Annotated in this window: 53 protein-coding genes, 2 tRNA genes and 3 rRNA genes (2 of these 58 only partly in view); 43 read left to right on the top strand and 15 right to left on the bottom strand. The window is 67.6% G+C overall.

The annotated features are described in order from the left end of the window. The 11 genes from AC3AP7_RS22025 to AC3AP7_RS21975 all read left to right on the top strand — a co-directional run. A protein-coding gene (locus tag AC3AP7_RS22025) for a DMT family transporter (RefSeq protein ID WP_487364663.1) crosses the window boundary here: on the top strand, window positions 1–735 show its 3' portion. The gene continues 246 nt to the left of window position 1, outside the view; only the last 735 of its 981 coding nucleotides appear in the window; its start codon lies off the left edge, out of view; its stop codon occupies window positions 733–735. A 358-nt stretch (window positions 736–1,093) separates the two neighbouring features. Further along, a complete protein-coding gene (locus AC3AP7_RS22020) occupies window positions 1,094–1,648 on the top strand; it encodes an N-acetyltransferase family protein (RefSeq protein WP_487364662.1) in 555 nt (184 codons plus the stop codon). Between the two features lie 223 nt (window positions 1,649–1,871). After that, window positions 1,872–2,801 (top strand): MerR family transcriptional regulator, encoded by a 930-nt coding sequence (locus AC3AP7_RS22015; RefSeq protein ID WP_487364661.1) that lies wholly within the window; start codon window positions 1,872–1,874, stop codon window positions 2,799–2,801. A 387-nt stretch (window positions 2,802–3,188) separates the two neighbouring features. Next, window positions 3,189–4,121 (top strand): mechanosensitive ion channel family protein, encoded by a 933-nt coding sequence (locus tag AC3AP7_RS22010; RefSeq protein ID WP_487364660.1) that lies wholly within the window; start codon window positions 3,189–3,191, stop codon window positions 4,119–4,121. Between the two features lie 323 nt (window positions 4,122–4,444). Beyond that, complete coding sequence (locus tag AC3AP7_RS22005; protein ID WP_487364659.1) at window positions 4,445–6,013, top strand: flavin-containing monooxygenase; 1,569 nt, start codon at window positions 4,445–4,447, stop codon at window positions 6,011–6,013. 84 nt (window positions 6,014–6,097) lie between these two features. Continuing rightward, window positions 6,098–7,003, top strand: a complete 906-nt coding sequence (locus tag AC3AP7_RS22000) for an SDR family NAD(P)-dependent oxidoreductase (RefSeq protein ID WP_487364658.1) — start codon at window positions 6,098–6,100, stop codon at window positions 7,001–7,003. Window positions 7,004–7,091: 88 nt separating this feature from the next. Continuing rightward, window positions 7,092–7,970 carry a metal-dependent hydrolase gene (locus AC3AP7_RS21995; RefSeq protein ID WP_487364657.1) on the top strand — a complete coding sequence of 293 codons (879 nt, stop codon included), beginning with the start codon at window positions 7,092–7,094 and terminating at the stop codon, window positions 7,968–7,970. Continuing rightward, a complete protein-coding gene (locus AC3AP7_RS21990) occupies window positions 7,967–9,028 on the top strand; it encodes an alpha/beta fold hydrolase (RefSeq protein WP_487364656.1) in 1,062 nt (353 codons plus the stop codon). Before AC3AP7_RS21995 ends, AC3AP7_RS21990 begins: the two co-directional genes overlap by 4 nt. Window positions 9,029–9,292: 264 nt before the next feature. Next, on the top strand, window positions 9,293–10,348 hold the full coding sequence (locus AC3AP7_RS21985) for an urea transporter (RefSeq protein WP_487364972.1): 1,056 nt from the start codon (window positions 9,293–9,295) through the stop codon (window positions 10,346–10,348). Window positions 10,349–10,357: 9 nt separating this feature from the next. Then, on the top strand, window positions 10,358–11,134 hold the full coding sequence (locus AC3AP7_RS21980) for a class II aldolase/adducin family protein (protein ID WP_487364655.1): 777 nt from the start codon (window positions 10,358–10,360) through the stop codon (window positions 11,132–11,134). 56 nt (window positions 11,135–11,190) lie between these two features. Further along, window positions 11,191–11,379, top strand: coding sequence for a 4-oxalocrotonate tautomerase (locus AC3AP7_RS21975; protein ID WP_488324866.1), 189 nt, complete (start codon window positions 11,191–11,193; stop codon window positions 11,377–11,379). A 508-nt stretch (window positions 11,380–11,887) separates the two neighbouring features. Here AC3AP7_RS21975 and AC3AP7_RS21970 read toward each other — a convergent pair. After that, the gene (locus AC3AP7_RS21970) at window positions 11,888–12,310 is read right to left on the bottom strand and encodes a hypothetical protein (RefSeq protein ID WP_487364654.1); all 423 of its coding nucleotides are present in this window, start codon (window positions 12,308–12,310) and stop codon (window positions 11,888–11,890) included. Next, entirely contained in the window at window positions 12,307–12,546 is a 240-nt protein-coding gene (locus AC3AP7_RS21965; protein ID WP_487364653.1) for a hypothetical protein, read from the bottom strand. The genes AC3AP7_RS21970 and AC3AP7_RS21965 overlap by 4 nt, the downstream gene beginning before the upstream one ends. Before the next feature lie 193 nt (window positions 12,547–12,739). On the opposite strand from AC3AP7_RS21965, the gene AC3AP7_RS21960 reads away from it, so the two are divergent. Beyond that, a complete protein-coding gene (locus AC3AP7_RS21960; protein ID WP_487364652.1) occupies window positions 12,740–13,036 on the top strand; it encodes a type II toxin-antitoxin system RelE/ParE family toxin in 297 nt (98 codons plus the stop codon). A gap of 38 nt (window positions 13,037–13,074) precedes the next feature. Continuing rightward, a complete protein-coding gene (locus tag AC3AP7_RS21955; RefSeq protein ID WP_487364651.1) occupies window positions 13,075–13,374 on the top strand; it encodes an addiction module antidote protein in 300 nt (99 codons plus the stop codon). 7 nt (window positions 13,375–13,381) lie between these two features. Here the strand turns inward: AC3AP7_RS21955 and AC3AP7_RS21950 are convergent, their stop codons facing one another. Next, the gene (locus AC3AP7_RS21950) at window positions 13,382–13,531 is read right to left on the bottom strand and encodes a hypothetical protein (RefSeq protein WP_487364650.1); all 150 of its coding nucleotides are present in this window, start codon (window positions 13,529–13,531) and stop codon (window positions 13,382–13,384) included. Window positions 13,532–13,632: 101 nt separating this feature from the next. Here AC3AP7_RS21950 and AC3AP7_RS21945 point away from each other — a divergent pair, with 101 nt between their 5' ends. The 10 genes from AC3AP7_RS21945 to AC3AP7_RS21900 all read left to right on the top strand — a co-directional run bounded on the left by AC3AP7_RS21945 (window position 13,633) and on the right by AC3AP7_RS21900 (window position 22,547). Further along, window positions 13,633–14,883, top strand: a complete 1,251-nt coding sequence (locus AC3AP7_RS21945; RefSeq protein ID WP_475763347.1) for an IS256 family transposase — start codon at window positions 13,633–13,635, stop codon at window positions 14,881–14,883. A 319-nt stretch (window positions 14,884–15,202) separates the two neighbouring features. Continuing rightward, window positions 15,203–15,412 carry an XRE family transcriptional regulator gene (locus AC3AP7_RS21940; protein ID WP_487365064.1) on the top strand — a complete coding sequence of 70 codons (210 nt, stop codon included), beginning with the start codon at window positions 15,203–15,205 and terminating at the stop codon, window positions 15,410–15,412. After that, window positions 15,393–16,157 carry an SGNH/GDSL hydrolase family protein gene (locus AC3AP7_RS21935; RefSeq protein ID WP_487364971.1) on the top strand — a complete coding sequence of 255 codons (765 nt, stop codon included), beginning with the start codon at window positions 15,393–15,395 and terminating at the stop codon, window positions 16,155–16,157. Before AC3AP7_RS21940 ends, AC3AP7_RS21935 begins: the two co-directional genes overlap by 20 nt. A gap of 118 nt (window positions 16,158–16,275) precedes the next feature. Further along, a complete protein-coding gene (locus AC3AP7_RS21930) occupies window positions 16,276–16,482 on the top strand; it encodes a hypothetical protein (RefSeq protein WP_488324865.1) in 207 nt (68 codons plus the stop codon). Window positions 16,483–16,526: 44 nt separating this feature from the next. Further along, a complete protein-coding gene (locus AC3AP7_RS21925; protein ID WP_487364649.1) occupies window positions 16,527–17,534 on the top strand; it encodes an acyltransferase family protein in 1,008 nt (335 codons plus the stop codon). Between the two features lie 11 nt (window positions 17,535–17,545). Next, on the top strand, window positions 17,546–18,556 hold the full coding sequence (locus tag AC3AP7_RS21920) for an acyltransferase family protein (protein WP_487364648.1): 1,011 nt from the start codon (window positions 17,546–17,548) through the stop codon (window positions 18,554–18,556). Between the two features lie 411 nt (window positions 18,557–18,967). Further along, on the top strand, window positions 18,968–20,341 hold the full coding sequence (locus tag AC3AP7_RS21915) for a cytochrome ubiquinol oxidase subunit I (protein ID WP_487364970.1): 1,374 nt from the start codon (window positions 18,968–18,970) through the stop codon (window positions 20,339–20,341). Window positions 20,342–20,372: 31 nt separating this feature from the next. Then, entirely contained in the window at window positions 20,373–21,380 is a 1,008-nt protein-coding gene (gene cydB, locus AC3AP7_RS21910) for a cytochrome d ubiquinol oxidase subunit II (protein ID WP_487364647.1), read from the top strand. Beyond that, on the top strand, window positions 21,352–21,522 hold the full coding sequence (locus AC3AP7_RS21905; protein WP_487364646.1) for a hypothetical protein: 171 nt from the start codon (window positions 21,352–21,354) through the stop codon (window positions 21,520–21,522). Before cydB ends, AC3AP7_RS21905 begins: the two co-directional genes overlap by 29 nt. Before the next feature lie 200 nt (window positions 21,523–21,722). Next, window positions 21,723–22,547 (top strand): hypothetical protein, encoded by an 825-nt coding sequence (locus tag AC3AP7_RS21900; protein WP_487364645.1) that lies wholly within the window; start codon window positions 21,723–21,725, stop codon window positions 22,545–22,547. 55 nt (window positions 22,548–22,602) lie between these two features. Here the strand turns inward: AC3AP7_RS21900 and hutC are convergent, their stop codons facing one another. From hutC to AC3AP7_RS21885, 3 genes are all read right to left on the bottom strand, one after another. Beyond that, a complete protein-coding gene (gene hutC / locus AC3AP7_RS21895) occupies window positions 22,603–23,349 on the bottom strand; it encodes a histidine utilization transcriptional repressor HutC (RefSeq protein WP_487364644.1) in 747 nt (248 codons plus the stop codon). Between the two features lie 64 nt (window positions 23,350–23,413). Then, on the bottom strand, window positions 23,414–24,091 hold the full coding sequence (locus tag AC3AP7_RS21890; protein WP_487364643.1) for a methyltransferase family protein: 678 nt from the start codon (window positions 24,089–24,091) through the stop codon (window positions 23,414–23,416). 4 nt (window positions 24,092–24,095) lie between these two features. Next, complete coding sequence (locus tag AC3AP7_RS21885) at window positions 24,096–24,950, bottom strand: arylamine N-acetyltransferase family protein (RefSeq protein WP_487364642.1); 855 nt, start codon at window positions 24,948–24,950, stop codon at window positions 24,096–24,098. Window positions 24,951–25,477: 527 nt separating this feature from the next. Between AC3AP7_RS21885 and AC3AP7_RS21880 the strand changes: the two genes are divergently transcribed. From AC3AP7_RS21880 to AC3AP7_RS21855, 6 genes are all read left to right on the top strand, one after another. After that, the gene (locus AC3AP7_RS21880; protein WP_487364641.1) at window positions 25,478–27,001 is read left to right on the top strand and encodes a carbohydrate porin; all 1,524 of its coding nucleotides are present in this window, start codon (window positions 25,478–25,480) and stop codon (window positions 26,999–27,001) included. Window positions 27,002–27,075: 74 nt separating this feature from the next. Beyond that, the gene (locus tag AC3AP7_RS21875; RefSeq protein ID WP_487364640.1) at window positions 27,076–28,218 is read left to right on the top strand and encodes an NHL repeat-containing protein; all 1,143 of its coding nucleotides are present in this window, start codon (window positions 27,076–27,078) and stop codon (window positions 28,216–28,218) included. Window positions 28,219–28,246: 28 nt separating this feature from the next. After that, on the top strand, window positions 28,247–29,539 hold the full coding sequence (gene efeB / locus AC3AP7_RS21870; RefSeq protein ID WP_487364639.1) for an iron uptake transporter deferrochelatase/peroxidase subunit: 1,293 nt from the start codon (window positions 28,247–28,249) through the stop codon (window positions 29,537–29,539). A 64-nt stretch (window positions 29,540–29,603) separates the two neighbouring features. After that, window positions 29,604–30,635, top strand: a complete 1,032-nt coding sequence (locus AC3AP7_RS21865) for an iron ABC transporter substrate-binding protein (RefSeq protein WP_487364638.1) — start codon at window positions 29,604–29,606, stop codon at window positions 30,633–30,635. 2 nt (window positions 30,636–30,637) lie between these two features. Further along, the gene (locus AC3AP7_RS21860; RefSeq protein ID WP_487364637.1) at window positions 30,638–32,248 is read left to right on the top strand and encodes an ABC transporter permease; all 1,611 of its coding nucleotides are present in this window, start codon (window positions 30,638–30,640) and stop codon (window positions 32,246–32,248) included. A gap of 24 nt (window positions 32,249–32,272) precedes the next feature. Then, a complete protein-coding gene (locus AC3AP7_RS21855; RefSeq protein WP_487364636.1) occupies window positions 32,273–33,424 on the top strand; it encodes an ABC transporter ATP-binding protein in 1,152 nt (383 codons plus the stop codon). 33 nt (window positions 33,425–33,457) lie between these two features. Here AC3AP7_RS21855 and AC3AP7_RS21850 read toward each other — a convergent pair whose 3' ends face one another. Beyond that, window positions 33,458–34,342, bottom strand: coding sequence for a LysR substrate-binding domain-containing protein (locus tag AC3AP7_RS21850; RefSeq protein ID WP_487364635.1), 885 nt, complete (start codon window positions 34,340–34,342; stop codon window positions 33,458–33,460). A gap of 112 nt (window positions 34,343–34,454) precedes the next feature. On the opposite strand from AC3AP7_RS21850, the gene AC3AP7_RS21845 reads away from it, so the two are divergent. Beyond that, window positions 34,455–35,375 carry a DMT family transporter gene (locus tag AC3AP7_RS21845; protein WP_487364634.1) on the top strand — a complete coding sequence of 307 codons (921 nt, stop codon included), beginning with the start codon at window positions 34,455–34,457 and terminating at the stop codon, window positions 35,373–35,375. 97 nt (window positions 35,376–35,472) lie between these two features. Here AC3AP7_RS21845 and AC3AP7_RS21840 read toward each other — a convergent pair whose 3' ends face one another. Beyond that, window positions 35,473–36,783, bottom strand: a complete 1,311-nt coding sequence (locus AC3AP7_RS21840; protein ID WP_487364633.1) for an MFS transporter — start codon at window positions 36,781–36,783, stop codon at window positions 35,473–35,475. A 326-nt stretch (window positions 36,784–37,109) separates the two neighbouring features. Between AC3AP7_RS21840 and AC3AP7_RS21835 the strand changes: the two genes are divergently transcribed. The 9 genes from AC3AP7_RS21835 to AC3AP7_RS21795 all read left to right on the top strand — a co-directional run bounded on the left by AC3AP7_RS21835 (window position 37,110) and on the right by AC3AP7_RS21795 (window position 44,927). Beyond that, window positions 37,110–37,895: a GntR family transcriptional regulator gene (locus AC3AP7_RS21835; protein WP_487364632.1), complete on the top strand. Its 786-nt coding sequence runs from the start codon at window positions 37,110–37,112 to the stop codon at window positions 37,893–37,895. An 8-nt stretch (window positions 37,896–37,903) separates the two neighbouring features. Then, complete coding sequence (gene mdcA / locus AC3AP7_RS21830; protein WP_487364631.1) at window positions 37,904–39,562, top strand: malonate decarboxylase subunit alpha; 1,659 nt, start codon at window positions 37,904–37,906, stop codon at window positions 39,560–39,562. Then, window positions 39,562–40,554 carry a triphosphoribosyl-dephospho-CoA synthase gene (locus tag AC3AP7_RS21825; protein WP_487364630.1) on the top strand — a complete coding sequence of 331 codons (993 nt, stop codon included), beginning with the start codon at window positions 39,562–39,564 and terminating at the stop codon, window positions 40,552–40,554. Before mdcA ends, AC3AP7_RS21825 begins: the two co-directional genes overlap by 1 nt. Beyond that, on the top strand, window positions 40,542–40,847 hold the full coding sequence (locus AC3AP7_RS21820; RefSeq protein WP_487364629.1) for a malonate decarboxylase subunit delta: 306 nt from the start codon (window positions 40,542–40,544) through the stop codon (window positions 40,845–40,847). Before AC3AP7_RS21825 ends, AC3AP7_RS21820 begins: the two co-directional genes overlap by 13 nt. Continuing rightward, window positions 40,844–41,728, top strand: coding sequence for a biotin-independent malonate decarboxylase subunit beta (locus AC3AP7_RS21815; protein ID WP_487364628.1), 885 nt, complete (start codon window positions 40,844–40,846; stop codon window positions 41,726–41,728). The genes AC3AP7_RS21820 and AC3AP7_RS21815 overlap by 4 nt, the downstream gene beginning before the upstream one ends. Beyond that, complete coding sequence (mdcE, locus tag AC3AP7_RS21810) at window positions 41,725–42,540, top strand: biotin-independent malonate decarboxylase subunit gamma (protein WP_487364627.1); 816 nt, start codon at window positions 41,725–41,727, stop codon at window positions 42,538–42,540. The genes AC3AP7_RS21815 and mdcE overlap by 4 nt, the downstream gene beginning before the upstream one ends. Then, complete coding sequence (locus AC3AP7_RS21805) at window positions 42,540–43,247, top strand: malonate decarboxylase holo-ACP synthase (RefSeq protein ID WP_487364969.1); 708 nt, start codon at window positions 42,540–42,542, stop codon at window positions 43,245–43,247. The genes mdcE and AC3AP7_RS21805 overlap by 1 nt, the downstream gene beginning before the upstream one ends. Continuing rightward, the gene (gene mdcH / locus AC3AP7_RS21800; protein WP_487364968.1) at window positions 43,247–44,185 is read left to right on the top strand and encodes a malonate decarboxylase subunit epsilon; all 939 of its coding nucleotides are present in this window, start codon (window positions 43,247–43,249) and stop codon (window positions 44,183–44,185) included. The genes AC3AP7_RS21805 and mdcH overlap by 1 nt, the downstream gene beginning before the upstream one ends. 307 nt (window positions 44,186–44,492) lie before the next feature. After that, the gene (locus AC3AP7_RS21795; protein WP_487364626.1) at window positions 44,493–44,927 is read left to right on the top strand and encodes a universal stress protein; all 435 of its coding nucleotides are present in this window, start codon (window positions 44,493–44,495) and stop codon (window positions 44,925–44,927) included. A 69-nt stretch (window positions 44,928–44,996) separates the two neighbouring features. On the opposite strand, the gene AC3AP7_RS21790 is transcribed toward AC3AP7_RS21795, so the two are convergent. Then, a complete protein-coding gene (locus tag AC3AP7_RS21790; RefSeq protein WP_487364625.1) occupies window positions 44,997–45,611 on the bottom strand; it encodes an alpha-ketoglutarate-dependent dioxygenase AlkB family protein in 615 nt (204 codons plus the stop codon). A gap of 195 nt (window positions 45,612–45,806) precedes the next feature. On the opposite strand from AC3AP7_RS21790, the gene AC3AP7_RS21785 reads away from it, so the two are divergent. From AC3AP7_RS21785 to AC3AP7_RS21775, 3 genes are all read left to right on the top strand, one after another. Then, window positions 45,807–46,970 (top strand): metallophosphoesterase, encoded by a 1,164-nt coding sequence (locus tag AC3AP7_RS21785; RefSeq protein ID WP_487364624.1) that lies wholly within the window; start codon window positions 45,807–45,809, stop codon window positions 46,968–46,970. Window positions 46,971–47,369: 399 nt separating this feature from the next. Next, a complete protein-coding gene (locus tag AC3AP7_RS21780; RefSeq protein ID WP_487364623.1) occupies window positions 47,370–48,077 on the top strand; it encodes an MgtC/SapB family protein in 708 nt (235 codons plus the stop codon). Between the two features lie 384 nt (window positions 48,078–48,461). Beyond that, complete coding sequence (locus AC3AP7_RS21775; protein WP_487364622.1) at window positions 48,462–48,713, top strand: GlsB/YeaQ/YmgE family stress response membrane protein; 252 nt, start codon at window positions 48,462–48,464, stop codon at window positions 48,711–48,713. Window positions 48,714–48,910: 197 nt separating this feature from the next. Here AC3AP7_RS21775 and AC3AP7_RS21770 read toward each other — a convergent pair whose 3' ends face one another. Continuing rightward, window positions 48,911–49,834, bottom strand: coding sequence for a LysR family transcriptional regulator (locus tag AC3AP7_RS21770; RefSeq protein ID WP_487364621.1), 924 nt, complete (start codon window positions 49,832–49,834; stop codon window positions 48,911–48,913). Between the two features lie 140 nt (window positions 49,835–49,974). On the opposite strand from AC3AP7_RS21770, the gene AC3AP7_RS21765 reads away from it, so the two are divergent. After that, the gene (locus tag AC3AP7_RS21765; protein WP_487364620.1) at window positions 49,975–50,685 is read left to right on the top strand and encodes an SDR family NAD(P)-dependent oxidoreductase; all 711 of its coding nucleotides are present in this window, start codon (window positions 49,975–49,977) and stop codon (window positions 50,683–50,685) included. Between the two features lie 111 nt (window positions 50,686–50,796). Here the strand turns inward: AC3AP7_RS21765 and rrf are convergent. From rrf to AC3AP7_RS21740, 5 genes are all read right to left on the bottom strand, one after another. Beyond that, window positions 50,797–50,909, bottom strand: a 5S ribosomal RNA gene (gene rrf, locus AC3AP7_RS21760). 164 nt (window positions 50,910–51,073) lie between these two features. Further along, window positions 51,074–53,954: ribosomal RNA gene (locus tag AC3AP7_RS21755) — 23S ribosomal RNA — on the bottom strand. Between the two features lie 287 nt (window positions 53,955–54,241). Next, window positions 54,242–54,317 (bottom strand) — tRNA-Ala (locus AC3AP7_RS21750). Window positions 54,318–54,351: 34 nt separating this feature from the next. Further along, window positions 54,352–54,428 (bottom strand) — tRNA-Ile (locus tag AC3AP7_RS21745). A 61-nt stretch (window positions 54,429–54,489) separates the two neighbouring features. Then, window positions 54,490–55,206, bottom strand: a 16S ribosomal RNA gene (locus AC3AP7_RS21740); it runs 814 nt beyond the window's last position. The 16S, 23S and 5S rRNA genes sit together here with 2 tRNA genes alongside, the layout of an rRNA operon.

The raw sequence follows: 55,206 nt of genomic DNA, 5'->3' as shown, positions 1-55,206 counted from the left end.
CCGCTCGCCGCGGTCGCGGGCGGCGTCGTGGTGGGCTTCCCGCTGCTGACCGCGCTCGCGCTGCAGCACGTGACGTCCGCGCACGCCATCGTGTTCATCGGGCTGCTGCCGCTCAGCACCGCGATCTTCGGCGTGCTGCGCGGCGGCGAACGGCCGCGCCCCGCATTCTGGCTGTGCTCCGCGCTCGGCAGCATGGCGGTCGCCGCGTTCGCGCTGCGTCACGGCATCCGCACCGCGCCGCTCGGCGACTCGCTGATGCTCGCGGCGATCGTCGTCTGCGGATTCGGCTATGCGGAGGGCGCGCGGCTCGCGCGCCACCTCGGCGGCTGGCAGGTGATCTCGTGGGCGCTGGTGCTCTCGCTGCCGGTGATGCTGCCGCTCGCGGTGGCGTCGCGCCCCGCCTCGTTCGGCGCGGTCCATGCGGCCTCGCTGTGGGCGCTCGCGTACGTGTCGCTGTTCAGCATGCTGATCGGCTTCGTGTTCTGGTATCGCGGCCTCGCGCTAGGCGGCATTGCCGGCGTCGCGCAACTGCAGTTGCTGCAGCCGTTCTTCGGCTTCATGCTTGCCGCATTGCTGCTGCATGAGCAGGTGCCGCCGGCGATGCTCGTGGTGACCGTCGTCGTCGTCGCCTGCGTCGCGAGCGCGCGACGGTTCGCGCTCGCCGATACTCGCGCCCCGTCCGCGCCGGGTTCGGCGCGCGGCGGTACGCAAAACCCCGCGTCAAACCGCATGTGAAAGCCGCGCGCGACTTTCCGCAAAATGTTGCGCAAGCGGCTGCGCCGCTGCGCGCATCGGCCGCGCGGCCTCCGCGTGATGCGTGATGCGTGATGCGTGATGCGTGATGCGTGATGCTCGATGCTCGATGCCCGATGCCCGATGCCCGACGTTCGACGCGGTCCGCCCAGGCGCGAACGCGTGCACTCGTGGCGCTCCACGCGTATCCGCGACATCTTGCGTCTCGGCCCATCCGGCCGGCGGCGGCACGGGCCCGCCGGCCACGCTTTTTGAGCCCTTCCACCGACGCGTGCTGTCCGGGCATAGTGTTGTCTTTGCCGTGATGTTTCATCACGAGATCCATCCACCGGAAACCCGCATGAGTCTGCTCCAGTCCGACGCCGCCCATCTGCGCGATGCCACCGAAGACGATCTGCCGGCCATCCAGGCGATCTACGCGCACCATGTGCTCCATGGCGTCGCGTCGTTCGAGGAGACGCCGCCTTCGGTCGACGATTTGCGCGGCCGCCTCGCCGCCGTGCACGCGCACGGGCTGCCGTATCTCGTCGCGCAGATCGGCGGGACGCTGGCCGGCTACTGCTACGCGACACCGTACCGGCCGCGCGCGGCCTATCGCCATACGCTCGAAGACTCGATCTACATCGACGACGCCTGGCGGGGCCGCGGACTCGGCCGTCTGCTGTTGCAGGCGCTGATCGAGCGGTGCGAAGCCGGTCCGTGGCGCCAGATGGTGGCGGTGATCGCGGATCATGGCAGCGGCGGTTCGCTGTCGCTGCACCGCAGCCTCGGCTTCGAGCTGGTCGGCACGCTGAAGGCCGTCGGCTTCAAGCACGGCCGCTGGCTCGATACGACGCTGATGCAACGCGCGCTCGGCGCGGGCGCAAACGCGCTGCCCAAACCGCAGCGTGTCTGAGCGTTATGTCTGAGCAGTGTGCCTGAGCGCTGTGCCCGAGCGCTGTGCCCGAGCGCTGTGCCCGAGCGCTGTGTCCGAGCGCTGTGTCCGAGCGCTGTGTCCGAGCGCTGCGCCCGAGCGGTCCCGCAGAAAGATCGCCACGCCCGCCGGCAGCGGCCGGATCCGGCGGTCCGCCCGGTTCCCGGTCACGCCGGCGTCGCTAACGCCGCGTTAGAATCCCCCCATGCCGAACACGCCCTCCCCCCCGGCGCCCGCGACGCCACGCCACGAATACACGGTCGACGAACTCGCCCGCGTAACCGACACGACCGTGCGCAACGTGCGCGCGTATCAGGACCGCGGGCTGCTCGCGCCGCCGGAAAAGCGCGGCCGGGTGGGCATTTACGACGAAACGCATGTCTCGCGCCTGAAGCTGATCCACCACCTGCTCGCGCGCGGCTACACGCTCGCGAACATCCAGGACCTGATCAAGGCCGTCGACGAAGGCCACGACCTGCGTGCGATTCTCGGGCTCGAGACGGCCATCGGCAGCCGCTGGTCGCACGAACGTCCGCGCAAGTACTCGCTGCTCGAACTAAAGCAGATGTTCGGCAAACAGGCATCGCCGGGCGTGCTCGGCAAAGCGGTCGAACTCGGGCTGCTGGAGCGCGACGGCCTGTCGTTCGTCGCGCGCAGCCCGGCCGCGCTGTCGGCCGGCGCGACGATGGCGCAGCAGGGTATCGACCTCGCCGGCCTGCTCGACGCGGTACGGATCTCGCGGCCGCATTTCCAGGCGGTCGCGAAGGCGATGGTCGACCTGGTCGTGCGCCAGCTCGACCGCTACGCATCCGACGCACTGCCGCCGCCGGCCGACGTGCCGGCGCTCGTCGAGACGATCTGGCGCGTCCGGCCGCTCGCGATGGTGCTGGTCGAAACCGAGACGAACCGCGCGCTCGAAGAGGCGTCCGGCGACTATCTCGGCGACCGCGTCGCCGCCATCCTCGCGCGGCTGGGCAGCGCGGCGTCGCCCGAGACGATGCGCGAGGGCGCATCCCCGACGGGCGGCGGCGCCGCACGCCCCGCTGCGGCCACCGCGGCCGCTACCCCGTCCGCGGCAGGCGCGCCAGCGCGTGGCACGACACGTACCGCGCCGGCCGGCAAACGCGGAAGATAAGCCGCGCTGTCGGCGCGCGCGCCGCGCAGGGCGCGGCTATGTCCCGCGCGTCGACAAAACGATAAAGAAGTTTAAAGAAGCGCACGGCGCTGCCTGACAGGCATTATCATGCGCGTCGCGCCGTTGCGGCGTTGCGGCAGCGTTGCGCTGCATGGTGCGCTGCATGGCGCCTGCGCCATTACGCCATCACTCGACAGGGCGGCACGCCTTTGCGCGCCGCGCGCCGCCCATATGGCCCGGGACAGCCCGGGACCGTCCCGGATGGTTCCGGGTGGCCCCGGACGATTCCAAACGGCACCAGACGGCACCCGGCGCCCGCGCGCCCAAAGCATCGCCCTCTCCCGCACGCCCGCCACGCGTCGCGGCGGCTTCACGACAAGGATTCCCATGGCCCTGCAAGACCTTCTTACCCATCTCCATCCGGACCGCTGGACGTTCCTCTGGAACGGCCTGACGACGTTCTCGATGCACCTGAGCGCCGCCGTGCTGATGCTTGTCGTCGGCTGGTGGATCGCGCGCCGCGTCGCGCGCTCGCTGAACCGGCTGCTCACGCGCCAGTCGCGCCTCGACGCGACGCTGCGGCCGATCCTCTGCGATAGCAGCCTGTGGGGTATCCGCGTCATTGCGATCGTCGGCGCGCTGTCGCAGCTCGGCATCGAGACGGCCAGCATCGTCGCGGTGCTCGGCGCGGCCGGCCTCGCGATCGGTCTCGCGCTGCAGGGGACGATGCAGAACATCGCGGCGGGCATCATGCTGTTGCTGCTGCGGCCGTTTCGCGTCGGCGACTCGATCGAATCGGGCAGCGGCAGCGTGGCCGGCACCGTCGAGGAGATCAGCCTGTTCACGACGCGGCTCACGAAAGCGGACGGGATCTGCGAGTACGTGCCGAACAGCGCGCTGTGGAGCAACGCAATCCGCAACTACACGCGCAATCCGACCCGCCGGCTCGATCTCGAAGTGGAAGTGTCGGTGCGCGACGATGTCGAGCGCGCAATCGAGGCGCTGCGCGCCCTGACGCTTGCGGATCCGCGCGCGCTGCCCGAGCCGGCGCCGCAGGTGATGGTGAGCCGCTTCGACGACAGCACCGCCGTGCTGAACATCCGCGTTTGGGCGACGATCGACACGTTCTGGGATCTGCGCTGGGCGCTGTCGCGCCAGGTGCGGCGCACGCTGACCGATGCGGAGTGCCGGCTGCCACTGCGCACCCGCGAGTTGCAAATCGTCGGCGCGACCGGGTTGCCGCGCGCCGCGTCCGGCAACGTCCCTGCCGGCGCCCCTGCCAGCGACGCGCCGGCCCAGGCGCAGCACGCCGCCCAGTAGCACGGCTTTGCACGCGCGGGCCGGGTCACGCAGCGAACCCGGCCCGCGCGGCGCCCCTGCGCGTGACGACCCGCGCGCGCCCAACGCATACACGCCCCCTCGGCGCGCCCGCCCTCCGCAGCACCCGACGGGCTTCCCCGCTTCCCTACCCGCAACACCCCTTCCCGCCGCATCCCTTCCCGCCGGCAAAAAACAGCGCCCTCCGGCCGTTTCCGCCCCGATAGAGTCTCCCGTCTAGCCGCCGCCCTTGCGCAATCCGCCGCGCGCCCCTATCGTTACATCAATCAATGTAACAGTTAATAGTGAAAAAGGAGACGGACCGGATGAACGCTCGCTCGATGCCCCCGGACGCGCTCGCGCCGCTCGAAACCGATATCGCGATCATCGGCTCCGGCTTTGCCGGCCTCGGCATGGCGATCCGGCTGCGCGAGGCCGGCATGACCGATTTCCTCGTCGCCGAGAAGGCCGCCTCCGTCGGCGGCACCTGGCGCGACAATCATTACCCCGGCTGCGCGTGCGACGTGCAATCGCATGTGTACTCGTTCTCGTTCGCGCCCAATCCGCGCTGGAGCCGCATGTTCGCGCGTCAGCCGGAAATCCGCGCGTACCTGGAGGACTGTGCGCGGCGCTTCGGCGTCGAGCCGCACCTGCGCTTCGGCCACGCGCTCGTCAGCGCCGTCTACGACGACGTGCGGCACCGCTGGCATCTGCGCTTCGCGAACGGCCGGCAATGGTCCGCGCGCGTGCTGGTGTCCGGGATGGGCGGGCTTTCGCGCGCGGCGCTGCCCGAGATCGCCGGCCTCGACACGTTTCGCGGCAAGACCTTTCACTCGCAGCAGTGGGACCACGGCTACGCGCTCGAAGGCAAGCGCGTCGCGGTGATCGGCACCGGCGCGAGCGCGATCCAGTTCGTGCCGCAGATCGCGCCGCGCGTCGCGCAGCTGCACCTGTTCCAGCGCACGCCGCCGTGGATCATGCCGAAAGCGGACCGCGCGGTGAAGCCGTTCGAGCAATGGCTGTTCCGTCACTTGCCGTTCACGCAGAAACTGGTGCGCGCGGGCCTCTTCTCGATGCTCGAATCGCGCGCGTTCGGCTTCGCCGTCCATCCGTCGCTGATGAAAAGCGCGCAGAAGATCGCGCTGCGCCATCTGCGCCGGCAGGTCCCCGACGCCCGCCTGCGCGCCGCGCTCACACCCGGCTACACGATGGGCTGCAAGCGCATCCTGATCTCGAACGACTACTATCCGGCGCTCGCCCGCGAAAACGTCTCGGTGGTGACGGACGGCATCGCCCGCATCGAGGCCGACGCCGTCGTCACCGCCGACGGCACGCGTCATCCGGTCGACTGCCTGATCTTCGGCACCGGCTTCCAGGTGGCGGACCCGTTCCCGCGCGGCGTCGTGATCGGCCGCGACGGCGCCGACATCGTCGATACGTGGCGCAACGGCGCGCACGCGTATCTGGGTACGACACTGCCTGGTTATCCTAACTTCTTCATGATCGTCGGCCCGAACACCGGGCTGGGCCACAACTCGATGGTCTACATGATCGAGTCTCAGGTCGAGTACGTGCTGCGCGCGCTCGACGCCATGCGCATCGGGCGCGCCGGCGCGATCGAAGTGCGCCCGCAGGTCGAGCGTGCGTACAACGCACACCTCCAGCACAAGCTGTCGCGCGCGATCTGGTCGATCGGCGGCTGCAAAAGCTGGTATCTCGATCCGCGTTCGGGACGCAATACGACGCTGTGGCCGGGGTTTGCGTTCCGCTTCCGCCAGGCGACGCGCCGCTTCACGATGGACGACTATTTCGCGTACCCGCCGCGCACCGGGCCCATCGCGCCGGTCGAGGCCGCGCATCCCGCCGGCGCGGGCGCCTCTGCCGGTGCGACCTGATACGGCCCCCCCGATCCGCAACACGACTGCCGCCGCGCATGCCCCCGCGCGCCCGGCGCACGCAGACAGCACAGGAGAACGCAGATGAAGCACTTCACCGATCGCGTCGCCGCGATCACCGGCGCAGGGTCCGGCATGGGCCGCGCACTGGCGCTGCACCTGGCCCGCGAGGGCTGCCATCTGTCGCTCGCGGACCGGCATGCCGCGAACCTCGAAGAGACGGCGCGGCTCGCCGCCGCGGCCGCGCCGGCGCGCGCCGGCGCACCGCTGCGCGTCACGACGCACGTGCTCGACGTCGCCGATCGCGCTGCGGTGTTCGACTGGGCCAGCGAGACCGTCGCGCGGCATGGACGCGTGAACCTCGTCTTCAACAATGCGGGCGTCGCGCTGTCGAGCACGATCGACGGGATGGATTATCAGGACCTCGAATGGATCGTCGGCGTCAACTTCTGGGGCGTCGTTCATGGGACGAAGGCGTTCCTGCCGCATCTGAAAGCCGCCGGCGAAGGGCATATCGTCAACACGTCGAGCGTGTTCGGGCTGTTCGCGCAGCCGGGCATGAGCGGCTATAACGCGACCAAGTTCGCGGTGCGCGGCTTCACCGAAGCGCTGCGCCAGGAACTCGACCTGATGCGCTGCGGCGTATCCGCGACCTGCGTGCATCCGGGCGGCATCCGCACGAACATCGCGCAGGCGAGCCGGATCGCGCCGAACATGGTCGGCTTCATGCTCGAAAGCGAGCAGCAGGGCAAGGACGATTTCGAAAAATTTTTCATCACGAGCGCCGATACGGCCGCGCGCGTGATCCTCGACGGCGTGCGCAAGAACCGGCGCCGCGTGCTGATCGGCCGCGACGCGCGTGCCGCCGACTGGCTCGCGCGCACGCTGCCCGCGGCGTATCAGGCGCTCGTCGTGCTGCAGACGCGCCGGCTCAAACGCCAGGCGGCCCGGCGTGCGCGTGCCGCGCAACCGGCGGGCCGGCGCGCATGACGCGCGGACCCGCCCTTTCACGTTCAACCGCGCCCGCGCGGCGATGCGCCGCGCAGGATGGCCACCCGCCCAGACAAGGAGTCCCCTCATGATGCCGATCCGCCGCGACCTTCGTTTCGCCCTGCCGCCCGAGCGCGCCTGCGACTGGCATGCGCAAGGTTCGCACGTGACGCATTTCTTCAACGCGTTGTCGCTGCTGTTTCCGGCCGGCGAGCGCTTTTTCATGGACAGCGTGCGCAACTACCGCGAGCGCATCGACGATCCGGTGCTGAAAAAGCAGGTGCTCGGCTTCATCGGCCAGGAAGCGATGCACACCCGCGAGCACGTCGAATACAACGATCTGCTGCAGGCGGCGGGCCTGCCCGCGCACAAGCTCGACCGGCGCCTGACGCTGTTCCTGAACCTGAACCGCAAGCTGCCGAAGGCATTCCAGCTCGCGATGACGGTTGCGCTCGAACATTACACCGCGATGCTCGCGGGCCTGCTGCTGTCGGACGACACGCGCATTGCGGGCGCCGTCGAAGGCTACCGGCAGATGTGGACCTGGCATGCGCTGGAGGAAACCGAGCACAAGGCGGTGTCGTTCGACGTGTGGAACGCGGTGCTGAAGCCGGGCGTCGGGCGCTATCTGCTGCGCACCGGCACGATGCTCGCGGTTACGCTGTTCTTCTGGCTGATCGTGTTCGATTACCACCTGCGCCTGATGATCGCCGACCGCCGGCGCGGCGGACATCTGCGCGGACTCGCGCGCGTCGTGACGTTTCTGTACGGGCCGCGGCACGGCGTGTTTCCGCGCATCGCGCGCGAGTGGCTCGATTTCTTCAGACCTGGCTTTCATCCGTGGGACCACGACAACCGCGCGCAGCTCGCGCGCATCGACGGGCTGGTCGCAGCCGTCGATGCCGCGAACGCCGCCCAGCCCGGCGCGCTGAAGACGAGCCGGCGCGGCGTGCGGGCGGCCGCGTGATCCTCGACGCACTCGCCGTCCAAAGCGGCGACGTGCGCCTCGCCGTCTACGTGAGCGGCCCGCGCGACGCGCCGCCGCTGATTCTCGTGCACGGCTATCCGGATTCGGCGGCCGTCTGGGAGCCGGTGCGCGCCGCGCTCGACGGGCGCTACCGCGTGATCAGCTACGACGTGCGCGGCGCGGGGGCATCCGGCGCGCCGCGCACGCGCGCCGGCTATCGGCTCGCCGAACTCGCCGCCGATCTCGCCGCAGTCGCCGACGCGACCTGCGGCGCGCGCCCGTTTCACCTCGCCGCGCACGACTGGGGCTCGATCCAGAGCTGGGAGGCGGTCACCGATCCGGCGTTTGCGGGCCGCATTGCATCGTTCACGTCGATCTCGGGACCCTGTCTCGATCATGCGGCCGCCGGTCTGCGCGGCGCCCGGGGGCAAAATGCGGCTCGAAGCGCGGATCGAAGCATGGATCAAAGCACCGCGCCACGCAGTGCGCGCAGCGTCCGCGACGGGATGCGGCAGGTCCTGAAATCGTGGTACATCGTGTTCTTCCATCTGCCGCTCGTGCCGGAACTGGTCTGGCGCCTCGGCGGCGCGCGCGCGTGGCCGCTCTGGCTGCGCATCACCGAACGGGTGCAGCCCGCCCGCGACCCGGCGCAGTTGCGCAACGCGCTGAACGGACTGAATCTGTACCGCGCGAACTTCGTCGCCCGGCTCAGGCAGCCGCGCGCGCGCCGCGCACACGCACCGGTGCAGTTCATCGTGCCGCTGCGCGACCGTTATGTCGGCGCGCCGCTGTCGCTCGGGCTCGAACGCTGGCTCGGCACATACACGCGCGAGACGGTCGACGCGGGACACTGGGTCGTGCTGCGCGATCCGGCCGGCATCGCCGCGCGAATCGATGCGTTCGCGCGCGCCCAGTCCGCGCGCGATGCGGGGACGAAGGCGGGTTCGTGGGCAGGTATGGAGGCCGGGACCGGGGCGGATACGAGGGCGGATACGAGGGCGGATACGAGCGCCGGTACGAGGGCCAATACGGGGGCCAATACGGGGGCGAACGGCTAGCGCGCCTGCCGCCGGGCTTGTCCTGACGCGCGTCGCGACACGGGCGACGATGCCGGCGGTACATCGGCCGCCGCCTCTCTGGCGCCGCGGCAAACGCACGCGCAAACGCGCACACGCACACGCACGGTCGCCCGGATGACGCGCGCGCCTCACGTCAAATAGCCACTATCAACGCGCATGGATGCCTGTCGGCCGGCGGCTGCCCTATGCTCGCGGCTGACTTTCACACCGTGGCGGCGCATGCGCGCCGCCCGCCTGCCGCCGATGTCCACCGACACCCCAAACGCCGACTCCGCCGCGCTGCGCACGTTGCTGCGCAGCGTCGGCCAGATCGTGCTGCAAGAGAACGCATTCACCGGCGCCTGCCTGCTCGCGGCGTGGCTCGTCTGCGCGCCGCGGCTCGCGTGCGCGGCGCTGATCGGCGCGGTCGCCGCCAATATCGGCGCGATGCTGGCCGGCTGCGACGACGCCGATACGCGCGCCGGCCTGCACGGCTTCAATGGCGCGCTCGCGGGGCTCGCGGCGTTCGTCTTCATCGGTGACGGGCGCACCGCGGCGGCTGTCGCGATTCTCGCCGGCAGCGCGAGCGCGTGGCTGATCGCGCCGCTGTCGCGCAGGCTGCGCCCGTGGGGCGCGGGGTTCTATTCGAGCCCGTGCCTGCTCGTCACGTGGCTCTGGCTGCCGTTTGCCCGGCATGCGGCCGGATCCGCTACCGCCGCGCCTGCGCAGTCGTTCTGGCGGCTTTTTCCGGCCGGGCTGCCGCCCGGCGCTCGTGGGCTGCTCGCGACGTTCTCGCCGCATGTCGCATTCGCGTCGCCGGGCGGGCTGCCGCTCGCCGCGCGCGCCGCGCAGGGGATCCTCGCCGGACTCGCGCAGACGGGCTTCGCATCCGGTCCGTGGGCAGGCCTGCTGGTGCTCGGCGGCATCGCCGCCGCGTCGCGCCGGCATGCGCTGCTGGCGCTGGCCGGCGCGGGACTCGGCAGCGCCGTGCAGGTGTGGCTGGGCGCAAGCCCTGACGCATTCGACGCCGGCCTGCTCGGCCTGAATGGCGCGCTGACCGCCCTCGCGCTGGCCGGACGCGGGCGTGCCGCGGCGACTGGCGGTATCCTGTGGTCCGCAGCGTTGCAGCAGATCGCGATGCGCGCCGGCCTGCCGGCGCTGACCGCGCCGTTTGTCCTCGCCACGTGGAGCGTGGTGTGGCTCACGCGACGCCGCGACCCCGAACAGAACCCCGGACCTCGCGTCGCCGCGCCGCCGGGCGCGGCGGCCGAGCGCCGCGTCCGCGCAACGGCCAGCCGCGACGCGCCGTCCGCGCCATAAGGAGACTGCATGTCCTTTGTCCATCAACCGCAAGGCCGGATTGCCGGTCGGCAGACCGCGTCCGCGGCGGAACGGCAAACCCGCACCGACCTCGCCGCCGCCTACCGCCTCGCCGCACTCAACGGCTGGGACGACCTGATCTACACGCACATCTCGGCGAGCGTACCCGACGAGCCGGGCCATTTCCTGATCAATCCGTTCGGCCTCGCGTTCGACGAGGTCTGCGCGTCGAACCTCGTGAAGATCGACCTCGCGGGCAATATCGTCGGCGCGAGCGAGCATCCGGTCAACGCGACCGGCTTTGCGCTGCACGCGGCCGTGCATGCGGCGCGCGCCGACGCCGTCTGCGTGATGCATCTGCATAACACCGCGGGCATCGCGGTATCGTTGCAGCCGGCGGGCTTGCTGCCGGCCTCGCAGCATGCGCTGCGCTTTCACGGACAGCTTGCGTATCACGATTACGAGGGGCTCGCGTTCACGCCGGCAGAGGGCGCACGGCTCGTCGCGCAACTGGGCGCGCAGCGCGCGATGCTGCTGCGCAATCACGGGACGCTGACGGCCGGGCGCACCATTGCCGAAGCGTACGTGCTGATGGCGACGCTGGTGAAGGCGTGCGAGATCCAGCTGCAGGCGCAGGCGGGCGGCGCCGCGCTGGTGCTGCCCGCGCCCGCTGTCGCCGCGCGCACCGCGGAACAGCTCGACGACGGCGGCGCGATCGAAGGCACGCTCGAATGGCCCGCGCTGCTGCGCAAGCTCGACCGGCTCGATGCGTCGTACCGCGACTGAGCAGCCGCCCTTTTCCGATTCCACTCATTTAACCCACCGATCCACGGAGTAACCGCATGCCCACGTTTCATATCGAACTGTTCGAAGGACGCACCGTCGAGCAAAAACGCGCGTTTGTCGAAGCCATTACGAAGGCGACCTGCGAGTCGCTCGGCGTCGAGCCGGGCTCGGTCGACATCATCCTGACGGATGTCAAACGGGAGAACTGGGCGACGGGAGGGAAGCTCTGGAGCGAGGCGGGATAAGGGTTTGAGGCCGATTGGATGGTTGCCGGGATACTTACAATCCAATAACCATCCAAAATTCGTTCAAAATCACGGCGGTACCTGGCCAGATGATGAGGGAAGGCCCATCTTTAGCGGGATGCCCCGCAAGTCAGCGGGAGACGATAGACGCGCCACTTGCCGTGGGCCGGAAAGGGGTGCAGCGGCATCCGTAGACGCTGCTGGAGTCAGGCTGCCGGCGCGACGCTGAACGCGGGCCTGCACCGCAGACATGTCGTGGTCGTGGGGATTGCCACCCTCGGGCCATTGCGCACTCGGGATCATCTGGAACGCGCCGGCGTCGCTTTGCAGCCAGACGTGATCCACAAGCGGCCGGCTTTGCCAGCGCGGCCCCCAGAGGCCCGACCTTCCACGGCCACGATGCCCACAGGTCCGCGCCATTCAGCACGCAGACCATGCCCGCGAGCGCCTCCGCGCGCGAGACGTAGAAGTCGGCCACCACGAACTTCGGCGCCTCGAAGCTGTGCAGTTAACCGATCCGCGCCGGCGGCAGATAGAGAGGCGTCAGATGGGTGCGTGACGCGCCGAGCGAGTGCCCGGCGACATGCACGACGTTCCCGGCCGGGACCGCCGCCAGCGCCCAGTCCCAGAGCTGCTGCATCCCCTCGCAGACGCCCGCCGTGACCGTGCCGCCGTCGACCTTTTGCGGATCCAGCGATACGTCGGCTACGACATCCATGACCCGCCACGCGCTCGCGCGCGTGCCGCTGATGCTCAGATGCGTCTCGCCCCGCGCGTCCGCCGACAGGACCGCCTGGTGGCTGTCGTTCGCGTACTGGCCGATCCACGTATCGCCGAGCGCGGCGAACGCCGCTTGAGAGGCGGCCGGGTCGATCGCATAGGCGACGTTCGCGCGGGCGGCCGCCCGCGCGCATGCTGGCCAGTCGATCATTGCAGCGGCGCGCCGGTGAGCGGCGTGGACGCTGTCACCGGCGCCGAAGCAGCCGCTGGCGCGGAGGCGGCCGGCGCTGCGGCCGTGATGACCTGATCGATCATCTGCTGCACGATCGGGCCGAACGTGTTCAGCACGAGGAGAATCGCGGTCTGGTCCGGGATCAGCGGATTTCCGTTCACGATTGCAACCGCCGCCGGCAGCAGACTGTCGTGGAACGCCTTCAGATCGGTCACGTTGAGCTGGCCGCCGGCGGCGCAAATCGCCTTGTTCGCGGTCGCCGCCTTGGCGAGCGCGGTCTGATCGGCCGAGGCGATCAGCGGCGACGTCGAGAGTTCAGGCTTAACTGAACGGCATTACGCCTCGATGGGCGGCTTTGGTGTTTACCTACACTTGCAACCATGTATCCTATTGGATACAGTGCTTCACATGAACACGATCTACAGCACTGACGAATTCGACGCCTGGGTGGATGGCCTCAAGGACCTGAAGGCCCGGGCCGCGATCTATCTGCGCATCCGTCGCGCCGAAGGTGGCAACGTTGGCGAATACAGGGTGCTGGATGATGGTGTTTCGGAGATGAAGATCGACATCGGCCAAGGCTATCGTGTTTATTTCGCGCGCGAAGGGCGCATCACATACCTGCTGCTTTGCGGTGGCGACAAGTCCACGCAGAACGCCGATATCAGGCGCGCCATCAAGATGTGGAAGCAAATCCGGAAGTAGAACTGCATACGCAGTGACACAAACGCAATGGAGTGCGAATGGACAAGATTAAGGTTGCACGTTTCGACGTGTCGGAACATCTCGACAGCGAAGAGGTGATCGCTGCCTATCTGAGTGCCGCTCTTGAAGAGGGTGACCCGGATCTACTCATGGCCGCGATTGCCGATGTAGCCAAAGCGCGCGGCATCGCCAAGGTGGCGGCAGATGCCGGCTTGGGGCGTGAGAGTCTGTACAAGACGCTTACGCCGGGTTCCAAGCCTAAACTCGATACTGTGTTCAAGCTGATGCATGCGCTCGGCATAAAACTGGTCGCTACACCGGAAACAACGCATGCCTAAACGCCCGTCACCACCAGCGTATGACGTACACCAGCGGAGCTAGAGCCAGCAGGACGATCGCCGTGCCGATGCAGAACCGCAACCAGGGAGAGAGAAACTCCTCAAGCTGAACGCCGGATTTGTCCATCTTGAATTTTCCTTTGGTATACTTTTCCAAGCTTCTTCCTCTTGGTCGCGCAAGGGGTGGAAACGAGAAGCCCTAGACGGGCCTGTCGGGAATTTCGTGTTTAAGGCATAACATGCTCCCAAGGAGAGTTTATGCCTCGCAAACCTAAAGCCCAGCCGGCGGATCTGCCGGCGATTCCCGCCGAGTTGCTTGAGCAGTTCGGCAACGGCCCGATGACAGCCGAAACCATTAGCGCTGCGACGATGGCCTTCAAGAAGGCCCTGATCGAGCGTGCGCTGAACGGAGAGATGAACCATCATCTCGGTTATCCCACTGGCGCGGCCAGGCCGGCCGACGTTACCAACCAGCGTAACGGCCGGGGTGGCAAGACGGTTCTGACCGAGCATGGTCCTGTCCGTATCGAGGTACCGCGCGATCGTGACGGTAGCTTCCAGCCGATCCTGATACCCAAACACGAGCGACGCTTCACCGGCTTCGACGACAAGATCGTCGCCATGTACGCCCGCGGCATGACGGTCCGGGAAATCCAGGGCTTCCTGCTTGAGCAATACGGCACCGAAGTCTCGCCCGACTTCATCAGCTCCGTCACCGACGAAGTCATGGCCGAAGTCACCGCCTGGCAAAGCCGACCGCTTGAGCCGATGTATCCGGTCGTGTTCTTCGACGCCTTGCGCGTCAAGATCCGCGAAGACGCCGTGGTCCGCAACAAGGCTGTCTATCTGGCCTTGGGCGTGCTGCCCGATGGTTCGCGTGACATTCTCGGTTTGTGGATCGAGAACACCGAAGGCGCCAAATTCTGGATGAAGGTATTCAATGATTTGAAGACGCGCGGCATTGGCGACATTCTGATTGCCGTGACCGACGGCCTCAAAGGCATGCCCGAGGCGCTGGCAGCTGTGTTTCCTGCAACGACGCTGCAAACCTGTATTGTCCATCTGATTCGCAATAGCCTGGCCTACGCGAGCTGGAAGGACCGCAAGGCGCTGGCGGCCGCGATCCGGCCGATCTACACTGCGCCGAGCGCCGAAGCCGCGCAGGCCGAACTCGATGCCTTTGCCGAAAGCCCGTGGGGTCAGAAATTCCCGACAGTCAGTGTTGCCTGGCGCAGCGCCTGGGACCGCGTGATTCCGTTCTTCGCGTTCCCCCCGGACATTCGCAAGGTTATATACACTACGAACGCCATCGAGAATGTCAACTCGCAACTACGCAAGATCATCAAGACGCGCGGCCATTTCCCAAGCGACGATGCCGCGACCAAGCTCATCTGGCTGGCATTGCGGAATATCACCGCCGACTGGGGACGCGCAGCAAAAGACTGGAAAGCGGCCATGAACCAATTCGCTATCCTCTACGCGGATCGATTTGTTCGGCCATCCGTGTGATTCTCAACCCCGCCTTGAACACGGAATTCCTGACACCCCCCCCTAGACCGCTCGCTCGCAACGGCTGGGGCTTTCGCCTTTGTGGGGACATAAAAACGCCCGAAGGTGGTTGATTGCTCTTGGCACATGTCCCCAAAGGGCCTATTTTTCGCGACATGGGCAGCGCGTACCGCGCGGCCCGACTCTCCGAAAGGAACGCTCATCAAAACGCCGTTTCGCGCCACCGCGCGCCCTTGGGATATCCCGACATGCAATTCACGCCCCCATTCCGGACGATCTGGAGCGGCTGAAACAGGCGCTTGGCTACAGCAGCACGCAGATGGCGGATCTGTTCGGCATTGCGAGCGGCCGCCAGTGGCGCAAGTACACGTCGAGCAGCGACCGGCGCGACATGGGGGCGCACATGCTGTTCTTCGCCATGGCGCGCCTCGAGCTGGACAAGGCGACCATCGCTCGCGTGCTCTACCGGATGCGGCAGGCGGGCGCGCAGGTGGACCTCTCGGCGCCCGCTGGAGAGCCGCAGCCGTAGCAATGACACTCGGCTGCACAGCCGCCGCGCTGACGGCTGCGGCGGCGGTGGTGGCGGCGGCTCCGCGCCGGCCAGCACGACCGCTGCGGCTACGCCGGCCGTCCCCACGAAGCCCTTCGTAATCGCGCTCTTCGGCGATTCGATCGACCGCGGCCGTTCAGATCCAGCGACCCTCACGTGCAGCGCGACGTGGGCCTACGTTCCCGCGCTCCTGATTCAGGCAGATTTCGACCGACATCCCGAAGTCGGGCCGGTGGTCGTGCTCGATCTGGCGGTGCCGGGCAGCACCTTCGACGATCAGGTGAACGGCACGGCGCCGGCAACGCAGACCCTCGCGTCGATCCTCGCGACCGTGAAACCGGACATGGCCGTCTCGAATAGCGGCGTGAACGACCAGTACGTCGAGGGTGAGCAGCCGCCTCAGGACGCGGCCTCCGAACTCGGTTTCGTCAGCGTCGTGCGCGCGGCCGGCTCGCTGCCCGTGGTCATCGAGCCCACACCGATCTGTCGCAGCGACGCGAACAACGCGCTGTGGACGCAGTTCGTGCAGACCGAGGACGCGACAGCGGCCGCGAACGGCTACTCCGTCATCAAGCTCGCCGCCGTGTGGGCCGCAGATCCGAACTGGTGCAGCGACTACATCGGGGCTGATTTCGTGCATCCGACGGCCGCTGGCTACCAGTTCCGGGAAGCGATGATCTTTCCGCAGCTGCTCGCGCTGGTGAAGCAGCGGCGGGGACTGTGATCAGGAACTCTTCATCGCACTGGCGGGATTGCAGCCCAATCCTTACAGAATCTTCATTTCGTAACACGTTATACTCTCGCCCACAATGAACTGAAGAATAAGTATCGGGGCACCCGCGATGAGAGAGCACTTTGCAAGGCTTGCCGGAATTTTGCGCGGCAAGTCTTTTGCTACATCTGGTGAGGATTCGTATGCCTTCAAAGCTGGCTGGAAGGCTGCGGAACGATCAGACGAATTTAATCCCTACCAGGAAGGCACGGAATCGCATGTGCTCTGGCAGCACGGATACGTAGCACAGGAACGTCACGCGATGACCATCTGGTAACCGCGTCCGTCGCGAAACTTTTCTGGAAAGAACCTTCAATCGAGATGCCACAATCACAGAGTTCCACGTCCGCCGGACACTGGGCGATTCTCGCCGCCCTACGCTTTTTCCTCGCATCGGTCGTCGTTGCGGGCCACTTCGTGCTCATGGTCCGACCAGATAATCACCACATCTTCGGTGATGGCTACCTGAATCCGCTGAGTGCGGTCTATGGTTTCTTTATCCTTTCCGGTTATAGCATCGCCGCAAGCTTGGATCGCGAGAACTCTGGCTTCTATCGTCGCCGATTCATTCGCATTTGGCCGCTCTATCTCGCAGTTATTGTTTTTGGGCTCGCGGCCTATCGACTTTCGCCTACTGGTTTTACGTGGCCCGTCGCGAATCAACATGTGCCCGCGCCCACCGGCTTGCAGATCGTCGCGTCACTACTGATGCTGCAGACAATCATCAGTTCGCCCGTAGCGACGATTGGCCCTACTTGGTCGCTGGCAGGCGAATGGTGGCATTACATGATCGCCCCCGTTCTGAAGCGGCTCCCCAACGCGGTACTTCTGGTTTGGATGGCGCTCTCCTTCGCCTTCTTCATCTCGCTTCACGACGCTGGCCCCGGTGTCGCATGCATGGATCAATTTACGGTCGGCAAAGCGGTCCTTGGACTCTCTTGGGTTTGGGTCACAGGGTTCGTCTATTACCGCATGCGCGGAACGCCTGCGGGCTTCGCAGTCTTAGTCGCACCGAGTCTGTTCGCACTCACAATCGGGCATTCCCCGGGTGTGCCGATGTTCATCACCTCGTTCGTCCTGATTCTTTGTGAAGGCCATAAGCTTACCGACCGCACAATCGCTTCGTTGAATTTCCTTGGCGACTGGTCGTACCCGCTCTATCTGTTCCACATTCCTGCGTTTCTTATTGCGCTAACGCTCGGATCCGATCGGTCGATCATCACGTTGGGGGCGGCATTCGCAACATCGCTCATCGCGCTGTATGTCGTTGACTACCCTAGCAGGAAACTATTCAAGCGCCGACGCTCCGGCACGGCCGTGACCGCGTGATAGGTATCAGCATGAGAGCAGCCATGCAGGCATCGGCGCCCACGCAAAGTCAGTGGGCCATCTTGGCCGGATTGCGATTTTTCCTTTCGGCGTCCGTGGTATTCGGTCACTTTTCCCTATACGTCCGGACCGACCACACGAGAATATTCGGTGACGGCTACCTCAACCCCGGCAGTGCGGTTTTCGGATTTTTCATCCTTTCAGGCTTTAGCATCGCAGCAAGTGTTGCGCGAGAAACAAATGGCTTCTACACACGTCGCGTTGTCCGGATCTGGCCTCTGTATCTCGCCGCAATCGTCTTCGGGCTCGCGGTGTCCGCATTCCTGGCGCCGCATGGAGCTGTTTTGCCCCTCGGCCTTTCATTGCCGCGGGAAGGGATTTTACAGACAGTCGCGTCTTTACTGATGCTTCAGACAATTATCACGTACGCGATTCCGACGGTAGCGCCGATCTGGTCGCTGAGTGCAGAGTGGTGGCATTACATGATTTCGCCGATGCTCAAGCGCTTGTCGAACGTATGGCTCGCGGTATGGGTGGGCGCGTCCTTTATCGCATATCTCACCGTCGAGCCGCCCCCCGGTCACGGGATCGACGCCCTTCCGCATGGGCTCGCGATCCTAGTGTCATCTTGGATGTGGGTGACGGGCTTTCTCTACTATCGCCTTCGCGCTACTCCGCTTGGGTTCGTCGTCCTCGCTCTGCCATCTACTTTCGCCCTCACCATCGGGCATTTTACGGGCGCGCCGCTGTTCATCTCGATTTTTGTGCTCGTGGCAAGTTCGGAGATCCGATTGCCGGGTCGCCTCATCAATAAGTTCAACTTTCTCGGCGACTATTCATATCCGCTATATCTGTTTCACTGGCCGGCGTTTATTGCCGCATTAGCCCTCGGATCGGATAGGTCAGTCATTACTCTCGGCGCAGCCTTTTCTGTTTCGCTTGCTGCCCTCTATCTGATTGACTACCCGTGTCGAAATCTCTTCAGACGCCGGAAGCCATCGGCGTCCGTTGCGGCATCGTGACCATATAGCTCACCCACTATCGCCCAACCCCCGACCGAGGAATCCTGCCAACGCCGGCCGTGCGCACCCGTCCATCGCGACAGCGTCCCCTGCGCCCCACCGTCGCACCCGCCCTGCTGCGGCGCGGTCGATTGACGCACGCTGGCCCGCCGCGGCGCGTCCGCCGCGCAACCGGAAAACGCATAAAACGTGATGTAGATCAGCTATTTAAATAAAAACCCGGCCCTCCCCCTTGCGCCGTTCGCGGCTTTTCGACGCACCTCGCAGCGCAGCACGGCACGCGGCATTGGCCTAACCTTCGGACATCTGCACAACGCAGTGCGCACCGACAGCAGTCGAGGCGCGGTGTCAGCCCGAGGCGTATCAGCAATGAGTCCCGCATTGTCATTTTCGGCTTTCGATCTCGCGCGAATGCAGTTCGCGTTCACGGTTTCGTTTCACATCATCTTTCCGGCACTGAGCATCGGCCTCGCCAGCTTCATTGCCGTGCTCGAATGGCGCTGGCTCAAGACCGGCAAGGTCTACTACAAGGACCTGTGCCTGTTCTGGTCGAAAATCTTCGCCATCGCATTCGGCATGGGCGTCGTCTCCGGCGTCGTGATGAGCTACGAGTTCGGTACCAACTGGGCCGGCTTTTCCCGCTTCGCCGGTCCGATCACCGGCCCGCTGCTGATGTACGAAGTGATGACCGCGTTCTTCCTCGAAGCCGGCTTTCTCGGCATCATGCTGTTCGGCTGGCAGCGCGTCGGCCCGCGCGCGCACTTCGGCGCCACGCTGATGGTCGCGCTCGGCACGCTGATCTCGACGTTCTGGATCCTCGCATCGAACAGCTGGATGCAAACGCCGCAGGGCTTCGACATCGTCGACGGACACGTCGTGCCGGTAAGCTGGTTCAAGATCATCTTCAATCCGTCGTTCCCGTACCGTTTCGCGCACATGGCGATCGCCGCGTTCATCGTCGCCGCGCTGGTGGTCGCCGCGACCGGCGCATGGCATCTGCTGAAGGGCCGGCGCGACCCCGCGGTGAAGAAGATGTTCTCGATGGCGCTGTGGCTGCTGCTCGTGCTCACGCCGCTGCAAGCCGTGGTCGGCGACCAGCACGGGCTGAACACGCTGCGCTATCAGCCGGCGAAGATCGCCGCGATCGAAGGCCTGTGGAACACCGAGCACGGCGGCACCGCACTGAACCTGTTCGGCATTCCCGACATGAAGGCGGAAACGACGCACGACGCGATCTCGGTGCCGCACCTCGGCAGCCTGATCCTCACGCACAGCTGGAACGGCGAGATTCGCGGGCTGAAGTCGTTCCCGCCGCAGGACCGCCCCGATTCGACCGTCGTATTCTGGACCTTCCGCGTGATGGCCGGCCTCGGCATGCTGATGATCGCGGTATCGGCCACCGCCTGGGTGCTGCGCTGGCGCAACCGTCTCTACGACGCCCGCTGGTTCCACCGTCTCGCGGTCGCCATGGGACCGAGCGGCTTCATCTCGCTGCTCGCCGGCTGGATCACCACCGAAGCAGGCCGCCAGCCGTGGGTCGTGTACGGCGTGATGCGCACGTCGCAGGCGGTGTCGCCGCTGACCGCGCAACAGGTCGGCATCTCGCTGATGGCGTTCGTGATCGTCTACTTCCTCGTGTTCGGCACCGGCGTCTACTACATCCTGAAGCTGATCCGCACGGGCCCGTCGCTGCCGGGCACCACGCCGGACGACGTGCCGGCGCAGCCGGGCCGGCCATCGCGCCGCCCCGGCGCGATGGCCGGCCACCTGATCGACGCCGCGTGAGCGCGCGTCCCCTTTTGCTGGAGACCTGAACATGGATGTCACTGTCGTCTGGGCCGCGATCATCGCCCTCGGCCTGTTCCTGTATGTCGTGCTCGACGGCTTCGACCTGGGCATCGGCATCGTCTTTCCGTTCTTCCCCGACGAGCGCGAGCGCGACCTGATGATGAACACCGTCGCGCCGGTCTGGGACGGCAACGAAACGTGGCTCGTGCTAGGCGGCGCGGGCCTGTTCGCGGTGTTCCCGGCCGTCTACGCGACGGTGCTGTCGGCGCTCTACCTGCCGCTCGTGTTCATGCTCGCGTGCCTGATCTTTCGCGGCGTGTCGTTCGAGTTGCGGGTGAAGGCGAACCGCACGAAGCATCTGTGGGATCTCGCGTTCATCGGCGGCTCGGCCGGCGCGACGTTCTTTCAGGGCATCGCGCTCGGCGCGTTCCTGCAGGGCATTCCGGTCGTCGACGGCCACTACGCGGGCGACGCATTCGGCTGGCTCACGCCGTTCACGCTGCTCACCGGGCTCGGCCTCGTCGCCACCTATGCGCTGCTCGGCTGCGCCTGGCTCGTCGCGAAGACCGACGGCGACCTGCAGCGGCGCCTGCACCGCGTGCTGTGGCCGCTCACGCTGGTGCTGCTCGCGTTCATCGCGCTCGTGAGCATCTGGACGCCGCTGCAGGAGCCCGACATCGCGCAGCGCTGGTTCGGCTCGGGCCTGTTCTACCGGCTGCTGCCGGTGCCGTTCCTCGTTGTGCTGTGTGCGGTGCTGATGCGCCGCGCGGTGCGCGCCCGCCATCACAGGACGCCGTTCCTGCTCGCGCTCGCGCTCGTCGCGACCGGTTACGCGGGTCTGCTCACGAGCCTGTGGCCGTATGCGATCCCGTCGAGCATGACGCTGTGGGAAGCCGCCGCGCCACGCGCGAGCCAGATGTTCACGCTCGTGGGCGCCGCAGTGATCATTCCGGTCATCCTCGCGTACACGGCGATGGGTTACTGGGTATTTCGCGGAAAGGTGAGTCATGAAGACCAGCACTACTACCATCACTGAAGCCGGCGCAATCGCCGCGCGGCGGCCGCTGCCCGGCTGGGTGTGGTTCATCGCGCTGTGGTGCGCGGGCGTGGGCGGCGCGGTGTCGCTCGGGTTCGCGTTCCGGATCCTGATGGACCTGACGCTGTTCGCGGTGAAGTAAGCCGCGCCATCCAGCGCAATCAGGTCACGCAAGGCGCACGGCGAGCGGCGGCGTCACCCGCGACACGCATGCGGCCCGCGCGCGCCGGCGACTACCGGAGCCGCGCGAGCCATCGTAGAATCGTGACCGGCGCGGGTCCCGGCCCGCGCCGCGTGCATCGTTCGCGCGCCATGCGCCCTCCTCCTTCCGTGATCCTGACTATGCAAAACGACCCGGCCGACCCGGCGGCAACGCTGACCTTCCGCGCCTGCGTGAAGCACATCTGGTCAAGCGCCGCGCAGGCGGTCACCCAGATGCCCGGACTCATGCTGGGTGCATGGATCGTATTCGCCTGCCTGCAACTGCTGTTCGGCAGCTATCGCTACAACGCCGCCGACGCCGCTACGCTCGCCGCTTCCACCCGCATCGGCCACGCGTTCGCGAGCCTGGCGCTGTCGGTCCTGCAGCTCGTCGTCTATGGGATCCTCACGATCAAGGTGCATCGCTTCGTGCTGCTCGGCGAGCGTACGCATCCGCTGATGCCGGGCGGCGGCAAGCCGCTCGCGCGCTACGCGCTCACGTCGATCGCGTTCGCGCTGATCCTGATCGCGGCCAGCGTCGCGCTCGTGCTCGGAATGCGGCAGCTCGGCCGCGCCGGCATCCTGCTCGCCGTGCTGCTGCTCACCTGCGTGTACTTCTGGGCCGCGGTGCGCGTGAGCCTGCTGTTTCCGTCGCTGTCCATCGGCGGCCGGATCACGCCGCGCGTCGCGTGGCGCGACACCGCGGGGCACGTCTGGGGCATGTCGTGGATCGGCTTCGTCGCGGTGCTGCCGCTGATCGCGATCCAGCTCGTGTTCTACGTGATCGTCGGCGTGCGCGACCTGATCGATCCGCAGCGGGACGTCCCGGTGACGCTCCTGAGCGCCGCATTCAGTCTCGCGTTCATCGTCCTGTCGGCGGCCTCGATGGCCTGGCTGTATCGCCGCTACGCACACGGCCTGCTCGCCGAAGCGGCGCACGACGCCGGCCACGAAACCACCCGGTAACACGCGAGGCGCCAAGCCGGGTGCACGCCGGCTCCCCGGCGGCGCGCGCCGCCGCTCACATGCTGCCGGCCAGATGAAAGCGCGACGCCGGATGCCACAGCCGCACCGACGTGGCCACCGCGTCGCCGACCCATGTGCGGCGCCACAGCAGCAGACAGGGCTCGCCGATCTCCATGCGCAGATGGCGGCGCACCTGCGCATCGGGCTTTTGCGCATAGATGCGGAACTCGGCCCGCTGGATCGGCGCGACGCGCACCATGTAGCGGTTCGGCGTCTCGCGCGTGAAGTCCTGGTCCAGATACGCCGGGAACACATGCGGATTGACGAAGCGGTCTTCGTACTGGATCGGCTCGCCCTCCTCGCTGTGCACGATGCGCGAGCGGAACACCGGGCCCGCGGCAAGACCGAGCGCGTCGCGCGCGGGCGCGTCGTCGAGCGCTTCGAGCGAGAGCACGCGGGCGCTATGGCGATGGCCGCGCGCCGCGATCTCGTCGGCGATGCTGCGAATCTCCAGCACCGTCGATTCATAACGCTGCGGCGCAACGAAAGTGCCGGAGCCCTGTATGCGCGTTAGCACCCGCTCGGCCGTCAGTTCGCGCAGCGCGCGCGAAACCGTCATGCGCGCGACCCCGAACTCCTTGACGAGTTCGGCCTCCGACGGAATCAGCCCGCCCGGCTTCCAGTCGCCGTCGGCGATGTGCTTCAGCACATAGCGCTTGATCTGCTCGTATGCGGGCAGGGCTTTGGCGGGGGGCTCATCGCTGCGGGCAGCGCGGTCTTCGAGGGTCTCGTGGGTCGTCATGTTCGCGTCGGCATCGGGCGTGGTTCGCAATATGCCAGCGCGACGGGCGGCATGCAAATACCCGCTACCAGACATGCGGGACGAACCGGTAGCGCACCCGCGCGAGGTAGGCCGCGTAGCCGTCGAGTTGCGCGGCGAGCACGCGCTCCTCGCGCACGGCCCGCCACGCGAGCGCGGCAACCAGCAGCGGCGCCGCCGCAAGCCCCCACCACGAGCCGAGCAGCAGCGGCAGGCCCGCGAAAAACGGCAGCGCGGCCGCGTACATCGGATGGCGCACCCGTGCATACGGTCCGCTGTCGATCACCCGGTGTCCGCGTTCGCGCTGGATCTTGACGACCGGCGCCGCGAAGCTGTTCGCCGCGAACACGAAGCGGCACAGCCAGACCGACGCGAACACGCCCACGGCCCCGAGCCCCTGCAGCGCGAGCGGCATGCCGGACCAGCGATAGCGTCCGCCGTCGAGCCCCATCAGGATCATCCATGCGAGCCAGAGCACGCCGATGCAGACGATGAAGCCGCGATCCCAGCGGCTTTGCTGTCGTTGCAGAACCGGCGCGAGCCGCTCGGCGAGCAGCGCGGGGTCGCGCCGCGCGAGCCACAGGCCGAGCCATAGCGAGAGCACCGCCCACTCGGCGAGAAACACCCAGCCCGCGGTCCAGCGCAGCGTACCCGCCGTGCCGAACAGCAGCACGGCAAGGAACGCGAGCCACCACGTCAACTGTATGAGCAGGCGCCGGATCATGGTGTCACGCGCCGGCGGCGCGCCCCGCGATGCGCGCCCATAACGCCGGCCAGTCGAAGCCGTCCGTCCCGATGCCGAAGCGCGCATGAAGGCACGCGCGCAGCGCGCCGGCATCCGCGAGACGCTGCTGGACGATCACCTCGCCGCTCGCCGCGCGCTCGGTGAGTTCGCTGTCGAACAGCGTGAGCCGCCCTTGCGGCAGCACGCGGCAGGCGACCAGATGCTGCACGAACAGCGACTGCGGCCAGCTCGACGTGTACCAGTTCGCCACCTCGAAGTCGATCCACTCGGCCGGCTGCAGATCGAAGCGATAGACCTTCGCCCATGCGCCACGCGTCTGCACTTCGAGATCGAAGCACTCGCGCGGCGCCGCGACGACGCGAAACGGCTCGAGCCCGGTCGTCTGCGGCGCGTCGGCGACCAGACGCAGAGGCACACCCAGCGTGACGCCGCCGAAGCCGACGTCCGCGAGCCACGCCGCGCCGCCGGCATCGACCCGCAGCAGCATGTGCGTGCGCGGGGTCGCTGCGTCGGCCGGGCGTCCCCACAGCACGCGCGCGATCAGCGGCGTGACCGGGAAGCCCAGCTGCATCAGCACGTGCGCGAATACCGTGTTGTGCTCGAAGCAGTAGCCGCCGCGCCGGCGCGCGAGCAGCTTGTCGGCGAGCGACGGCAGATCCAGCGCGACGCGACGGCCGTCGAGCGGATCGAGATTCTCGAACGGGATGGCCTGCGGATGCAGCCGGTGCAGCGCGTGCAGGACATCCGGCGTCGCGGCGCGCGGGCCGCGATAGCCGATGCGGGCAAAGTACGACGCGAGATCGATTCCAGCGGACTCGGCAGAAATGTCGGCAGGCACGGGGGAAAGCACGCCGAGGCGGCGCGGCAACGGGTGGACACAGTCATCACTGTAGCCGTCCTTGCGCGGCGGCGCGCGAGGTGTCGCGAAGTATCGCGCGGAGGCGGGCGGCGTGGGGGGCTGGTGCGTGCCGCTGCGGACCGCCGGTCGCGTCATGAGGCGCGTCATGAGGCGCGTCACGAGTCAGTCCGCGAGCCGGGCCTATGCGTCAGGCCTATGCGTCGTGCCTATCAGTCAGGCCTATGAGTCAGGCCATTAATCGCGCAAACCATACAAAATCATTACTTCAAAATCGCCATAGCCCTCCTCTCCCGGCGGAAATGAAATCTATTAGAAAGCCTAAAGCCTAATCCGAGTAATATTATTGCGAATCGTTCTCATTTGTATTGACTCAACCGTTTCGCATGCGTACGATCTCGGCATGGTGGCAGCGGCGTCGCGAACCGCTGCCGCACAGCGTGGACCGGGTCGCCGACCGCACCGCCGGCGGCACCCCGATCAGTCGATACAACACAACAAGGATTTCGATGAAGTTCGTCCAGTCCAGACTCTCCGCGCAACGCCTGCGCGCTCGTCGTCCCGCGGCATCGCGCGTCGCCCGGCCGGGATTCATCCGCCTGCGCAGCGTGGCCTTGTGCACCGCCTTCGCCTGGGCGTCGCTCGCCGGCAGCGCGGCATTCGCCGACAGCGGCAACCCGGACGCGACGCCCGGCGACGCGCCCGAAGCCGACCTCAGCATCAAGGCCCAGCCGACCAGCGAGTGGACCGGCGTGTGGACACGCCAGAACCTGCTCGGCGACATCGGCGGGCTGCGTCCGTGGCTCAACCAGTATGGCGTCACGTTCGGGCTCAGCGAGACGAGCGAGGTGCTCGGCAACCTGCGCGGCGGCCTCGGCCGCGGCGCGACCTACGACGGCCTGACCGAGATGAGTCTCGGGCTCGACACGCAGAAGGCCTTCGGCCTGCCGGGCGGCACCTTCAACGTGAGCGCGCTGCAGATTCACGGCAGCAATCTGAGCACGCGCTACCTCGGCACGCTGAATACCGCGAGCGGCATCGAGGCCGACGACACGACCCGCCTGTGGGAACTGTGGTACCAGCAGGCCTTCCTCGACCAGCGCGTCGACGTGAAGGTCGGCCAGCAGAGCATCGACCAGGAGTTCATGGTCAGCCAGTACGCGGGCACCTTCATCAACACGATGTTCGGCTGGCCGGGCGTGCCGTCCTACGACATGCCGGCGGGCGGCCCCGCCTACCCGCTGTCCGCGCTCGGCGTGCGGGTGCGCGGCAAGATCACGCCGTCGCTCACGGCGCTGGCCGGCGTGTTCGACGGCAACCCGGCGCCGGGCAGCGGCGATCCGCAGAAGCTCGACGGCAGCGGCACCACGTTCAACGTGCACGACGGCGCGCTCTTCATCGGCGAGTTGCAGTACGCGGTGAACCAGCCGTCGGACGGTGCGATGGACTACGGCCACGGCCCCGCCAGCGGCGGCCTGCCCGGCACCTACAAGCTCGGGCTCTGGTACAACACCGGGCGCTTCGCGGACGAACGCTACGACAACAACGGCGTGCCGCTCGCGAGCGCGGCCTCCGACGGCGTCCCCGCGCAGCACCGCGGCGACTACAGCCTCTATGCGGTCGCGGACCAGATGGTGTGGCGCCCCGACCCGGACGAGGCGCGCAGCATCGGCGTGTTCGCGCGCGTGATGGGCGCGCCGGGCGATCGCAACGAAGTGAGCGTCAGCGCAAACGTCGGCGTCGTGATGAAGGCGCCGTTCGCCGGCCGCGACAACGACAGCGTCGGCCTCGGCCTCGCCTACATCAAGGTCGGCAGCTACGCGAGCGGCTTCGACCTCGACAGCGGCTACGTGCCGCGCGGCAGCGAAACCGCGCTCGAAGCGACGTACCAGTATCAGGTCACGCCGTGGTGGCAAGTGCAGGCCGACGCGCAATACACGTTCAACGCCGGCGCGGGCCAGAACCCGGACAACCCGACGCAGGCGCTGCGCAACACGTTCGTGGTCGGCATGCGCACCAACATCACGTTCTGAGCGGCCCGCTTACCGCGACCCATGTTCCGTACGCGCCGGCAGACGAGGCCGGCGCGCTCACCAGGAGACTTTCGATGCTGTTTGCCTCATCCTTGCGCCGGCCCGGCCCGGCGGCGCGCGCGCTCGCCGCGGCGGCCGCCTGCGCGGTCTGCACGCTCGCGCACGCCGCGCCGGCCGGCTTTCTCGAAACGCTGCATCACAACCATACGCTGATCAACACGGTGCCCGACAACGGCGACCAGAACCCGTATGCGGTGGTCGTCGCGCCAGTGTCGGCGGGCCCCGTCAAGACCGGTGACGTGCTGGTCGACAACTTCAACAACTCGGCCAACCTGCAGGGCACCGGCAGCACGATCGTCGACTACCGCCCGGATACCGGCAAGATGACGCTGTTCGCGTCGATCCCGCGCGATCTGAAGACGTGCCCGGGCGGCGTCGGCCTGTCGACCGCGATGACGATGCTCAAGTCGGGCTGGGTGATCGTCGGCAGCACGCCGAGCAACGACGGCACCACCGGCACGAAGGGCGCCGGCTGCCTGATCGTGCTCGATCCGCAAGGCAAGATCGCCTCGACGATCACGGGCCCGGACATCAACGACCCGTGGGGCAACATGGCCGTGGTCGACAACGGGTCGAGCGCGACGCTGTTCGTCAGCAACGCCGGCTTCGGCGTGGGCTCGGCCGACGGCGATCCGCCCGTCTTCAAGCAGGCCACCGTGCTGCGCATCGATCTCGACATTCCGGACGGCAAGGCGCCGGTCGTGAAGAGCCGGACGGTCGTCGCGAGCGGCTTCGGCGCGCAGGCCGACAAGGGCGTGTTCCTCGTCGGACCGACCGGCCTCGCGCTGTCGGCCGACCACAAGCTGCTGTACGTGTCCGATGCGATCGGCAACCGCGTCAACGTGATCGACGATCCGCTCACGCGCGACACCAGCGCGGGCGTGGGCCGCCAGCTCACCGCCGACGGCCTGCTGCACCGGCCGCTCGCGATGGTCACCGCGCCGAACGGGCACCTGCTGGTCACCAACGCGCTGAACGGCCAGGTGGTCGAGATCGATCCGGCGAGCGGCAAGCAGCTGTACGCGCGCTGGATCGACACCGACAAGGCCCAGTCTCCGCCAGGCAACGGCGACCTGTTCGGCCTCGCGATGACGCCGGCCGGCGATGGTTTCTACTTCGTCCAGGACGACGTGAACACGCTGGTGCTCGCGAAATAACCCGGAAGGATCCCTGAAGGACCGCATCATGGCCAACGATAATTCCTCCCCCGATCAGCCGGCCCGCCGCGGCTTCCTGAAAGCCGGCGGCGCGGCGGCGCTCGCGACCGGCGCCGGCCTCGGCGCGGCCGGCGTCGCGCAGGCCGCGGCCCGCATGCCGGCCGCCGACGACCCGTCGCTCGTCACCTATCCGTTCTTCGGCGAGCACCAGGCGGGCATCGTCACGCCGCAGCAGTCGCATGTGTACGTGGCCGCGCTCGATCTCACCACGACGAAGCGCGCCGACGTGATCGGCCTGCTGCGCACCTGGACCGAGGCCGCCGCGCGCATGACCCAGGGCCAGCCCGCCGGCGCGCTGCCGGGCGCGGACGGCCAGGCCGCACCCGACTCCGGCGACGTGCTCGGCCTCGGGCCCGCCGGCCTGACGATCACGTTCGGCTTCGGGCCGGGGCTCTTCACGTCCGCCGGCAAGGACCGCTACGGCCTCGCCGCGCGCCGTCCGGCCGCGCTCGTCGATCTGCCGCGCTTTAACGGCGACCAGTTGCTGCCCGCGAAGAGCGGCGGCGACCTGTTCATCCAGGCGTGCGCGAACGATCCGCAGGTCGCGTTCCACGCGGTGCGCCAGCTCGCGCGCGAGGCCTACGGCATCGCGCAGATGCACTGGGGTCAGGCGGGCTTCCTGTCGGGCCCGCGCGGCAAGACGCCGCGCAACCTGATGGGTTTCAGGGACGGCACCAACAACCCGCCGGTCGGCGACCCGGCGCTGATGAACCAGTTCGTCTGGGCCAACGGCGCCGACGCGCCGTGGATGCAGGGCGGCACGTACTCGGTGGTGCGGCGCATCCGCATCACGCTCGAACACTGGGACCGCACCGAGGAAGACTTCCAGGAGCAGGTGTTCGGCCGCCACAAGTACAGCGGCGCGCCGCTCGGCCAGAAGCACGAGTTCGACCCGGTCGATCTCGCCGCGCAGGACAAGGACGGCAATCCGCTGATTCCCGAAAACTCGCACGTGCGCCTGTCGAACCGCGCGAGCAACAACGGCGCGCAGATCCTGCGCCGCTCGTACTCGTACAACGACAGCACGGACTTCTACATCGAACGCTGGCCGCCGTGGCGCCAGGAGACCGAGTACGATGCGGGACTGATCTTCATCGCCCACCAGGGCGACCCGCGGACCGGCTTCATCCCGATCAACGAGAAGCTGTCGAAGTTCGACATGATGAACCAGTTCACGACGCACGTCGGCAGCGCGATCTTCGCCTGTCCGCCGGGCGCGCGGCCGGGCTCGTATGTCGGCGCGGGGCTGTTCGAAACCTGATTGCGCGGCGCGCGCCTGCCGCGCGCCGCGACGAGCGACTTCATCCAACAAGGAATAACGCATCATGACTCAATCGTGGTTTGGTACCCGGGTTCGCGCCGTCAGCGGCGCGGCCGCCCTGCTGCTTGCAACCCTCGGCGCGGCGCCGCTCGCCGCGCACGCCGAATCGATCACGCTCTACAGCGCGCAGCACGAGCAGGTCGTCAACGCGCTCGTGCAGGACTTCACGAAGCAGACCGGCATCGACGTGAAGGTGCGCACCGGCGAAGGCCCGGCGCTCGCCGCGCAGCTCGTCGCGGAAGGCTCGGCCTCGCCGGCCGACGTGTACTTCACCGAAAACTCGCCCGAGCTGATGCTGCTCGAAGAGAAGGGCCTGCTCGGCAAGGTCGCGCCCGCGACGCTCGCCGTCGTGCCCGCGCGCTTCGATTCGCCGGCAGGCGAATGGGTCGGCGTGACCGCGCGCGAAAACGTGCTCGCGTACAACACGTCGAAGGTCAAGCCGGACCAGTTGCCGAAGTCGCTGTTCGATCTGGCGAAGCCGCAATGGAAGGGCAAGGTCGGCATCGCGCCGAGCGACGGCGACTTCCTGCCGCTCGTGAGCGCCGTGCTCGCGCTGAAGGGCGAAGCCGCGACGCTCGACTGGCTGAAGGGGCTGAAGGCGAACGCGCAGATCTTCGACGACGACGAGGGCGTGGTCGCCGCGGTCAACCGCGGCGCGGTCGACACCGGCATCATCAACAACTACTACTGGGCGCGTCTGCACCAGGAGATCGGCGACAGCAAGACCCGCAGCGCGCTGTATCACTTCGGCAACGGCGACGCCGGCGCGCTCGTGAACGTGTCGGGCGCGGCGATGCTCAAAGCGGCGCACAACCCGCAGGGCGCGCAGAAATTCCTCGCGTACCTCGTCAGCGCACGTGCGCAGAACCTGATGGCGAAGGGCCATGTGGACTTCGAGTATCCGCTGCATCCGGGCGTCGCGCCGGACCCGATCCTCAAGCCGTTCGACCAGCTCGATCCGCCGAAGCTGACGGTCGAGCAGCTCGGCGACGACAGCCAGGCCGGCAAGCTGCTGCGCGAAGCCGGTCTGCTGTAAGCATGAGCGAGGCCATGTCAGCCGCCGCGCCGGCTCTTCCCGCCGCACCGGCGCCCACGCGCCGGCGCGCGCCGCGCGCGCTGCTGGCCGGCGCGGCGGTGAGCGCGCTGCTGGTGCTGCTGCCGCTCGCGTTCACGGTGTCGCGCGCGCTGCACTTCGGCGTCGCCGAGGCGGTCGCGCTGATCTGGCGGCCGCTCGTCGGCGAACTGCTCGTCAACACGCTGACGATCACGATCGCCACGACGCTGGTGTGCGCGGTGCTCGGCACCGCGGCCGCGTGGTTCGTCGAGCGCACCCACCTGCCCGGCCGGCGCTTCTGGGCCGCCGCGACCGCCGCGCCGCTCGCGATGCCGGCGTTCATCACGAGCTACGCGTGGGTCTCGCTGAGCCTCGATCTGCAGGACTTCAACGGTGCGCTGCTGGTGCTCACGTCGGCGTACTTTCCGCTCGTCTATCTGCCCGTTGCGGCGGCGCTGCGCAGCATGGACCCCGCGCTCGAAGAAAGCGCGCGCGCGCTCGGCTGCGGCCGCTGGGCCGCCTTCTTCCGCGTGATCCTGCCGCAGCTGCGCCCCGCGCTGCTCGGCGGGATGCTGCTCGTCGCGCTCGGCGTGATGTCGGAGTTCGGCGCGTTCACGCTGCTGCGCTTTCGCACGTTCACGACCGAGATCTACGCCGAATACCGGACGAGCTTCGACGGCCCCGGCTCGTCGCTGCTCGCGTGTCTGCTGATCGTGCTGTGCCTCCTCGTGCTCGCGTGCGAGTTCCGCGTGCGCGGGCGCGCGCGCTACGAGCGCGTCGACCGCGGCGCGCGCCGCGCGGTGCTGCGCTATTCGCTCGGACGCTGGCGCTGGCTGGTCGCGGCCGGCTTCGCGGCGCTCACCGTCGCCACGCTCGGCGTGCCGCTCGGCATGATCGGCTACTGGCTCACGCAGCCGGGCGCGGCCGCCGTGACGCCCGCCGACGTGTCGCCGCAACTGCTGCTCGGCGCGACGCTGTCGTCGGTCGGCTTCGGCGCGGCCGCCGCCGCGCTGACGACGCTGCTGGTCGTGCCGCTCGCGTTCCTGCTGGTGCGCTATCCGGGGCGTCTCGCGACGCTGTTCGAGCGCAGCGTGTTTCTCGCGCAGGGCGTGCCCGGGCTCGTGATCGCGCTCGCCATCGTATCGCTCGCCGTGCACGCGCTGCAGCCGCTTTATCAGAGCACGACGCTGCTGATCGTCGCGTATGCGATCCTGTTCATGCCGCTCGGGCTCGTCAGCGTGCGCGCGGCGTTCATGCAGGCGCAGCCGCGGCTCGAAGAGACCGCGCGCGCGCTCGGCCTCGGCTGGGCGCAGACCTGCGTGCGCGTGATGCTGCCGCTCGCCGGCCCTGGCCTCGGCGCGGCGGCGGCGATGGTCTTCATCTCGGTCGTCACCGAACTGAACGCGACGCTGCTGCTCTCGCCGATCGGCACGCAGACGCTCGCCACCCAGGTCTGGTCCGACACGTCGACGATGGCGTTCGCCGCCGCCGCGCCCTACGCGGCGCTGCTCACCGGCATTTCGCTGTGCGCCTCGGCCCTGCTCTTCACGCTGCTCGGCAAGTCCGCGCTCGGCGGCGAGCGGGGGCCGACCTGAGCGTCGTCATTATTCCGGACACCCATGAGTGAACTTCGTATTCTCGGGCTGCAAAAAGCGTTCGACGGCCATCCGGTGCTGCACGGCATCGATCTCGCCGTCGAACGCGGCACGCTGCTCGCGCTGCTCGGTCCGTCCGGCAGCGGCAAGACCACCCTGCTGCGGGTGCTGTGCGGCTTCGAGCGCGCGGACGCCGGCAGCATCGAAATCGACGGCCGGCGCGTCGCGGGCGGCGCGCTGCACGTGCCGTCCGAGCAGCGCCGCATCGGTTACGTGCCGCAGGAAGGCGCGCTGTTTCCGCATCTGTCGGTGGCCGAGAACATCGTGTTCGGTCTGCCGCGCGCGCAGCGGCGCGCGCATCATCGCGTCGCCGAACTGCTGGAGCTCGTCGGGCTGCCCGCGTCGTTCGCGACGCGCGCGCCGCAGCAGCTTTCCGGCGGGCAGCAGCAGCGCGTCGCGCTGGCGCGCGCACTCGCGCCCGCCCCGACGCTGGTGATGCTCGACGAACCGTTCTCGTCGCTCGATGCGGCGCTGCGCCTCGAAACCCGCCAGGCGGTGGCGAGCGCGCTCGCCGCCGCCGGCGCCACGGCGGTGCTCGTCACGCACGACCAGTCCGAAGCGCTGTCGCTCGGCGACGAAGTCGCGGTGCTGTGGCAGGGCCGGCTGATCCAGAGCGCGACGCCGGAGACGCTGTACCGGCGGCCGGTCACGCGCGAGCTGGCGTCGTTCGTCGGCGAAGCGGTGCTGCTCGCGGGCGTCGCCGCGCACGGCCGGGTGCGCTGCGCGCTCGGCGACCTGCCGCTCGGCGCGGCGGGCGGCGAAGGCGCGGTCGACGTGATGGTGCGGCCCGAGCAGATCTGCGTGTGGCGCGCGCACGAACGGGTTCCCGACGGAGTCGCGCCATTCGACGCGGTGGTCGAACAGGTGGTCTTCCAGGGCCAGGACGCGAGCGTGACGCTGCGTCTGGCGACCGGCGCGAATGGCGCGAATGGCACGGACGGCACGAATGGCGCGACCAGCGCGACCAGCGCGGGCATCGCCGGTGCCGCCGGTGCCGCCGGTGCCGCGTACCCCGCGGCGGTGCGCGCGCGCGTGCCGGGCTACCGCACGCCGCAGCCCGGCGAGCGCGTGCGGCTCGCGGTGGACGGCGACGTGGTGGGCTACCCTCGCGCCTGATGCGCCCACCCGGCGCGCGTCTGCCCGATCGGCCTACCCCGCTGCCGACGCGCGCCCCGGCGGCCGCACGCCCAGATCCTCGATCATCTGTGCGGCGAGATAGTCGCACGTGGGACGGTCGGACTTCGCGCTGCGCGCCACCACGATGTCGAGCGGCTCGATCTCCGGCAGCCCGTGCGCTTCGCCGAGGATCGCGAGGCGCGGCGGCACGCCGCTGCGCGTGAGCGCGACCACCGCGAGCCCCGCATCCACCGTCGCGATCAGCCCGAACTGGCTTGCGCTGCTGTACGCGGCGCGGTAGCGGACGTGCGCGCGTTCGAGCGCCGCCAGCGTGTGACGCCGCGCGACGCAGCCCGGCTCGTACAGGCCCACCGGCAGCGGCGAGACCGCGAGCACCGGCGTGTCGTCCGCGCCGCCGACCCAGACCATCGGCTCGCTGCGCACGAATTCGCCGCGCAGCTTGCGGTCGCGCGTGACGAACGCCAGATCGATCTTGTTGTCCGCGAGCATCGGTGCAAGCGCGGTACTTTGCGCACACACGATTTCGATCTCGATCTGCGGATACAGCTTCGAAAAGCGCCGCAGCACCGGCGCGAGCAGCGACGACACGTAATCGTCCGGCGCGCCCAGCACGACGCGCCCGCTCACCTCGGGCCGCACGATCGCCGACCATGCCTGCTCGTGCAGATCGATCAGACGCCGTGCGTAGTCGAGCAGCGTATTGCCCGGACGCGTGAGCGCCACGTTGCGCGTGGTGCGCACAAAGAGCGTGGTGCCGAGCATCTGTTCGAGCCGGCGAATCTGCATGCTGACCGCCGCCTGCGAGCGATGCACGCTCAACCCGGCCTTCGTGAAGCTGCCCGTTTCCACGACGGCGACAAAGGTGCGCAACAGATCCACATCGAATTCGGGGTGCATGATTGATCAGCCCGGCTTATCAAATTCGTCAATTTTATTCGTTTGTGAGCGTCCGGCAATTCTTCGATACTCGTCGGCATTCGTTCACGCCGCCCCGCCGGAGTCTTTCCGCATGCCGCTCACGTCCCGTCAGCAAGGCGCCCTCACGCTCGCCGGCAGCGGCCTGCTGATGGGCACGATCGGCATCTTCGTCGAGCAGGCCCGCCTCGATGCGCTGACCCTCGTGTTTTTCCGCTGCCTGTTCGGCTTCGCCTCGCTGGCTGGCTATTGCGCGTGGCGCGGCCTGTTCGCGCGCCAGCGCTACACCGCGCGCATGCTCGCGCTCGCCGCGTTCTCCGGGGTGCTGATGGTCGCGCAGTGGGTGGCGTTCTTCGACGCGATCCAGCGCACCGGCATCGCGGTGGCCACCGTCGTGTTCCACGTGCAGCCGTTCTGGGTCGTGCTGCTCGGCGCGGCGCTGTTTCGCGAGCCGCTCGGCGGCGACCGGCTCGGCTGGATCGCCGCCGCCTTCGCCGGCCTCGTGCTCGCCTCCGGCGTCGCGACAGGCGGCGAGTGGCACGGCCACGCGCGCTATCTGTTCGGGATTGGCGAGGCGCTCGCCGGCTCGCTCGTCTATGCATGCGTGACGCTGATCGCGAAGAGCCTCGGCGCACTGCGCCCGCATCTGCTGACGCTCGCACAATGCGGCGTCGGCGTCGCGGTGCTGCCGTTCATCGCGCCGCTCGGCGCGGTGCATATCGCGCCGGCGCAGTGGTTCTGGCTCGCCGGCATGGGCGTGCTGCACACCGGGCTCGCGTACGTGATGATTTACGGCGCGCTGCCGAAGCTGAACACGCCAACGATCGCTGTGCTGGCGTTCGTCTACCCGCTCACCGCGATCGCGGTCGACGCGCTGGTGTACGGGCGGCCGCTCGCGCCCGTGCAACTGGCGGGCATGGGACTGATCGTGCTCGCGAGCCTCGGTGTGAACCTCGGCTGGCCGCTACTCTCGCTGCTGCAGCGCGGCCACGCGCAGCGTCATCCGGCCGAGTAGCGAGCGAGGCATGCGCCCAGGCGGGCTGCCGGGTACGCAGCGAGGCACGTGCCCAGGCGGGCTGCCGGGTACGCAGCGAGGCGCACGGCCCCCGGGTTCACGGCGGCAGCACCTCGCCCTTCGTCTCCGGCGCAAACGGAATGATGAACAACCCGGCGACGAAGACGAGCGCCGTCAGCGCGACCGGAATACCGAGCGTGTGCATGTGCAGCACCGCCGCGCCGAGCAGGAAGTTCACGCCGGCGCCAACGAAGCGGCCAAACGACGTGCAGAACGCAAACGCGGTCGCGCGCACGCGGGTCTCGAACTGCTCGGGCAGCCAGAGGCTGAACAGCGCGAAGTTGCCGCCGAAAAAGCCCAGCACGCACAGCCACGCGATGAACGACGCGAGCCCGTTCGGCAGATAGTACGACCAGCCGAAGCTGCCGACGATCGCCACCGCCATCCCGCTGAAATAGAACGCGAGCGTTTTCTTGCGGCCGAAGCGCTCGGCGAGCGGCGGCAGCGCAAGACAGCCGATCACGGTCGCGATCGACAGCAGTCCGGTCGCGATCGACGCCATGCGGATCGCATCGGGCTTGCCCATGCCGGCGCGCGTCGCAAGCTGGATCACCGCGGACGGCTCGTACACCGCGCCGGCCCACAGACCGATGATCGCAATCGTCAGCAGCGCGCACGCGACCCACGTGCGGCGCCGGTAGACCGGCCCGAGAATTTCGCGCAGCGGCCGGCTGCGGATCGTGCGCGCTTCGGCGAGCGCCTCGGCTTTCTGCCACTTCTCCGGCTCCTTCACGCGCAGCAGGACCAGGATCGCGATCACGACCGGCACCGCGCCGGTCAGGAACATCGCGCGCCAGCCGAAGTGCACGCCGATCGTGTAGTTGAGCGCCGCGGCGAGAAAAAAGCCCGCGTAGTAGCCGGTCTGCAGATAGCCCGCGCCCATCTTGCGGCGGTCCTCCGGCCAGGCCTCGGCCACATACGTGCCCGCCAGCGCCCACTCCCCGCCGATCCCGACCCCGGCGATGAAGCGGTAGATCGCCAGTTGCCACACGTTGTGCGCGGTCGCGGCGAGCCCGGTGAAGATCGCGAACGTGAAGATCGTCGCGGCCAGCACCCGCGTGCGGCCGAAGCGATCCGCGATCGGCCCCCAGATGAACGACAGCCCCCAGCCGATCAGAAACAGCGCGAACAGGATCGAGCCGGCGAGGCCGACGTTGCCGGGCGTGGCCGCAATCCCCGAGCGGGGCAGCAGTTCGGTGAGCGCCGGCGTGAGCACGAGCGCGTAGATGAACGAATCCATCCCGTCGAGCGTCCAGCCGGCCCAGGCGCCCCAGAATCCGAGAATCTGCGAGCGGTTTAGCGGTGTGCGTTGCCGCGCGACGCCCGCGCGGTCCGTCATCGAATGCATCGTGCTCCTCCTGCCCTGCTGTGGTGCTACGGTTGGATGAAACAGGCTTGCGTGAAAGCGCAACGGCTTGAACGGCTGGCGCGCTCCACGTTCGGCGCGGCGCGCGGTCCGGTGCATCGTGAAACCGGCTGGCGTGCCGATGCCTGCCCGGGGTGCGCGAGTGGCGGCCCCGTGCGGGAACGCGCATCGCCATGTCGGCGCATCGGCGCATCGACGTCCGGGCGCATAGCCCCCCCGTGGCACAGCGCGTCCCGCGTGGAGTTCGGCGTGCCCCCGGGTTTGCCGCATCTGGAAATCGCACAATTTCATATATAATATTTGAACTTATGAATGACGCAACAGATGGTTTTCCCCTGGACGCCGCCCGCGGCGCGCCCTTCGTGCCCGGCGCGGTGCAGCCGCGCGCGAGCACGTCGCGGATGATCGCGGACGCGTTGCGCGCGGCGATCGTCGCAGGCACGCTCGCGCCGGGCGCGCCGCTGCGTCAGGACGCGATCGCGCGTCACTTCTCGGTGAGCGCGATTCCGGTGCGCGAAGCGCTGCGGCAACTGGAAAGCGAAGGCTGGGCGCAAACCACCGTGCACAAGGGCGCGACGGTCGCACCGCTGTCGCCCGAAGAGGCGCGCGAGATCTACGAGATCCGCTCGGCGCTCGAAAGCCTCGCGGTCGGCCTTGCGATCCCGCTGCACACCCCGGCTACGCTCGACGAAGCGCAGCGGCTGTGCGAAGCCGCCGAGCGCGAACTCGACCCGTCGCTGTACGTCACGCGCAACGAAGCGTTTCACATGAGCCTGTACGCGCCCGTGGGCCGCCCGCAGCTCATCGCGATGATCGAAACGCTGCACCGGCGCGGCGAGCGCTACCTGCGGCTGAAGCTCGGCCGCCCGCTCTACAAGAGCGAATCCGACCAGGAGCACGCCGCGCTGCTCGACGCAGTGCGCCGCGGCGACGAGGCGCGCGCACGCGCGCTCGTGTCGTCGCACCTGCTCGGCACCGGCGAATTGCTGTACCGTTTCCTGACCGAGCATGCGCAGGCCGACGCCGCGCAGGCCGGGTCCCGCAAGCCGCGTGCGCGCCGCATGCGCGCCACGCAAGCCACTGACCGGAGCTGATGCCACCGATGAACGTCCCTGCCGCCCAGCCCGCCGCCCGCTCGTGGACCACCCTGCGCGACGAAAAGGCGCGGCGCCTCGCGGCCGTCGCGCCGTGGCTCGAAGACGGCGTGCTGCCGTCCGCGCGCATCGTCGACGCGCTGCAGACGCTGATTCGTCCGGGCGACCGCGTCGCGCTCGAAGGCGACAACCAGAAGCAGGCCGATTTCCTGTCGCGCGCGCTCGCGCAGGTCGATCCGCATATCGTGCACGACGTGCATCTGCTGATTTCGAGCATCAGCCGTCCCGAGCACCTGACGCTGTTCGAGCGCGGCATCGCGCACAAGGTCGACTTCGCGTTCGCGGGCCCGCAAAGCCTGCGCGTCGCGCAACTGCTCGAAGACGGCCAGCTCGAAATCGGCGCGATCTACACATACGTGGAGCTGTACGCGCGGATGTTCGTCGATCTCACGCCGCAGGTCGCGCTGCTGTGCGCGGAGCAGGCCGACCGTCACGGCAACCTCTACACCGGCGCGAACACCGAGGACACGCCGACCATCGCCGAGGCGGCCGCGTTCCGGCACGGCATCGTGATCGTGCAGGTCAACGAGATCGTCGACGAACTGCCGCGCGTCGACATTCCGGGCAGCTGGGTCGACGTCGTCGTGCAGGCCGACCGGCCGTTCGCGGTCGAGCCGCTGTTCACGCGCGATCCGCGCCATATCGGCGACCTGCAGGTGCTGACCGCGATGATGGTGATCCGCGGCATCTATGCGCCGTACCAGATCACGTCGCTGAATCACGGCATCGGCTTCGACACCGCGGCGATCGAACTGCTGCTGCCCACCTACGGCGAATCGCTCGGCCTGAAAGGCAAGATCTGCCGCAACTGGACACTGAACCCGCATCCGACGCTGATCCCGGCCATCGAATCCGGCTGGGTCGACAGCGTGCACTGCTTCGGCAGCGAGGTGGGGATGGAGCGCTACATCGAGGCGCGGCCCGACGTGTTCTTCACCGGCCGCGACGGCAGCCTGCGCTCGAACCGCGTGCTGTGCCAGCTCGCCGGCCAGTACGGCGTCGACCTGTTCATCGGCTCGACGCTGCAGATCGACGCCGACGCGAACTCGTCGACGGTCACGCGCGGGCGGCTCGCCGGCTTCGGCGGCGCGCCGAACATGGGCCACGATCCGCGCGGGAGGCGCCACGCGAGCCCTGCGTGGCTGCAGCTGCTGAAGGACCAGAGCCCGGTGTCGCGCGGCCAGAAGCTCGTCGTGCAACTGGTCGAGACGTACAAGAAAGGCGGCGAGCCGACCTTCGTCGACGAGCTCGACGCGGTCGCGGTGGGCGCGAAAAGCGGCATGGCGATCGCCCCCGTGATGATCTACGGCGACGACGTGAGCCACGTCGTCACCGAGGAAGGCATCGCGCACCTGCACAAGGCCGAGGGCGTCGACGAACGGCGCGCGGCGCTCGCGGCAGTGGCCGGCGTCACGCCGGTCGGGCTGCGCGCGCAGCCCGCGAAGACCGCCGAGCTGCGCCGGCGCGGCATCGTCGCGTACCCGGAAGACCTCGGCATCCGGCGCGGCGCGGCGAAGCGCTCGCTGCTCGCCGCGCGCAGCATCGACGATCTCGTCACGTGGTCCGGCGGCCTCTACGCGCCGCCGGCCCGCTTCAGGAGCTGGTGATGGCAGCCGTGCCCGTCTGCGTGCCCGTCTGCGTGCCGCTTGCGCGCGACGCCGCGGGCGCGCCGCCGGGCGGCCCATGCCCGGCATCCGCGCCGCCCGAGACCGGTGCGGCCGGCAGCGCCGACCCCGCCTGGCTCGCGCGGCTCGCGCGCGCGGCGCTCGTCGACGAAGCCGAACTCACGCCCAAGCCGGCGCTCGTCGACCGGCGCGGCAGCGGCGCGCACCGCGATCTCGACCTCGCCGCGATGCGGCGCTCCGCGCACGCGCTCGAACCGACCTTTGCCGCGCTGGCGCGCGCGGCCCGCGGGCGCGCGCCGTCGGCGACGCTGCGCGCGGAGCTCGCGCAGATCGGCCGCGCCGGCGAGCACGCGATGCTGCAGGCCACCGGCGGCAGCAACGCGCACCGCGGCGCGATCTGGATCGTCGGCCTGCTGGTGGCGGGCGCATCGATCCACGCGACGAGCGGCGCCGCCGCGCCGAACCCCGCCGCGCACGCAACCGCAATCTGCACGCTCGCCGCGCAGATCGCATGCTTTCCCGATCGCTTCGCCGCCCCCGCCGACAGCAACGGCGAGCGGGTGCGCCGGCGCTATCGGGTCGGCGGCGCGCGGCGCGAAGCGCAGGACGGCTTTCCGCACCTGATCGCGGTCGGCCTGCCGGCGCTGCGTGCCGCGCGCGCGCGCGGCGTGGCCGAGACGCACGCGCGCGTCGATGCGCTGCTCGCGATCATGGCGTCGCTCGACGACACCTGCCTGCTGCATCGCGCGGGCCTCGCGGGCCTGCACGCGGGCCAGCGCGGCGCCCGCCGCGTGCTCGCGCTCGGCGGCAGCGCGAGCCGCGCGGGCGGCGCCGCGCTCGCCGCGCTCGAACGCGTGCTGCTCGCGCTCAACGCTTCTCCGGGCGGCGCAGCGGATCTGCTCGCCGCCACCCTCTTCATCGACAGGCTGGTGCAGCCGCGCACCGGCGGGAGTTCGACCTCATGGAACATCTGACCTTCGACTATCCGGCGCAACGCACCGTGACGAGCCGCGCGCACGTCGGCGTGGTCGGCTCGGGCGACCTCGAAGTGCTGCTGTCGCCGGCCGCGACGCCGCACGCGCACGTAGTGGTGCGCACCAGCGTCGACGGCTACGGCCACATCTGGAAGAGCGTGCTCGACCGCTTCTTCTCGCGCTACGACGGCGCCGCGCAGATCGAGATCAACGACTTCGGCGCGACCCCGGGCGTGGTCGCGCTGCGCCTCGCCGAAGCCGTCGAGCAGGCCGAACAGGGAGACGCCGCATGAGCCCGTCCGCCGCCGCGGCGCCGTCCGTGACGCCGCACGACAGCTTCATCGAGCTGTCGGCGCGCGAACGCGCGCGCGCGTTGCTCGATGCCGGCACGTTCCGCGAACTGCTCGACCCGTTCGACCGCCTCGAATCGCCGTGGCTGCCGCTGCAAGGCATCGTCTGCCAGGCCGACGACGGCTGCGTGATCGCGCGCGGCACGATCGGCGGCGCGCCCGCCGTCGTCGCGGCGCTCGAATCGGCGTTCCAGGGCGGCAGCATCGGCGAGGTCTCCGGCAGCAAGATCGCCGCCGCGCTCGAAATGGCGCTGCGCGACTGCGAGCGCGGCCGGCCGGTGCGCCCGGTGCTGCTGCTCGAAACCGGCGGCGTGCGTCTGCAGGAGGCCAATCTCGGACTCGCCGTGATCGCCGAGATCCAGGCGGCGATCGTCGCGCTGCGGCGCCACGTGCCGGTGGTCGGCGTGATCGCGGGGATGGTCGGCTGCTTCGGCGGTATGTCGCTCGCCGCGGCGCTGTGCACGTCGTTGCTGATCACGCGCCAGGGGCGGCTCGGCATGAACGGCCCGGAAGTGATCGAACAGGAAGCCGGCATCGACGAACTCGACGCAAGCGACCGGCGCCGCGTGTGGCAACTGATCGGCGGCGAGCAGCGCGCGGCGACGGGCTTCGCCGACGCGCTGGTCGACGACGAGCCCGGCGCACTGCGCGCCGCCGTGCAGCAGGCGTTCGCGCGCGGCGTGCCGGCCGCGCACCGCAGCGAGCAGGTCGACGTCTATCTCGCGCGGCTCGCGCAGATCGATCCCGCCACCGTCACCCCGGCCTCGATGCGCGACGTGTTCCCCGCGCAACGCGCCGACGGCGCACCGAAGGAGTCCGTATGAACGATCCCGATCTGAGCCGCGGCGCCCGCTGGTTCCGCGCATTGGCCGGCGAGCCGCGCAGCGGCGCGCCGGTCTGGAGCGGCGACGCGCCGCTCGGCGACGACACCGCGCGCTTCATCGCGGTCGTCCCCGATCCGCACAACCGCTTTGCGCGCGCAACCGGCAACGTAGTCGGCCTCGAACAGGGATGGCGCCTCGCGCGCGCGGTGCGCGAGGCGCTCGCGCAGGATGCGCAGGCCGGCCGGCGCCGCCCGATCGTCGCGATCGTCGACGTGAAAAGCCAGGCCTACGGCTATCGCGAGGAAATGCTCGGCGTTCACCTCGCGTGCGCGGCCGCTGTCGATGCGTATGCGAGCGCGCGCGAGGCGGGTCATCCGGTGATCGCGCTGATCGTCGGACCCGCGATGTCCGGTGCGTTCCTCGCGCACGGCTATCAGGCGAACCGGATCGTCGCGCTCGACGCGCCGGGCACGATGGTGCACGCGATGGGCAAGGAAGCCGCCGCGCGCGTCACGCGCCGCTCGGTCGACGCGCTCGAAACGCTCGCGGAGACGGTCGTGCCGATGGCGTACTCGATGCATGCGTTTGCGCAACTCGGCCTGCTCGACGAACTGGTCACGGACGTCGACGCCGACGCACCGGACACCGCGCAGGTCGACAAGGTCCGCGCCGTGCTCGCAGCGGCCGCGCGCAGCGCGCGCGGCGATACGCGCGGGCTCGCGCGCCGCCTCGAATCGGACGCGGCGAAGCGGACCCGCGCGGCGTCGATCGCCGTGCGCGCGCGCCTTGCCGAGCAGTGGGACCTGGCCTGATGCCGGTCTGCGCGCCGCCGCCGTTCGCGCCGTTTCCGCCGTTCGTGCCGGCGCCCGCCTGTGCCGCCGACGCGCGCTGGTGGGCGCATGACCTGCTGCGGCTCGACGCCCTGCCGCACGCCGACGGCGAGCCGGACTGGGTGCGCGACGCATGGGCGCGCGCGCCGTTCGCGGTGGTCCGGCGCGCGGTCGCGGCCGCGGGCTTCGTGGCGGTCGGCGTGCGCGGGACACGCCGCGCCGAGCGCTACGGCACGTGGGCGAGGAGCGATGACGTTGCCGAGGCCGTCGCGCCCGAGGCGCTCGCGCACCGCCTGCCGGCCGGCAGCCGGGCGTCGCTGCCGGCCTTCGCGCTGCTCGACGCACTGCGCGGGGACCCCCGGCTGCTGCAGGGCCTGCACTGGGGACCCACCGGCAGCGCGGGCTTCGAACTGGCGGCCGGGGTGCCGGCCGTCACCCCGGCAAGCGACCTCGACCTGTTGATCCGGACACCGGATCAATGGCCGCGCACCGCCGCCGCCGGCCTGCTGGGCGCGCTGGACGCCCACGCACGGCGCGCGGGCATCCGCATCGACGTGCAGCTCGACACGCCCGCGGGCGGCGTCGCCCTCGCCGAATGGGCCGCGGGCCGCGCCCGCGTGCTCGCGCGCGGCCCGCACGGCGCGCGCCTCGTCGACGATCCGTGGGGCGCCGCGCCCGCGGCCGGCTGATGCTCGCGTTCCAGTTCCCGGGCCAGGGCGCGCAGTCGCCGGGCTTTCTGCACCGGCTGCCGGACCATCCGGCGGTGCGCGCGACGCTCGCCGAGGCGTCGCGCGTGCTCGGCGTCGACGTCCTCACGCTCGACACGGCGGCCGCGCTCGAATCGACGGTCGCGGTGCAGGTGGGGCTCGTCGTCGCCGGCGTGGCGATGGTGAGGCAGCTTGCCGACGCGGGCCTGACGCCCGGCATCAGCGCGGGACTCTCGGTCGGCGCGTATGCGGCAGCCGTGAGCTGCGGCGCACTCGATTTCGCGGACGCGCTGCCGATGGTGCGCAAGCGCGCCGAGCTGATGGAAGCGGCGTACCCGTCGGGTTACGGCCTGACCGCGATTTCGGGCCTGACCGAAGCGCAACTGGACGCGCTCGCGGCCACGCTTGCGCGCGACGGCTTGCCGCCGGTGTACGTCGGCAACATCAACGCGCCGCGCCAGATCGTCATGGCCGGCGCCGACGCCGCGCTCGACGCGCTCGGCGCGCGCGCGCTCGCCGCGGGCGCGCGCAAGGCGACGCGGCTCGCGGTGAGCGTTCCTTCGCATTGCGAACTGCTCGCGGACGCCGCCGACGCCCTGCTGCGCTACGCGCACACGGTGCCGTTTCGCACGCCGCGCACGCGCTATGTCGGCAACCGTGGCGGCCGCGTGCTCCCCACGGCGGACGCGATCCGCGACGATCTCGCGACCAACATGCGCTACACCGTGCGCTGGTTCGACGCGCTCAGCCTGATGATCGAAATAGGCGCGCGCGTGCTCGTCGAAGCGCCGCCCGGCCAGGTCCTGACCGATATCGTGCGCGAAACGGGGGCCGACGTGACGGCGCTCGCGGCCGGGACGCTCGCGGGCGGGCAGCTTGCCGCGACGGTGCGCCGGCGCATCGAGGCAGCCGGGGAATAAACGCGGGTGCCTGCACAGGTGCGCGCTACCCGGCGTTATGCGGCGTTGTACGGCATTACCCGGCGTTGCGCTGCATTATGCGCATAAACTATTTAAATTCTATTCCCATAAATTTTTACAAACACCGGACTCGGATTCCGTGCCCCGTCACGCGATTTTTTGATGCCATTTTTACGCGCGACCCGGCACTCTTTAGGTATCCCGTACAAACCGCCGGCTATGCTTGAGCTGAGTTCTAACCGGGCTTTAACCGATCCGGACGCCCAGACGCGACCGATCCCACCGGCGATCCTGAGGACAACCCAACATGCTGAAACTGCTGGTTCCCGTCGGCCAGTCTGCGCGGGCGTTGCAAGCCGTGCGGCACGCCGCCTTCCTGTATAACGAGCGCTGCGCCTCCGAAGTGGTGCTGGTCAACGTGCAGCCGCCGCTGGAGGCCACCCGCCTCGAAGCGTTCCACGCGCTGCCGAGACTGCGCGCGCTGGAGCAGGCGTACGCGCAGGCGGCGCTCGGGCGCGCGAGGCGCATCCTTGAAGATGCCGGCGTCAAATATTCGGTGGAGGTGCGCGTCGGGCCGCTCGTGCCGACCATCGCAAATTGCGCCGAACAGCACGGCTGCGACGAAATCGTCGTCACCGCGCCGCGCCACGACCTCTTTCACGCCTGCGCGCGGCTCGTGCATCGCAGCGTCCTCGAACGGCTCGTCAGCGTCTCGCGGGTGCCGGTGACGGCGGTCAGCTAGGCGACGGCGCGAGGGTTCAGCCGCCGGGCGCCCGGATGTCTGCGGCATTCGGCCGCGTCGCGCAGGACTTCAGCGTGGCGCGCGCCCCGCGCCGCCAGCGCGCGGCAGGATCCAGCGAAACGTCAGGTTGATCCGCTCGCCGCTCACCGCCGGTTCCTTCGGCACGCGATGCCGCCATTCGGCCTGCGTGTCGCCCCGCATCACCAGCAGGCTGCCGCCCTTGAGCGGATACGAACGCACCGTGCCGGTCCGGTTGTGGCGCAGATCGAAGCGGCGCGTGGCGCCGAGACTCACCGAGGCGATCACCGGCTGCGCGCCGAGTTCGGGCTCGTGATCCGCGTGCCACCCCATGCTGTCGATGCCGCTGCGATAGCGATTGATCAGCACGCTGTTGAAGCGGCACGCGCAGCGGGCTTCGGCAGCCGCCCTCAGCTCGGCGACCGCCGGCGTCCAGGCGGCCGGCAGGTTGCGAATCCCGGAATACACATAAACGGCGTCCGCTTCGCCCTGCCACGCGGTGAGGCGCGGCAAGGGCACGCGGCCGGCGGGCGTGCCCATCGACTCCTGCTTCCAGGCCACCTCGGCGGTCAGTTGCGCAAGGAGCCGCGCCGCATCGCCCGGCGCGAGCCAGTCGGGATACCAGTCGACCGCGGGGGCCGGAAGATCGTCAAACAGATCGAGCATGAGAACAGGCGCAGCAGACGCGATGGCGTCTCGTCAGGGGATCGCAGGAGTCCATTATGGACGCACACGCAAGCCCGCGCCCAGGCGGCACGGCCGCGCGCCCGGCAGGCGTCGCCGCATGCCGGTAGAATAAGTTGCCGTCCTCACACAACCGTGTGCGACGCGCGCCCGCGCGTCGTTCCCTGACCTCTTTCCATGCGCCGCTCATCGTTCCTCGTTCGCGTCATCGTCATTGGCGTGCTGCTGCACATTTACGTCGGCCTGCGAATCATTCCTGACCTGCCCGTTGCAACGGCCGGCCGCGGACTCGCCGGGCTCTGGCTCGTGCTGTCCTGCCTGCTGATCCCGCTCGGCATGCTCGCGCGGACCCTCGAGCGGCAACCGCTCGGCGACCGTCTCGCCTGGATCGGCCTGCTCGCGATGGGCTATTTCTCGTCTCTGCTCGTGTTCACGTTCGCGCGCGACCTGATGCTCGCGTCGCTGCTGACCGCCGACGCACTCTGGCCACACGTGCTCGCGCTCGCGCGCTGGCGCACCGGCTCGGCGGCGGCCGTGCCGCTGCTCGCGCTGCTGTCGACGGCGATCGGGCTCGTCAATGCGCGGCGCCGCGCGCGCGTCGTGTCGATCGACGTGCCGATCGACGACCTGCCGCGCGCGCTCGACGGCTTCACGATCGTGCAGATCAGCGACATCCACGTCGGCCCGACGATCAAGCGCGGCTACGTCGATGCGATCGTCGACGCGGTGAACCGGCTGAAGCCGGATCTGATCGCGGTGACGGGCGACGTCGTCGACGGCAGCGTACCGCGGCTGCGCGACCACACGCAACCGCTCGCGCGCCTGAGCGCGCGGCACGGCACGTACCTCGTCACGGGCAATCACGAGTACTACGCCGGCGCCGACGCGTGGATCGACGAGTTCCGCCGGCTCGGCCTGACCGTGCTGCTCAACCAGCACGTGGTGCTCGAGCACGAAGGCGCGCGCGCGGTGATCGCTGGCGTGACCGACTACTCCGCTGCGCATTTCGATCCCGGCCACCGCAGCGATCCGGCGGCCGCGCTTGCCGGCGCACCGGGCGACGTGCTGATCAGGGTACTGCTCGCGCACCAGCCGCGCTCGGCCGAAGCGGCGGCTCAAGCCGGCTTTACGCTGCAGTTGTCCGGACACACGCACGGCGGCCAATTTTTCCCGTGGAATTTCTTCGTGCGCCTGCAGCAGCCGTTCACGGCCGGCCTCGCGCGCCTGAACGGGCTGTGGGTGTACACGAGCCGCGGCACCGGCTACTGGGGACCGCCGAAGCGTCTCGGCGCACCGTCGGAAATCACCCGCCTGCGGCTCGTGCCCGGCGAACCCGGCTGATGCGCCGGGGCGCGCCCGGTTCGCGCCACGGCTTGCGTCGGCGGCAAAATCCCGTTGACGCGGGCAAGCGGCGCTGCCTACAATCCGTCCACTTCCCGAACCCGGCTCCCATCTTGGACAGTAGCAGTCACCGATCTACGCTGAATCGCCCGACCTGATCGGCAAGCTCGCCGTGCCAGCCTTGTCGCTGCCGCCGTCTTGCCGTCCGGGCAGACGGTGCGCGTCGCAGATTTCCCTGCATTCCGTGCGTCGTCGCTGCTTCCCAGCGAATGGCACCGCCTCGGCGCGGTGCGTCGCCGCACCCGGCTTCCCGCGCCGGGCGCGGCGGATCGATCGTGAGCCACGCTGTCACAGACGCGCGCCACACTACCCGGTCACGCTTTCGACGACCCCACGCTCATGACGCCCGAATTCGCCCTGCGGCTGCTCGCCGCCTTTTCCTGCGGCGTTGCCATCGGCCTCGAAAGGCAGATGCGGCAGCGCACGGCCGGCCTGCGCACCATCACGCTGGTCGCGAGCGGCGCGTGCCTGTTCGTCACGCTCGGCGTGCTGACCGGCAACGGTACGGCGGGCGTCACGCAGATCGCGGCCTACGTCGTGTCGGGTGTCGGCTTTCTCGGCGGCGGCGTGATCATGCGCGACAAGGGCTCGATCCAGGGCATCAATACCGCCGCGACGCTGTGGTGCTCGGCCGCGGTCGGCGTGCTGTGCGGCGCCGGACATTTCGCGCCGGCCCTGGCCGGCACCGGCATTGTGCTGCTGACCAACACGGTGTTGCGCGAGGTGAGCCGGACAATCAACGCGACGCCGGTGTCGAACGCCGATCTCGTGCGCGAATACCAGTTGGCCGTCGTATGCCGCGACGACGACGAGATCCATATCCGCACGGCGCTGCTGAATTCGCTGTATTCGACACCGCTGTCGTTCCAGAGCCTGACGAGCGAGGACGTGGCCGACGAGCCGGGCCGCATCCGCGTGACGGCCACGATCAGGCTGCATCCGAAGGACCAGCCGAAGCTCGAACTGATGGCCAGCCGCATCAGCATGGAGACGAGCGTGTCGAGCGTCAGCTGGATCGCCAGGGAAGCGGAGCCGACGCCCGAGTAGCCGTGCGCGCGACGCCGGGTTGCGCCGGCCGGCGCACGCTTGCGCGCGGACGCCGGTTCATCTATAACTTCACACGTGGACGCGGCGGCCGTCATCCGTGTGGGTCCGTGGGCCCTCGAATCCGCCGTGCATCGCGCGCCGGCTGCGCGCAACGTGCCTATGCCGCCCGAGACCGAGAACGACATGACCCAGGCGACTGCGCTTCAGCTGTCCTGCCCCGCCGCGCGTGCCGCGCCGCGCGGTCTTGCCGTCCATCGCCTCCGCCGGCGTCCGGTGCCTGTGTCAGACAATGTCAAATCCGCGTTCTGAAGGTAGACCGCACGCGGTCCGTTCGACTAAGCTTTACCCCCGTGATCATTTCACGCTAACCATGGAGTCCTGCTTATGGAACACGGTCTCATCGCATGGATCATCATCGGCGCCATTGCGGGCTGGCTCGCTGGCGTCATCGTCAAGGGCGGCGGCTTCGGTCTGATCGTCGATATCATTGTCGGGATCGTCGGCGCGTTCATCGGCGGCTGGCTGTCAGGTGTCCTGCATATCTCGCTCGGCGGGGGCTGGATCGGCTCGATCATCACCGCGGTGATCGGTGCGGTGATCCTGCTGTTCATCGTCCGGCTGGTCAAACGGGCGTAGCGCCGGCCGCCGGACCGCGCAGGCAAGTCGCTGCCCGGTCCGGCGGCCTGTTCATCCCCACGACTTTTCGTCATTGGGCGTGGCCTTGCACCAGCGGGCGCGCGCCTTCGCCTTACTTCGCTTCACTTCCCTTCACTTCACCTCGCCTCGCTGCTCATCTGCCTGTGAATACGCCCGGCCGGCCGCGCGACAGCGGATCACGACGACGACGGATAAGCCGCGCGACACAACGACATGACGACCTCGCGCAACCAGCGATGCGCCGGATCGGCATCCACACGCGGATGCCACAACGCCGAGATCGTGAGCGCCGGCGTTTGAACCGGCAGGTCGAACGCCTGGAGGCCCTGCGCGGCCGCATGGTCGCCCGCCAGCGCGTTGCCGAGACAGGATCGCGGTACCAGCGCGATCAGGTCCGAGTGGCGGGCGATCCGCATTGCGTCGGGAAATCCGGGAACGACAACGTGTATCTCGCGCTTGAGTCCGAGCACGGCGAGGGCGTCGTCGACGGGCCCGGTAAACGCGCCGCCCGGCGATGCCACGACGTGACGGCAAGCCGCATAGCGTTCGGGTGTCACCTCCTGCCCCGTCAGAAGCGGATGCCCCGCGCGCGCGACACCCACGAACCGGTCGTGGAAGAGAAATTGCGTCCGCATCTCCGGCGCTAATGTATCGATCACGCCGATTTCCAGATCGACCCGCCCTTCCCGCAGCGGCGCGACATCCTTGTTCGGCTTCGGCGCGAAGCGAAGACGGACGTGCGGAGCGGCCTCGGCGACGGCCGTCAGCAAGGGCACGGAAAAGAACGCAACAAAGGCCTCGTTTGCGCGGAGGGTAAACGTCAACGCGAGCGATGCGACGTCGAAGCGACCGGCAGGCGGTCGAAGGACCGTCTGGACGTCCTGGGTCAATGCGCGGACGCGATCGCGCAACGCGGCCGCGTGCGGCGTCGGCACGAGGCCTCGCCCCGCGCGCACGAGGAGCGGATCGCCGGTTGCCGAGCGCAGCCGTGCGAGCGTGCGGCTCATCGCGGACGCACTCAGTCCAAGACGGTGAGCAGCCCGGGTGACGCTGCCTTCGGCCAGCAGCGCATCGAGCGCGACGAGGAGATTCAGGTCCATGTTGTCCATCCCGCGAGCATAACCGATCCGCCTCGACGGACATGGCGTGGAACGCAACTGACGATTGCATTCTGTGCGTCTTGTGCATACCGGGGACGTGTGCCACGATCGCCGTCGATTGGTGAACAAAGGACACGCTTATGTCGACAACTTCTTCCCGCCCAACTATCCTCATCGTCGGCGCATCACGTGGCCTGGGTCATGCGATGGCCGAGGAATTCGTGAAAAGGGGATGGCACGTGACTGGCACCGTCCGCGAGGGAGCCTCCGGGACGCCGCTGCACGATCTCGCCGACCAGTACCACGAGCACGTCGAAATCGAGGTTCTGGATGTCTGCCGGCCGGATCAGCTTGCCGCGCTGAAACACCGCCTGCTGGGCAGGGTGTTCGATATCCTGTTTGTCAACGCAGGAACAACCAACGCAGATCCGGAGCAGACGATCGGCGAAGTATCGACCGAGGATTTCATGCACGTCATGCTCACCAACGCGCTTGGGCCGATGCGCGCCGTTGAAGGTCTCGAAGCGTACGTCGCCCCGGCGGGGCTGATTGGCGTGATGTCATCCGGGCAAGGCAGTGTGGGCAACAACGAGAAGGGTGGGCGCGAGCTGTATCGTGGCAGCAAGGCAGCATTGAACATGTTCATGCGTAGCTTTGCAGGCCGCCACGGGGATTCGGCACGCGCAATGACGCTAATGGCGCCGGGATGGATCCGCACCGCGCTGGGCGGCCCGGATGCGCCATTCGGTATTGAGGAGAACGTACCGGGTCTCGTGGACGTGTTGCTATCGAAGCGGGGTACGCCGGGCTTGCAGTACGTCGATTATCTCGGTCGTACCGTTCCCTGGTAGTTCGATATGCGCTGGAATCCAGACGCGCGGATTGACGGCGCGCATGTCCAGTCCGTAAACGGCCGAACCCCGCCACGGAGGTGGACGGGGTTCGGAGCGAGGGCATGAGGAGCCTGACGATTACCTACTTTCACACGGGAATCCGCACTATCATCGGCGTGGAGTCGTTTCACGGTCCTGTTCGGGATGGGAAGGGGTGGGACCGACTCGCTATGGTCATCAGGCATGACGGGTTGCTGCGTCGCCGGCACGGCGCCGCAGCCAATCGGGAAGAAGCGTAAAGAGGGATGCTGAAGCGGGGTTGCGTTGTTTCAGGCACAACACGCGATCTCAACCCGGGTGGTCTGCCGCGCATCCCGGTTCGGGGGCGGCGAAACACACCGGTTATAGGATCAAGCCTTACGGGCAATTAGTATCAGTTAGCTTAACGCATTACTGCGCTTCCACACCTGACCTATCAACGTCCTGGTCTTGAACGACCCTTCAAGGGGCTCGAAGCCCCGGGGAAGTCTCATCTTGAGGCGAGTTTCCCGCTTAGATGCTTTCAGCGGTTATCTCTTCCGAACATAGCTACCCGGCGATGCCACTGGCGTGACAACCGGTACACCAGAGGTTCGTCCACTCCGGTCCTCTCGTACTAGGAGCAGGCCCCCTCAAACTTCCAGCGCCCACGGCAGATAGGGACCAAACTGTCTCACGACGTTTTAAACCCAGCTCACGTACCTCTTTAAATGGCGAACAGCCATACCCTTGGGACCGGCTACAGCCCCAGGATGAGATGAGCCGACATCGAGGTGCCAAACACCGCCGTCGATATGAACTCTTGGGCGGTATCAGCCTGTTATCCCCAGAGTACCTTTTATCCGTTGAGCGATGGCCCTTCCATACAGAACCACCGGATCACTATGACCTGCTTTCGCACCTGTTCGACTTGTCAGTCTCACAGTCAAGCACGCTTATGCCATTGCACTATCAGCACGATTTCCGACCGTACCTAGCGTACCTTCGTACTCCTCCGTTACACTTTGGGAGGAGACCGCCCCAGTCAAACTGCCTGCCATGCACTGTCCCCAGACCCGCTTCAGGGCCCAAGGTTAGAACCTCAAACAAGCCAGGGTGGTATTTCAAGGACGGCTCCACGCAAACTGGCGTTCACGCTTCACAGCCTCCCACCTATCCTACACAGGCCGGTTCAAAGTCCAATGCAAAGCTGCAGTAAAGGTTCATGGGGTCTTTCCGTCTAGCCGCGGGGAGATTGCATCATCACAAACACTTCAACTTCGCTGAGTCTCGGGAGGAGACAGTGTGGCCATCGTTACGCCATTCGTGCAGGTCGGAACTTACCCGACAAGGAATTTCGCTACCTTAGGACCGTTATAGTTACGGCCGCCGTTTACCGGGACTTCAATCAAGAGCTTGCACCCCATCATTTAATCTTCCGGCACCGGGCAGGCGTCACACCCTATACGTCCACTTTCGTGTTTGCAGAGTGCTGTGTTTTTATTAAACAGTCGCAGCCACCAGTTTATTGCAACCCTTTCACCCTCCAGGCGCAGGCCTGTCAAGCTACAAGGGCGTACCTTATCCCGAAGTTACGGTACCAGTTTGCCGAGTTCCTTCTCCCGAGTTCTCTCAAGCGCCTTGGAATACTCATCTCGCCCACCTGTGTCGGTTTGCGGTACGGTCAATGTGAAACTGAAGCTTAGAGGCTTTTCCTGGAACCCCTTCCAGTTGCTTCGCTTCCGGAGAAGCTCGCGCCACGCCCTTGAATCCCGTGCCCGGATTTGCCAGAGCACCTTCTCCAACGCAGCGACCGGGACTTCCAACACCCGGACAACCTTCCGCGATCCGTCCCCCCATCGCATTTCACACTGGTGCAGGAATATTGACCTGCTTCCCATCAGCTACGCATTTCTGCCTCGCCTTAGGGGCCGACTCACCCTACGCCGATGAACGTTGCGTAGGAAACCTTGGGCTTACGGCGAGGGGGCCTTTCACCCCCTTTATCGCTACTCATGTCAGCATTCGCACTTCCGATACCTCCAGCACACCTTCCGGTGCACCTTCGCAGGCTTACGGAACGCTCTCCTACCATGCACATTGCTGTGCATCCGCAGCTTCGGTATATGGCTTAGCCCCGTTACATCTTCCGCGCAGGACGACTCGATCAGTGAGCTATTACGCTTTCTTTAAAGGGTGGCTGCTTCTAAGCCAACCTCCTGACTGTTTTAGCCTTCCCACTTCGTTTCCCACTTAGCCATATTTCGGGACCTTAGCTGGCGGTCTGGGTTGTTTCCCTCTTGACACCGGACGTTAGCACCCGATGTCTGTCTCCCGTGATTGCACTCTTCGGTATTCGGAGTTTGCTATGGCGAGGTAATCCGCAATGGACCCCTCAACCATGACAGTGCTCTACCCCCGAAGGTGATACACGAGGCACTACCTAAATAGTTTTCGGAGAGAACCAGCTATTTCCAGGTTTGTTTAGCCTTTCACCCCTATCCACAGCTCATCCCCTAACTTTTCAACGTTAGTGGGTTCGGCCCTCCAGCACGTGTTACCGTGCCTTCAGCCTGGCCATGGATAGATCACCTGGTTTCGGGTCTACACCCAGCGACTGGACGCCCTGTTCGGACTCGCTTTCGCTACGCCTGCCCTATTCGGTTAAGCTCGCCACTGAATGTAAGTCGCTGACCCATTATACAAAAGGTACGCCGTCACCCCTTGCGAGGCTCCGACTGTTTGTATGCATGCGGTTTCAGGATCTCTTTCACTCCCCTCCCGGGGTTCTTTTCGCCTTTCCCTCACGGTACTGGTTCACTATCGGTCGATCACGAGTATTTAGCCTTGGAGGATGGTCCCCCCATCTTCAGACAGGATTTCACGTGTCCCGCCCTACTTGTCGTACACCCAGTTCTTCCACACTGCCTTCGCCTACGGGGCTATCACCCACTATGGCCGCACTTTCCAGAGCGTTCAGCTGACAATGCAGATAAAGAGTACAGGCTGCTCCCATTTCGCTCGCCACTACTCTGGGAATCTCGGTTGATTTCTTTTCCTGCGGCTACTTAGATGTTTCAGTTCGCCGCGTTCGCTTCACATGGCCTATGTATTCAGCCACGGATACTCCATTCGGAGTGGGTTTCCCCATTCGGACATCTGCGGATCAAAGCTCGTTTGCCAGCTCCCCGCAGCTTTTCGCAGGCTACCGCGTCCTTCATCGCCTGTGATCGCCAAGGCATCCACCACATGCACTTGTTCGCTTGACCCTATAACAGGTGTGTCTCTTCCGACACCTTCCCGCTACAGGTTGAGTTTTCGCGTTGTGCCGTATTCCACTGCCCTCTTCCGAGGGCCCTGAGATACATCGATACAATCACAACCCTGATTCACCTACTCGCATCCATCTCGAGATGCTTTCGGCCAATCTCTTTACTACTTCTTCCTGATTGTTAAAGAACGACAGCCGGCGCACACCCTGTGCGCGCCGCCATGACTGGCTCAATCGCCAATGCACGCAGGCCCTGCCACCGCAGGCGCTTCGTGCATTGAGGACTGGTGGAGGCAGACGGGATCGAACCGACGACCCCCTGCTTGCAAAGCAGGTGCTCTCCCAGCTGAGCTATGCCCCCCATGTCTTCCCCCAGGGGCCCGCCTCCGACAGATTGGTGGGTCTGGCTGGATTCGAACCAGCGACCCCCGCCTTATCAAGACGGTGCTCTAACCAACTGAGCTACAGACCCCTGAGTCTGTCATGCCTACAGCCGATAAGCGTGAGCACTTGCGCCATGGCGCAGGCTCTGGAAAGGAGGTGATCCAGCCGCACCTTCCGATACGGCTACCTTGTTACGACTTCACCCCAGTCATGAATCCTGCCGTGGTGACCGTCCTCCTTGCGGTTAGACTAGCCACTTCTGGCAAAACCCACTCCCATGGTGTGACGGGCGGTGTGTACAAGACCCGGGAACGTATTCACCGCGGCATGCTGATCCGCGATTACTAGCGATTCCAGCTTCACGCACTCGAGTTGCAGAGTGCGATCCGGACTACGACCGGTTTTCTGGGATTGGCTCCACCTCGCGGCTTGGCTACCCTCTGTTCCGACCATTGTATGACGTGTGAAGCCCTACCCATAAGGGCCATGAGGACTTGACGTCATCCCCACCTTCCTCCGGTTTGTCACCGGCAGTCTCCCTGGAGTGCTCTTGCGTAGCAACTAGGGACAAGGGTTGCGCTCGTTGCGGGACTTAACCCAACATCTCACGACACGAGCTGACGACAGCCATGCAGCACCTGTGTGACGGCTCCCTTTCGGGCACCCCCACCTCTCAGCGGGGTTCCATCCATGTCAAGGGTAGGTAAGGTTTTTCGCGTTGCATCGAATTAATCCACATCATCCACCGCTTGTGCGGGTCCCCGTCAATTCCTTTGAGTTTTAATCTTGCGACCGTACTCCCCAGGCGGTCAACTTCACGCGTTAGCTACGTTACCAAGCCAATGAAGGCCCGACAACCAGTTGAC

This window comes from Paraburkholderia sp. PAMB 6770 (assembly GCF_057748135.1).
Note: the sequence above shows the minus strand (reverse complement) of the source record. Positions and strands in the feature narration are given on the sequence as shown.

Excerpts from the sequence above, each read along its gene's own strand:
- AC3AP7_RS22020 (WP_487364662.1), top strand. The coding sequence starts at position 1,094 with ATGAGTCTGCTCCAGTCCGACGCCGCCCATCTGCGCGATGCCACCGAA.
- AC3AP7_RS22015 (WP_487364661.1), top strand. The coding sequence starts at position 1,872 with ATGCCGAACACGCCCTCCCCCCCGGCGCCCGCGACGCCACGCCACGAA.
- AC3AP7_RS22010 (WP_487364660.1), top strand. The coding sequence starts at position 3,189 with ATGGCCCTGCAAGACCTTCTTACCCATCTCCATCCGGACCGCTGGACG.
- AC3AP7_RS22005 (WP_487364659.1), top strand. The coding sequence starts at position 4,445 with ATGAACGCTCGCTCGATGCCCCCGGACGCGCTCGCGCCGCTCGAAACC.
- AC3AP7_RS22000 (WP_487364658.1), top strand. The coding sequence starts at position 6,098 with ATGAAGCACTTCACCGATCGCGTCGCCGCGATCACCGGCGCAGGGTCC.
- AC3AP7_RS21995 (WP_487364657.1), top strand. The coding sequence starts at position 7,092 with ATGATGCCGATCCGCCGCGACCTTCGTTTCGCCCTGCCGCCCGAGCGC.
- AC3AP7_RS21985 (WP_487364972.1), top strand. The coding sequence starts at position 9,293 with ATGTCCACCGACACCCCAAACGCCGACTCCGCCGCGCTGCGCACGTTG.
- AC3AP7_RS21980 (WP_487364655.1), top strand. The coding sequence starts at position 10,358 with ATGTCCTTTGTCCATCAACCGCAAGGCCGGATTGCCGGTCGGCAGACC.
- AC3AP7_RS21975 (WP_488324866.1), top strand. The coding sequence starts at position 11,191 with ATGCCCACGTTTCATATCGAACTGTTCGAAGGACGCACCGTCGAGCAA.
- AC3AP7_RS21970 (WP_487364654.1), bottom strand. The coding sequence starts at position 12,310 with ATGATCGACTGGCCAGCATGCGCGCGGGCGGCCGCCCGCGCGAACGTC.
- AC3AP7_RS21960 (WP_487364652.1), top strand. The coding sequence starts at position 12,740 with ATGAACACGATCTACAGCACTGACGAATTCGACGCCTGGGTGGATGGC.
- AC3AP7_RS21955 (WP_487364651.1), top strand. The coding sequence starts at position 13,075 with ATGGACAAGATTAAGGTTGCACGTTTCGACGTGTCGGAACATCTCGAC.
- AC3AP7_RS21945 (WP_475763347.1), top strand. The coding sequence starts at position 13,633 with ATGCCTCGCAAACCTAAAGCCCAGCCGGCGGATCTGCCGGCGATTCCC.
- AC3AP7_RS21940 (WP_487365064.1), top strand. The coding sequence starts at position 15,203 with ATGGCGGATCTGTTCGGCATTGCGAGCGGCCGCCAGTGGCGCAAGTAC.
- AC3AP7_RS21930 (WP_488324865.1), top strand. The coding sequence starts at position 16,276 with ATGAGAGAGCACTTTGCAAGGCTTGCCGGAATTTTGCGCGGCAAGTCT.
- AC3AP7_RS21925 (WP_487364649.1), top strand. The coding sequence starts at position 16,527 with ATGCCACAATCACAGAGTTCCACGTCCGCCGGACACTGGGCGATTCTC.
- AC3AP7_RS21920 (WP_487364648.1), top strand. The coding sequence starts at position 17,546 with ATGAGAGCAGCCATGCAGGCATCGGCGCCCACGCAAAGTCAGTGGGCC.
- AC3AP7_RS21915 (WP_487364970.1), top strand. The coding sequence starts at position 18,968 with ATGCAGTTCGCGTTCACGGTTTCGTTTCACATCATCTTTCCGGCACTG.
- cydB (WP_487364647.1), top strand. The coding sequence starts at position 20,373 with ATGGATGTCACTGTCGTCTGGGCCGCGATCATCGCCCTCGGCCTGTTC.
- AC3AP7_RS21905 (WP_487364646.1), top strand. The coding sequence starts at position 21,352 with ATGAAGACCAGCACTACTACCATCACTGAAGCCGGCGCAATCGCCGCG.
- AC3AP7_RS21900 (WP_487364645.1), top strand. The coding sequence starts at position 21,723 with ATGCAAAACGACCCGGCCGACCCGGCGGCAACGCTGACCTTCCGCGCC.
- hutC (WP_487364644.1), bottom strand. The coding sequence starts at position 23,349 with ATGACGACCCACGAGACCCTCGAAGACCGCGCTGCCCGCAGCGATGAG.
- AC3AP7_RS21890 (WP_487364643.1), bottom strand. The coding sequence starts at position 24,091 with ATGATCCGGCGCCTGCTCATACAGTTGACGTGGTGGCTCGCGTTCCTT.
- AC3AP7_RS21880 (WP_487364641.1), top strand. The coding sequence starts at position 25,478 with ATGAAGTTCGTCCAGTCCAGACTCTCCGCGCAACGCCTGCGCGCTCGT.
- AC3AP7_RS21875 (WP_487364640.1), top strand. The coding sequence starts at position 27,076 with ATGCTGTTTGCCTCATCCTTGCGCCGGCCCGGCCCGGCGGCGCGCGCG.
- efeB (WP_487364639.1), top strand. The coding sequence starts at position 28,247 with ATGGCCAACGATAATTCCTCCCCCGATCAGCCGGCCCGCCGCGGCTTC.
- AC3AP7_RS21865 (WP_487364638.1), top strand. The coding sequence starts at position 29,604 with ATGACTCAATCGTGGTTTGGTACCCGGGTTCGCGCCGTCAGCGGCGCG.
- AC3AP7_RS21860 (WP_487364637.1), top strand. The coding sequence starts at position 30,638 with ATGAGCGAGGCCATGTCAGCCGCCGCGCCGGCTCTTCCCGCCGCACCG.
- AC3AP7_RS21855 (WP_487364636.1), top strand. The coding sequence starts at position 32,273 with ATGAGTGAACTTCGTATTCTCGGGCTGCAAAAAGCGTTCGACGGCCAT.
- AC3AP7_RS21850 (WP_487364635.1), bottom strand. The coding sequence starts at position 34,342 with ATGCACCCCGAATTCGATGTGGATCTGTTGCGCACCTTTGTCGCCGTC.
- AC3AP7_RS21845 (WP_487364634.1), top strand. The coding sequence starts at position 34,455 with ATGCCGCTCACGTCCCGTCAGCAAGGCGCCCTCACGCTCGCCGGCAGC.
- AC3AP7_RS21840 (WP_487364633.1), bottom strand. The coding sequence starts at position 36,783 with ATGCATTCGATGACGGACCGCGCGGGCGTCGCGCGGCAACGCACACCG.
- AC3AP7_RS21835 (WP_487364632.1), top strand. The coding sequence starts at position 37,110 with ATGAATGACGCAACAGATGGTTTTCCCCTGGACGCCGCCCGCGGCGCG.
- mdcA (WP_487364631.1), top strand. The coding sequence starts at position 37,904 with ATGAACGTCCCTGCCGCCCAGCCCGCCGCCCGCTCGTGGACCACCCTG.
- AC3AP7_RS21825 (WP_487364630.1), top strand. The coding sequence starts at position 39,562 with ATGGCAGCCGTGCCCGTCTGCGTGCCCGTCTGCGTGCCGCTTGCGCGC.
- AC3AP7_RS21820 (WP_487364629.1), top strand. The coding sequence starts at position 40,542 with ATGGAACATCTGACCTTCGACTATCCGGCGCAACGCACCGTGACGAGC.
- AC3AP7_RS21815 (WP_487364628.1), top strand. The coding sequence starts at position 40,844 with ATGAGCCCGTCCGCCGCCGCGGCGCCGTCCGTGACGCCGCACGACAGC.
- mdcE (WP_487364627.1), top strand. The coding sequence starts at position 41,725 with ATGAACGATCCCGATCTGAGCCGCGGCGCCCGCTGGTTCCGCGCATTG.
- AC3AP7_RS21805 (WP_487364969.1), top strand. The coding sequence starts at position 42,540 with ATGCCGGTCTGCGCGCCGCCGCCGTTCGCGCCGTTTCCGCCGTTCGTG.
- mdcH (WP_487364968.1), top strand. The coding sequence starts at position 43,247 with ATGCTCGCGTTCCAGTTCCCGGGCCAGGGCGCGCAGTCGCCGGGCTTT.
- AC3AP7_RS21795 (WP_487364626.1), top strand. The coding sequence starts at position 44,493 with ATGCTGAAACTGCTGGTTCCCGTCGGCCAGTCTGCGCGGGCGTTGCAA.
- AC3AP7_RS21790 (WP_487364625.1), bottom strand. The coding sequence starts at position 45,611 with ATGCTCGATCTGTTTGACGATCTTCCGGCCCCCGCGGTCGACTGGTAT.
- AC3AP7_RS21785 (WP_487364624.1), top strand. The coding sequence starts at position 45,807 with ATGCGCCGCTCATCGTTCCTCGTTCGCGTCATCGTCATTGGCGTGCTG.
- AC3AP7_RS21780 (WP_487364623.1), top strand. The coding sequence starts at position 47,370 with ATGACGCCCGAATTCGCCCTGCGGCTGCTCGCCGCCTTTTCCTGCGGC.
- AC3AP7_RS21775 (WP_487364622.1), top strand. The coding sequence starts at position 48,462 with ATGGAACACGGTCTCATCGCATGGATCATCATCGGCGCCATTGCGGGC.
- AC3AP7_RS21770 (WP_487364621.1), bottom strand. The coding sequence starts at position 49,834 with ATGGACCTGAATCTCCTCGTCGCGCTCGATGCGCTGCTGGCCGAAGGC.
- AC3AP7_RS21765 (WP_487364620.1), top strand. The coding sequence starts at position 49,975 with ATGTCGACAACTTCTTCCCGCCCAACTATCCTCATCGTCGGCGCATCA.